General features: G+C 30.4%; 54 protein-coding genes, 1 other RNA gene and 2 pseudogenes (1 of these 57 running past the window's edge). 31 read left to right on the top strand and 26 right to left on the bottom strand.

Annotation, left to right across the window (positions count from 1 at the left end; all coding sequences use genetic code 11):
• The 10 genes from AJ939_RS00845 to AJ939_RS00800 all read left to right on the top strand — a co-directional run.
• Nucleotides 1-79, top strand: the end of a protein-coding gene (locus AJ939_RS00845) for a DUF2972 domain-containing protein (RefSeq protein ID WP_070275986.1). 1,736 nt of this gene lie to the left of the window's left edge; 79 of the gene's 1,815 nt are visible here — the last part of the coding sequence; the start codon falls outside the window, past its left edge; it ends in the stop codon at nt 77-79.
• The gene (locus AJ939_RS00840) at nt 69-602 is read left to right on the top strand and encodes an adenylyl-sulfate kinase (RefSeq protein WP_002855392.1); all 534 of its coding nucleotides are present in this window, start codon (nt 69-71) and stop codon (nt 600-602) included. Before AJ939_RS00845 ends, AJ939_RS00840 begins: the two co-directional genes overlap by 11 nt.
• A complete protein-coding gene (locus tag AJ939_RS00835) occupies nt 603-1,649 on the top strand; it encodes a sulfate adenylyltransferase (protein ID WP_053869587.1) in 1,047 nt (348 codons plus the stop codon).
• Between the two features lie 10 nt (nt 1,650-1,659).
• Complete coding sequence (locus AJ939_RS00830) at nt 1,660-2,619, top strand: pyruvate kinase (protein ID WP_070275985.1); 960 nt, start codon at nt 1,660-1,662, stop codon at nt 2,617-2,619.
• Between the two features lie 9 nt (nt 2,620-2,628).
• Nucleotides 2,629-3,882, top strand: a complete 1,254-nt coding sequence (locus AJ939_RS00825; RefSeq protein WP_070275984.1) for a cation:proton antiporter — start codon at nt 2,629-2,631, stop codon at nt 3,880-3,882.
• Between the two features lie 77 nt (nt 3,883-3,959).
• Complete coding sequence (locus AJ939_RS00820; RefSeq protein WP_070243145.1) at nt 3,960-6,029, top strand: capsular polysaccharide biosynthesis protein; 2,070 nt, start codon at nt 3,960-3,962, stop codon at nt 6,027-6,029.
• The gene (gene kpsS / locus AJ939_RS00815; RefSeq protein ID WP_022552397.1) at nt 6,026-7,210 is read left to right on the top strand and encodes a capsule polysaccharide modification protein KpsS; all 1,185 of its coding nucleotides are present in this window, start codon (nt 6,026-6,028) and stop codon (nt 7,208-7,210) included. The genes AJ939_RS00820 and kpsS overlap by 4 nt, the downstream gene beginning before the upstream one ends.
• 71 nt (nt 7,211-7,281) lie before the next feature.
• Nucleotides 7,282-8,403, top strand: a complete 1,122-nt coding sequence (locus AJ939_RS00810; RefSeq protein ID WP_070243144.1) for a DUF829 domain-containing protein — start codon at nt 7,282-7,284, stop codon at nt 8,401-8,403.
• On the top strand, nt 8,400-9,761 hold the full coding sequence (locus tag AJ939_RS00805; protein ID WP_052782845.1) for a cytochrome P450: 1,362 nt from the start codon (nt 8,400-8,402) through the stop codon (nt 9,759-9,761). Before AJ939_RS00810 ends, AJ939_RS00805 begins: the two co-directional genes overlap by 4 nt.
• A complete protein-coding gene (locus tag AJ939_RS00800) occupies nt 9,758-10,177 on the top strand; it encodes a hypothetical protein (RefSeq protein ID WP_002862076.1) in 420 nt (139 codons plus the stop codon). Before AJ939_RS00805 ends, AJ939_RS00800 begins: the two co-directional genes overlap by 4 nt.
• Here the strand turns inward: AJ939_RS00800 and acpS are convergent, their stop codons facing one another.
• Together acpS and fliL are read right to left on the bottom strand one after the other, a co-directional pair.
• A complete protein-coding gene (gene acpS, locus AJ939_RS00795; RefSeq protein ID WP_070243143.1) occupies nt 10,178-10,525 on the bottom strand; it encodes a holo-ACP synthase in 348 nt (115 codons plus the stop codon).
• Nucleotides 10,526-11,062, bottom strand: coding sequence for a flagellar basal body-associated protein FliL (fliL, locus tag AJ939_RS00790; protein WP_002855429.1), 537 nt, complete (start codon nt 11,060-11,062; stop codon nt 10,526-10,528). It abuts the gene before it with no gap.
• Between the two features lie 102 nt (nt 11,063-11,164).
• Here fliL and pgmL point away from each other — a divergent pair.
• Together pgmL and AJ939_RS00780 are read left to right on the top strand one after the other, a co-directional pair.
• Nucleotides 11,165-12,554: pseudogene (gene pgmL, locus AJ939_RS00785) on the top strand (phosphoglucosamine mutase PgmL).
• A gap of 47 nt (nt 12,555-12,601) precedes the next feature.
• A complete protein-coding gene (locus AJ939_RS00780) occupies nt 12,602-12,979 on the top strand; it encodes a DUF1090 family protein (RefSeq protein WP_002932559.1) in 378 nt (125 codons plus the stop codon).
• Between the two features lie 30 nt (nt 12,980-13,009).
• Here the strand turns inward: AJ939_RS00780 and rsfS are convergent, their stop codons facing one another.
• A complete protein-coding gene (gene rsfS, locus AJ939_RS00775; protein ID WP_002855339.1) occupies nt 13,010-13,336 on the bottom strand; it encodes a ribosome silencing factor in 327 nt (108 codons plus the stop codon).
• A 27-nt stretch (nt 13,337-13,363) separates the two neighbouring features.
• The gene (nadD, locus tag AJ939_RS00770) at nt 13,364-13,909 is read right to left on the bottom strand and encodes a nicotinate (nicotinamide) nucleotide adenylyltransferase (RefSeq protein WP_044779525.1); all 546 of its coding nucleotides are present in this window, start codon (nt 13,907-13,909) and stop codon (nt 13,364-13,366) included.
• A 59-nt stretch (nt 13,910-13,968) separates the two neighbouring features.
• Here nadD and gap point away from each other — a divergent pair, with 59 nt between their 5' ends.
• From gap to AJ939_RS00745, 5 genes are read left to right on the top strand one after another with little or no spacing between them, the layout of a single operon-like run.
• The gene (gap, locus tag AJ939_RS00765) at nt 13,969-14,967 is read left to right on the top strand and encodes a type I glyceraldehyde-3-phosphate dehydrogenase (protein ID WP_070275983.1); all 999 of its coding nucleotides are present in this window, start codon (nt 13,969-13,971) and stop codon (nt 14,965-14,967) included.
• Nucleotides 14,968-14,969: 2 nt separating this feature from the next.
• Nucleotides 14,970-16,172 carry a phosphoglycerate kinase gene (locus AJ939_RS00760; protein ID WP_002875244.1) on the top strand — a complete coding sequence of 401 codons (1,203 nt, stop codon included), beginning with the start codon at nt 14,970-14,972 and terminating at the stop codon, nt 16,170-16,172.
• Nucleotides 16,169-16,840: a triose-phosphate isomerase gene (locus AJ939_RS00755; RefSeq protein ID WP_002859678.1), complete on the top strand. Its 672-nt coding sequence runs from the start codon at nt 16,169-16,171 to the stop codon at nt 16,838-16,840. Before AJ939_RS00760 ends, AJ939_RS00755 begins: the two co-directional genes overlap by 4 nt.
• A gap of 3 nt (nt 16,841-16,843) precedes the next feature.
• On the top strand, nt 16,844-17,668 hold the full coding sequence (fabI, locus tag AJ939_RS00750) for an enoyl-ACP reductase FabI (protein ID WP_070275982.1): 825 nt from the start codon (nt 16,844-16,846) through the stop codon (nt 17,666-17,668).
• Between the two features lie 3 nt (nt 17,669-17,671).
• Nucleotides 17,672-19,165 (top strand): hydrogenase small subunit, encoded by a 1,494-nt coding sequence (locus tag AJ939_RS00745; RefSeq protein ID WP_070275981.1) that lies wholly within the window; start codon nt 17,672-17,674, stop codon nt 19,163-19,165.
• Here the strand turns inward: AJ939_RS00745 and feoB are convergent.
• The 7 genes from feoB to AJ939_RS00710 form a co-directional block, all read right to left on the bottom strand.
• On the bottom strand, nt 19,162-21,003 hold the full coding sequence (gene feoB, locus AJ939_RS00740; RefSeq protein WP_070275980.1) for a ferrous iron transport protein B: 1,842 nt from the start codon (nt 21,001-21,003) through the stop codon (nt 19,162-19,164). The two genes, AJ939_RS00745 and feoB, sit on opposite strands and share 4 nt — an antisense overlap.
• Nucleotides 21,000-21,224, bottom strand: a complete 225-nt coding sequence (locus tag AJ939_RS00735) for a ferrous iron transport protein A (protein WP_070275979.1) — start codon at nt 21,222-21,224, stop codon at nt 21,000-21,002. Before AJ939_RS00735 ends, feoB begins: the two co-directional genes overlap by 4 nt.
• Nucleotides 21,225-21,304: 80 nt before the next feature.
• On the bottom strand, nt 21,305-22,645 hold the full coding sequence (locus AJ939_RS00730) for an MmgE/PrpD family protein (protein WP_070275978.1): 1,341 nt from the start codon (nt 22,643-22,645) through the stop codon (nt 21,305-21,307).
• Nucleotides 22,646-22,653: 8 nt separating this feature from the next.
• The gene (purB, locus tag AJ939_RS00725) at nt 22,654-24,021 is read right to left on the bottom strand and encodes an adenylosuccinate lyase (protein WP_070275977.1); all 1,368 of its coding nucleotides are present in this window, start codon (nt 24,019-24,021) and stop codon (nt 22,654-22,656) included.
• A gap of 9 nt (nt 24,022-24,030) precedes the next feature.
• Complete coding sequence (locus tag AJ939_RS00720; RefSeq protein WP_070275976.1) at nt 24,031-25,194, bottom strand: trans-sulfuration enzyme family protein; 1,164 nt, start codon at nt 25,192-25,194, stop codon at nt 24,031-24,033.
• Between the two features lie 12 nt (nt 25,195-25,206).
• Nucleotides 25,207-26,646, bottom strand: a complete 1,440-nt coding sequence (dcuC, locus tag AJ939_RS00715) for a C4-dicarboxylate transporter DcuC (protein ID WP_002870618.1) — start codon at nt 26,644-26,646, stop codon at nt 25,207-25,209.
• 3 nt (nt 26,647-26,649) lie between these two features.
• A complete protein-coding gene (locus AJ939_RS00710; RefSeq protein WP_002870619.1) occupies nt 26,650-27,012 on the bottom strand; it encodes a RidA family protein in 363 nt (120 codons plus the stop codon).
• 167 nt (nt 27,013-27,179) lie between these two features.
• Between AJ939_RS00710 and AJ939_RS00705 the strand changes: the two genes are divergently transcribed.
• On the top strand, nt 27,180-27,836 hold the full coding sequence (locus AJ939_RS00705) for a transcriptional regulator (RefSeq protein ID WP_002859670.1): 657 nt from the start codon (nt 27,180-27,182) through the stop codon (nt 27,834-27,836).
• Here AJ939_RS00705 and AJ939_RS00700 read toward each other — a convergent pair whose 3' ends face one another.
• Both AJ939_RS00700 and AJ939_RS00695 read right to left on the bottom strand, forming a co-directional pair.
• The gene (locus AJ939_RS00700; RefSeq protein WP_002862058.1) at nt 27,837-28,307 is read right to left on the bottom strand and encodes a Cj1386 family hemin-binding protein; all 471 of its coding nucleotides are present in this window, start codon (nt 28,305-28,307) and stop codon (nt 27,837-27,839) included.
• A 56-nt stretch (nt 28,308-28,363) separates the two neighbouring features.
• Nucleotides 28,364-29,788, bottom strand: coding sequence for a catalase (locus AJ939_RS00695; protein ID WP_070275975.1), 1,425 nt, complete (start codon nt 29,786-29,788; stop codon nt 28,364-28,366).
• Nucleotides 29,789-29,958: 170 nt separating this feature from the next.
• Here AJ939_RS00695 and AJ939_RS00690 point away from each other — a divergent pair, with 170 nt between their 5' ends.
• From AJ939_RS00690 to fldA, 3 genes are read left to right on the top strand one after another with little or no spacing between them, the layout of a single operon-like run.
• Nucleotides 29,959-30,273: a DUF2325 domain-containing protein gene (locus tag AJ939_RS00690; protein WP_002870622.1), complete on the top strand. Its 315-nt coding sequence runs from the start codon at nt 29,959-29,961 to the stop codon at nt 30,271-30,273.
• 2 nt (nt 30,274-30,275) lie between these two features.
• Nucleotides 30,276-30,971 (top strand): hypothetical protein, encoded by a 696-nt coding sequence (locus AJ939_RS00685; protein WP_060816378.1) that lies wholly within the window; start codon nt 30,276-30,278, stop codon nt 30,969-30,971.
• Nucleotides 30,971-31,462 (top strand): flavodoxin FldA, encoded by a 492-nt coding sequence (fldA, locus tag AJ939_RS00680; RefSeq protein WP_002871975.1) that lies wholly within the window; start codon nt 30,971-30,973, stop codon nt 31,460-31,462. The genes AJ939_RS00685 and fldA overlap by 1 nt, the downstream gene beginning before the upstream one ends.
• A gap of 43 nt (nt 31,463-31,505) precedes the next feature.
• Here the strand turns inward: fldA and AJ939_RS00675 are convergent, their stop codons facing one another.
• The 4 genes from AJ939_RS00675 to selA are packed head-to-tail and all read right to left on the bottom strand — an operon-like array spanning nt 31,506 to nt 35,925.
• Nucleotides 31,506-32,036 carry a hypothetical protein gene (locus AJ939_RS00675; RefSeq protein WP_070261097.1) on the bottom strand — a complete coding sequence of 177 codons (531 nt, stop codon included), beginning with the start codon at nt 32,034-32,036 and terminating at the stop codon, nt 31,506-31,508.
• 5 nt (nt 32,037-32,041) lie between these two features.
• Complete coding sequence (locus AJ939_RS00670; RefSeq protein ID WP_002855861.1) at nt 32,042-32,752, bottom strand: thioredoxin fold domain-containing protein; 711 nt, start codon at nt 32,750-32,752, stop codon at nt 32,042-32,044.
• A 48-nt stretch (nt 32,753-32,800) separates the two neighbouring features.
• A complete protein-coding gene (gene selB / locus AJ939_RS00665; RefSeq protein ID WP_070275974.1) occupies nt 32,801-34,606 on the bottom strand; it encodes a selenocysteine-specific translation elongation factor in 1,806 nt (601 codons plus the stop codon).
• Nucleotides 34,603-35,925, bottom strand: coding sequence for an L-seryl-tRNA(Sec) selenium transferase (selA, locus tag AJ939_RS00660; RefSeq protein ID WP_070275973.1), 1,323 nt, complete (start codon nt 35,923-35,925; stop codon nt 34,603-34,605). The genes selB and selA overlap by 4 nt, the downstream gene beginning before the upstream one ends.
• 77 nt (nt 35,926-36,002) lie before the next feature.
• Between selA and AJ939_RS00655 the strand changes: the two genes are divergently transcribed.
• Nucleotides 36,003-37,676, top strand: a complete 1,674-nt coding sequence (locus tag AJ939_RS00655; RefSeq protein WP_070275972.1) for a 4Fe-4S dicluster domain-containing protein — start codon at nt 36,003-36,005, stop codon at nt 37,674-37,676.
• Between the two features lie 2 nt (nt 37,677-37,678).
• On the opposite strand, the gene AJ939_RS00650 is transcribed toward AJ939_RS00655, so the two are convergent.
• The gene (locus AJ939_RS00650; RefSeq protein ID WP_052858245.1) at nt 37,679-38,980 is read right to left on the bottom strand and encodes an MFS transporter; all 1,302 of its coding nucleotides are present in this window, start codon (nt 38,978-38,980) and stop codon (nt 37,679-37,681) included.
• A 166-nt stretch (nt 38,981-39,146) separates the two neighbouring features.
• Between AJ939_RS00650 and rdgB the strand changes: the two genes are divergently transcribed.
• Entirely contained in the window at nt 39,147-39,749 is a 603-nt protein-coding gene (gene rdgB / locus AJ939_RS00645) for an RdgB/HAM1 family non-canonical purine NTP pyrophosphatase (RefSeq protein ID WP_070275971.1), read from the top strand.
• Between the two features lie 30 nt (nt 39,750-39,779).
• On the opposite strand, the gene AJ939_RS00640 is transcribed toward rdgB, so the two are convergent.
• From AJ939_RS00640 to mqnE, 6 genes are read right to left on the bottom strand one after another with little or no spacing between them, the layout of a single operon-like run.
• A complete protein-coding gene (locus AJ939_RS00640) occupies nt 39,780-42,251 on the bottom strand; it encodes an efflux RND transporter permease subunit (RefSeq protein ID WP_070275970.1) in 2,472 nt (823 codons plus the stop codon).
• Nucleotides 42,251-42,820, bottom strand: coding sequence for an ABC transporter substrate-binding protein (locus AJ939_RS00635; RefSeq protein ID WP_044794245.1), 570 nt, complete (start codon nt 42,818-42,820; stop codon nt 42,251-42,253). The genes AJ939_RS00640 and AJ939_RS00635 overlap by 1 nt, the downstream gene beginning before the upstream one ends.
• A gap of 9 nt (nt 42,821-42,829) precedes the next feature.
• Nucleotides 42,830-43,528, bottom strand: a complete 699-nt coding sequence (locus tag AJ939_RS00630) for a VacJ family lipoprotein (protein ID WP_070274864.1) — start codon at nt 43,526-43,528, stop codon at nt 42,830-42,832.
• 44 nt (nt 43,529-43,572) lie between these two features.
• On the bottom strand, nt 43,573-44,016 hold the full coding sequence (locus AJ939_RS00625; RefSeq protein ID WP_070275969.1) for a phosphoribosyltransferase: 444 nt from the start codon (nt 44,014-44,016) through the stop codon (nt 43,573-43,575).
• A gap of 14 nt (nt 44,017-44,030) precedes the next feature.
• Nucleotides 44,031-45,350 (bottom strand): NCS2 family permease, encoded by a 1,320-nt coding sequence (locus AJ939_RS00620; RefSeq protein WP_070274863.1) that lies wholly within the window; start codon nt 45,348-45,350, stop codon nt 44,031-44,033.
• Between the two features lie 9 nt (nt 45,351-45,359).
• A complete protein-coding gene (mqnE, locus tag AJ939_RS00615) occupies nt 45,360-46,424 on the bottom strand; it encodes an aminofutalosine synthase MqnE (protein WP_070275968.1) in 1,065 nt (354 codons plus the stop codon).
• Between the two features lie 142 nt (nt 46,425-46,566).
• Between mqnE and AJ939_RS00610 the strand changes: the two genes are divergently transcribed.
• The 3 genes from AJ939_RS00610 to fumC all read left to right on the top strand — a co-directional run bounded on the left by AJ939_RS00610 (nt 46,567) and on the right by fumC (nt 52,241).
• Complete coding sequence (locus AJ939_RS00610; RefSeq protein WP_070275967.1) at nt 46,567-48,915, top strand: nucleotidyltransferase; 2,349 nt, start codon at nt 46,567-46,569, stop codon at nt 48,913-48,915.
• 4 nt (nt 48,916-48,919) lie between these two features.
• Entirely contained in the window at nt 48,920-50,716 is a 1,797-nt protein-coding gene (gene glmS / locus AJ939_RS00605) for a glutamine--fructose-6-phosphate transaminase (isomerizing) (protein WP_070275966.1), read from the top strand.
• Between the two features lie 133 nt (nt 50,717-50,849).
• On the top strand, nt 50,850-52,241 hold the full coding sequence (fumC, locus tag AJ939_RS00600) for a class II fumarate hydratase (protein ID WP_002854099.1): 1,392 nt from the start codon (nt 50,850-50,852) through the stop codon (nt 52,239-52,241).
• Nucleotides 52,242-52,270: 29 nt separating this feature from the next.
• Here the strand turns inward: fumC and AJ939_RS00595 are convergent, their stop codons facing one another.
• Both AJ939_RS00595 and ruvB read right to left on the bottom strand, forming a co-directional pair.
• Entirely contained in the window at nt 52,271-53,314 is a 1,044-nt protein-coding gene (locus tag AJ939_RS00595) for an AI-2E family transporter (protein ID WP_061210703.1), read from the bottom strand.
• A gap of 3 nt (nt 53,315-53,317) precedes the next feature.
• A complete protein-coding gene (ruvB, locus tag AJ939_RS00590; protein ID WP_002862037.1) occupies nt 53,318-54,325 on the bottom strand; it encodes a Holliday junction branch migration DNA helicase RuvB in 1,008 nt (335 codons plus the stop codon).
• Between the two features lie 90 nt (nt 54,326-54,415).
• On the opposite strand from ruvB, the gene AJ939_RS00585 reads away from it, so the two are divergent.
• The 5 genes and pseudogenes from AJ939_RS00585 to AJ939_RS11285 form a co-directional block, all read left to right on the top strand.
• Nucleotides 54,416-54,826, top strand: coding sequence for a hypothetical protein (locus tag AJ939_RS00585; RefSeq protein WP_002783915.1), 411 nt, complete (start codon nt 54,416-54,418; stop codon nt 54,824-54,826).
• Nucleotides 54,827-55,185: a transfer-messenger RNA gene (gene ssrA / locus AJ939_RS00580) on the top strand. It begins immediately after the preceding gene.
• Nucleotides 55,186-55,398: 213 nt separating this feature from the next.
• A complete protein-coding gene (locus tag AJ939_RS11295) occupies nt 55,399-55,866 on the top strand; it encodes a C4-dicarboxylate ABC transporter (protein WP_070274168.1) in 468 nt (155 codons plus the stop codon).
• Nucleotides 55,835-56,071 (top strand): hypothetical protein, encoded by a 237-nt coding sequence (locus tag AJ939_RS11290; RefSeq protein ID WP_250578761.1) that lies wholly within the window; start codon nt 55,835-55,837, stop codon nt 56,069-56,071. The genes AJ939_RS11295 and AJ939_RS11290 overlap by 32 nt, the downstream gene beginning before the upstream one ends.
• A 120-nt stretch (nt 56,072-56,191) precedes the next feature.
• Nucleotides 56,192-57,664: pseudogene (locus tag AJ939_RS11285) on the top strand (autotransporter outer membrane beta-barrel domain-containing protein); the annotation flags it as partial.
• Between the last annotated feature and the right edge of the window lie 7 nt (nt 57,665-57,671).

The raw sequence follows: 57,671 nt of genomic DNA, 5'->3' as shown, positions 1-57,671 counted from the left end.
TATAAAAATAAATTATCCAAAGCATTTAAAACAATGGAAATATTATCAAAAATTTGAGCAGATGTGTAATGAAACATAATTTAACTATTTGGCTTACAGGTTTAGCAGGAAGTGGTAAAAGTTATATAGCGCAAGCATTGTATAGAAAATTAAAAGAGAAATATGACAATGTTATCTATCTTGATGGAGATGAGTTAAGAGAGCTTTTGGGATATTTTTCCTATGATAAAAAAGGTCGTATGGATGTATCCTTTAAACGATCCGATTTTGCTCGTTTTTTAAGCAATCAAGGAATGATAGTTATTGTAAGTGCGATTTCTATGTGGAATGAAATTTATGAGTATAACCGCAAATATTTAAAAAATTATTTTGAAATTTATATAAAATGTGAATTTGAAGAGTTGAAAAGACGCGATAAAAAGAATTTATATACCCAAGCTTTAAAGGGTGAAATTTCAAATGTCGTGGGTGTAGACATTCCGTATGATGAACCAAAAGCTGATTTAGTGATTGACAATACTCAAATGACAGCACTTGATGATAAGGTTTGCCTTATTTTAACAGCGCTTTCTCAAAATTTAGATAATTCAAAGCGCGAATAAATGTTACAAGTTACCCATGAAAATTTCCTAGATTTAAAATATTTTGCTAGCGGTGTGTTTTATCCTTTGGAAGGTTTTATGAATTATGAAGAATATAAAAAAGTAATTTATGAAATGCAACTTTTAAATGGTGAAATATGGACCTTGCCTATTACTTTAGAAGTGGATGATTTTAAAGATATTTATGTGGGACAAAAGCAAGATTTATATTATCAAGACAAATTTATAGGAAATATTCAAATCGAAGATAAATTTTGCGTTCAAGATCAGGATCTTTATGAAATTTTTCAAACTAAAGATGAAAAACATCCTGGTATTATAAAAGAAAAAAAACGCTCTTCTTTGCGTGTTGGTGGAAAAATAGAACTTAAAGAAGAATTTTATAAAGATTCTTTATATAAAAATATTTTAAAAGATGTTTTTAATGCTGATATTAAGACCATAGTGGGTTTTCAAACAAGAAATCCTATCCACAGAGCTCATGAACATTTGCAAAGAATTGCGCTTGAAATTTGCGATGCTTTGTTTATTAATCCTCTAACAGGCTGGAAAAAGCAAGGAGATTTTACCGAAGCAGCAGTGATGAGTGCTTATAAAACTATGTTTGATGAGTTTTATCCTAAAGATAGAGTTTATATTCAAGGTTTACAAACTGCTATGCGTTATGCGGGTCCTAAAGAAGCTATTTTTCATGCTTTACTTAGAAGAAATATGGGTTGTACCCATTTTATCATTGGCAGAGATCATGCGGGAGTGGGAGATTATTATGGAATTTACGAGGCGCAAAAGTTGGCTAAAGATCTATCAATGCGTTATGATTTAGGTATAGATTTTTTACTTTTGAAAGAACCTTATTATTGTTCTAAATGTCAAAAAATTGTGAGTGAAAAAAATTGTGCACATTATAAAGAACATAGAATTGCAATTAGCGGTACGCAAATTAGAAAGGATTTAAGTGAAGGTAAAATTCCTAGCGAACTTATGATGCGTTCGGAAATTTCTGCTAGTATACTTGCTTTAGGTAGAGAAAATATTTTTATTGATTAAAGGATTGACAATGAAGAAGCTTATTTTAACAACAGGTCCTAGTTTAGGTGGAAAGATAAATCTTAATCAAATTCATCAAGATAAATTTATTTATAGAATCAATGGAGCTCATGGAGATATAGAGAGTATTAAAAATACTATTATTAATTTAAGAAAACAAAAAGTTGATATTGATATTTTGATTGATTTACCAGGAAATAAAATTAGAACTTCAGGGATTAGCGAGGCTATTCAAGTAGAAAAAGATAAGGATTTTTCTTTAAAAATCGATCAGTTTAACTATAAAGAATTTTATAAGCTGATTAAACCAGGTATGGAGGTTTATGCAAATGATAGTGTGTTTTTATTTATTGTAAAAGAAGTTAACGATAAAGAAATTATATTTACATCTAAAAGCACAGGATTGCTTTTAAATAATAAGGGTATGCACGTAAGAAATTTGCATGATAATATTCCTTTTTTATTTGAAAAAGACAAGGAGCTTATAAAGCTTTGTAATGAGTTTGATATAGCTTATGTAGGAGCTTCTTTTGTGAGAAAAGCAAGTGATATACAAGAATTAAAACAAGTGCTTCGTTCAAATACTAAGATTATTTCTAAAATTGAAACTTTAGAAGCAGTGAATAATTTATACAGTATTTTGCAAGAAGTAGAATATATTTTAATTGATAGAGGAGATTTATCCACAGAAATTGGTATAGAAAAAATTCCACGTTTTCAAAATTATATTGTAGAAATGGCACATCATAATGCAATTAAAGTATTTTTAGCTACGCAAATTTTAAAAAATATGGAAGAAAAACCTATTCCTACTATTGCAGAAATTGATGATTTATATAATATTGCAAAAAGTGGAGTTTTTGGTGTGCAACTTTCTGAAGAAACAGCTGTAGGACACTATGTAGAAGAATGTGTTAAGATTTTAAATTTAATACAAGATGAAATCAATAATGAAAAAATCATTCTTTAAGAAAGCAATATGAAATTTGAATCTTTAAGTCCTGAGAATATTAGTATTATATTTTTATCTTTAGGAGTTTTATTATTTTCTTCTTTTGTTTTTGGAAAATTATTTACTTTATTTAAAGCTCCAAAAGTAATTGGTGAAATTTTTGGTGGTTTTGTTTTGGGGGCAAGTGGTTTGTATATTTTTGCTCCTGATTTACTTACAGATATCTTTAATGGATTTAATGAGCAAGGGAGGATATTAAATATTTTTTATCAATTAGGTTTGATATTTTTAATGTTTATTGCAGGGTTTAATACGCAAATTAGTTTTGAAAAACAAAATATTAAGATTATTTCTACTTTATTTTTAGGTGGTACTTTTTTATCTGCTGGTGTGGGATATTTTTTTATTGATTATTTTAAAGAAAGTTTTATTGGAATAAAGGGGAATGATTTATCTTTTGATTTGGTTTTTTTAATAGCCATTGCTGTAACTTCTATACCTGTGATATCAAAAATATTTTTTGATATAGGAGTGATTAAAACAAGATTTGCAAGCATAGTTTTAACCACTTCAACAATACAAGATTTGTTTTTATGGATTTTACTAAATATTACTATTAATGCCGCAACAAATCAAGATTTAACTTTAATAAGCAATCTTAAAACCGCTTTTCTTACTTTATTTTTATTTATAGCTGTGAAGGTAATTTCTCGTTTCTTTGAAAAAATTTCTTTTCGCATGAATACAATTGATTTTTTTACTTTAAGCTTTGTTGTATTATTTTTATCCATAGCTTTTTTAAATATGATTCATATCAATCCTATGTATACTTCATTTCTTGTAGGTTTTTTAATAAAAAATATTTTAAATAATCATCAAGAATTAAGAGAAAAAGTTAACGGTATTTCAGATATGGCTTTTTCATTTTTTATTCCTATTTATTTTGCTTTGATCGGTATTCAATTAAACGTTTTGCATGAATTTTCTTTTAGTATGTTTATATTCTTCCTAGTTCTTGCATGTTTATTGAAATTTTTAGGTTGTTATATAGGATTAAATTTTGTTAAAATTTCCAATATTTCAAGAATTAATTTTGCAATTACTATGAATGCTAGAGGTGGCCCAGGAATAGTTTTAGCGAGTGTTGCCTATTATTATCAGATTATTAATGTAAGTTTTTTTACAACACTTATTTTAACTGTTTTAATTTCTTCGATGATGGCGGGTTATTGGTTGAGATATCAAAAAAATAAAAATATAAATATTTTTTCTGAATTTTGATAAAAATTATAGAATTGAATTTTTGATATAAAAAATTTGTTATAATTCTTTTAAAAATATTTTTAAAAGAAATATTTATGAAGTATTACTCAACATCAAAAAAACTTATCACTAATGTTAAAAATTTTTATACCATTTTTTTATATAAGAAAAATTTAAAAATCAACAAAGATGATCTTTTCTTTGGCTGGGGACGTAAAAAATCAGGTTTAAAAGCTATGAATTTAGCTAAAAAATATAATACTAAATTCATACTTTTAGAAGATGGATTTATCCGCTCATTAAACTTAGGGGTTGAAAATAGCCCAAGTTTTTCTATGGTTAAAGATGATATAGGCATTTATTATGATGCAACAATGCCTTCAAAACTTGAAAATCTTTTAAATACTTATGAATTTAAAGGTGAAGAAATCAAGCAAGCTAAAAAAGCTATAGAGCTTATCAAAAAATATAAAATTAGCAAGTATAATAACAATCTTGATATCCCAGATGATTATTTTCAAAAAGATGAAAAACGTGTTTTAATTATTGCTCAAACGGCCAATGATGCCTCTCTTGAATTTGGGCTTGCTAAAGATTTTAAAACTGTCGATATGATAAAAGATGCCATAAAAGAAAATCCTGATTCTAAAATTTATATAAAAATCCATCCTGATGTTTTAAGTGGTAAAAAACAAAGTGATTTAGATATAAATTCCTTACCTAAAGAATGTATTTTAATCAGTGAAAATTTTAATCCCATAGCCTTGCTTGAGTTTTTTGATAAGGTTTATACTAAAACTTCTGGTATGGGTTTTGAAGCTTTGATACAAGAATGCGAGTGTGTTTGTTATGGCATGCCATTTTATGCAGGTTGGGGTCTAACAAAAGATAAATTAGAGTGTAAAAGAAGGATGCAAAAAAGAAGTTTAGAAGAAGTTTTCTATGCTGCTTATATACTTTATAGCGAGTATTTTAATCCTTATTTAAATCAAAAAAGTAATATTTTTGATACTATTCAAACTTTAGCAAAATATAAAGATATAGAAAAGGCAAATTCTAATAGACTTTTTATGCTAGGCTTTACCTTATGGAAAAGGTATTTTATCAAGCCTTTTTTTAAGGCTAAAAATAATGAAATTATTTTTTTAAATTCTATTAAATCTTTAGCTAGATACAAGCTTAAAGAAGATGATAAATTCTTTATTTGGGGTAAAAAATATGATGAAAATACTCTTAAAAATTTGCTTTTAGTAAAGGCAAAAGAGCAAAATTTAACTAGTTTTACCCCTAAAGTTTCTTTTGTGGAAGATGGTTTTATCCGCTCAATTTCACTAGGTTCTGATCTTACGCGCCCTTTTTCTTTAATCGTTGATGATAAAGGACTTTACATAGATCCAAATAAAGTAAGCAAATTAGAAGAACTTTTGCAAAATGAAATTTTTGATAAAAATATGCTAAATAGGGCAAAAAATATTATAAAAACCTTACTTGAGAACCGCTTTTCAAAATATAATGGTTTAAAGCATGAAGACTTAAAAATCAATGCCAAAATAGGACAAAAGGTTATTTTAATCCCCGCTCAAGTTGAAGATGATGCTTCGATGATTTTAGGAGGTTTTGGCTTATCTACTCTTGATTTGCTTAAGGAGGTACGTTCTAAAAATCAAGATGCTTATATCATCTTTAAACCCCATCCTGATGTGTTAAGCGGCAACCGTGTAGGTTTAAAAGATGAAACACTCATCTTGGAATTTTGTGATGAGATTGTAAAAGATTGCAGTATTGATAGTGCTATAAAAATTGCTGATGAAATTCACACTATTACTTCTACAAGTGGTTTTGATGCTCTTTTAAGAGCTAAAAAAGTTTTTACTTATGGCATGCCTTTTTATGCGGGCTGGGGTTTAACAAAAGATAAATATAGATGCGAAAGAAGAACAAGAAAACTAAGCCTAGAAGAGCTTGTAGCAGGTGCTTTGATCACATATCCAAGATATATAAATCCTAAAACAAAAACTTTATGTGAAATTGAAGTTTGTTTAGATATAATGCTAAATTTACAAAAAGCTTATTTTTCAAAAAAATATATAAAATTGGCAATAGATTTTAAAACTTTTATACTTAGAAAAATAAGAAGATTTTATGAATTTTTAGCAAAGAAATGAGATTTAGCACTAAAATTAAAAAAGAATTTAGCGGTAAAAATGTTTTACTCTTGCAAGGACCTGTGGGAAATTTTTTTCACCTTCTTGCAATAAAAATGAAAAAAAAACAAACCAAAGTTTTTAAACTCAATTTTAACGGTGGAGATTTTTTTTTCTATCCTAGTGGAACGAGGTGTAAGTGCGATGAAAAAGATCTTGAAAATTTCTATAGAGATTTTTTTCAAAGCAAAAAAATCGATGCTATTTTAATGTATAATGATTGTCGTATTATCCATGCTAAGGCTATTAAAGTGGCTAAAGAATTAGGAGTTGAAATATGGATTTTTGAAGAAGGATATTTAAGGCCTTATTGTATTACTTTGGAAAAAGATGGGGTGAATGCAAATTCTTCTTTACCGCGTGATAAAAATTTTTATCTTTCTCAAAATATTTTTACCAAAGAAAGCATAAAAGAAATTCCAGGTGGATTTAAATTTATGGCTTTTGATGCCTTTTTGTATTGGTTGTTTGCTTTTATTTTGGCCCCATTTTTTAACAACAAACTTCATCATCGCACTTTATATCCTTTTGAATTTTTATTTTGGTTTAGATCTTTATACAGAAAATATCTTTACAAGATTACAGAAAAAAAACTAAATGAAAAGATTTATAATTTAGAAAAAAAGTACTTTTTGGCGATTTTACAAGTTTATAGCGATACGCAAATTAAATATCATTACAAAAAAAGCATAGAGCACTTTATAGAGGAAACCATACTTTCTTTTGCAAACCATGCAAGAGCTAAATCTTATCTAGTTTTTAAACACCATCCCATGGATAGGGGTTATAAGAATTATTCTAAACTCATAAATGATTTAAGTCAAAAATATCATGTAGAAGGAAGGGTTTTATATGTTCATGATACCCACTTGCCAGTTCTTTTAAGAAAGGCTTTAGGTTGTATTACTATAAATTCAACAGTAGGCCTTAGTGCTATTTTAGAAGGCTGTCCGACTAAGGTTTGTGGCAATGCTTTTTATGATTTTGAAGGCTTATCTTATCCAAAGAAGCTTCAATTTTTTTGGCGTGAAGCTCATGCTTATAAACCCAATCCTATTTTGGCATGTAATTTTAAGAAATACCTTTTACAAACTAATCAATTCAACGGCAATTTTTACAAAAATTTCTTTTTAGACAAATAAGACTAAAAAGCTTTGATTAAGAGAGCTTTTAAAGCAAAGTTGTTATAATTAAAAGTAAAAAGAAATATTGTATGAATAGGGAAGTATTTTATATAGCAGGATATGATCCTAAAAGTTATAGATTTTATTATGATTTATTTAAAAAAAACCTAAAAGATTATTCTCATGCTTTTAACATTGAAGCTGATTTAAGTAAAATTGAAAAAAATGAGCAATTTCCTTTTTTTAAAATTTCTTGCGAGGGAGTGCAAACTAAATATCATTTTTTAACATGGAATGATATTGTTAAGAAAAATTGGTCAGAAAATTATAAAGATGCCTTAGCAGATTGTTATAGTTTTTTTAGAATTTATACTATCACAGGGCTTTTTATCAAATTTGGCAAAGAGTCGATTTATCAACTTATCACAGGTTATTATCCTTTTTTTTATGTGTTATTTTCTTTACTATTTTCTTTGGTTTTAGCTTTTGGAAGTTTTGCTTTTTTGCAAAATTATATGCATTTTTCTTTAGCTATCATTATAGGATGTTTTTTAGGATTTTTACTAAATCATTTTTTATTTAAATTAGGTAAGAAATTAGCTGTATTTTGGATAGCAAGAATTTGTGCTTTTTGTGCTACTTGGCAAGATAAAAAAACAGGCACTATGCAAGAAAGAATCAAGCTTTTTGCAAATGCTATAGTAGAGAAGCTAAAACAAAACGAAAGCAAACAAGATTATGAGCTTATTTTAGTAGCACATAGTGTTGGAACTATAGTTTGTATAGAAGTTTTGGAGTGTATTTTGAGACAAAATTTAGATTTATCTTTACTTCGTAAATTAAAAATTCTTACTTTAGGAGAATGTATACCTTTAGTGAGTTATCAAAAAAAAGCAGATGAATTTAGAAAGAAGCTTGAATTTGTTTCAAGGTTTGATTTAAAATGGTATGATTACACATCGATTATTGATGGAGCATGTTTTCCTCAAGTGGATTTTTTCCGCACGAGTGGTGTAAATGCTAAATTTACACCCCCATTTTTAAGTACTAAATTTCACACTTTATATGAAAAACATGAGTATAAAAAAATAAAAAGAGATAAAAACAAAGCGCACTTTTTATATCTTTATAGTATTAGTGTTAAAGGTGATTATGATTTTTTTTCTTTCATCATAATGCCTAAATTTTTAGAAGAAAAGGTAAAAATATGAGTGAATGTCCCTTTTTTCCAAAACCTTATAAAAATAAAGCTTCTACACTTTTAACTTTTTTGTTAAAGCGTAGATCTTGGCTTGATGGGCTTTATGAGCGTAGTTATAAAATGCAAACAGGCTATGTGAAGATGCCAAATTTTGATCTTTATGTTATAAATGACACTAAAGAAGTTAAAAGAATGATGGTTGATGAGGTTAGAGAATTTCCTAAAAGTGCATTTTTGCATGAGCTTTTAAGTCCGCTTTTAGGGGAGAGCATTTTTACTACAAATGGTGAAGTTTGGAAAAAGCAAAGAGAGCTTTTGCGTCCAAGTTTTGAAATGACTCGTATCAATAAAGTGTTTAATCTTATGAGTGAAGCTGTGGCAGATATGATGGATCGTTTTAGCAAGTATCCAAATCATGCTGTTATTGAAGTAGATGAAGCTATGACTTTTATTACCGCTGATGTGATTTTTCGCACCATTATGTCTTCAAAACTCGATGAGGAAAAAGGTAAAAAAATCTTAAATGCCTTTGTGACTTTTCAAGAGCAAAGTGTGCATACAGCCATGCGTCGTATGTTTCGTTTTCCAAAATGGCTTTCTTATGTTTTAGGAGATCGTAAGCGTGCTAAGGCTGGAGATGTGATCAGACAGGTTTTAAGTGACATCATAAAGCCAAGATATGATATGGCAGATAATGCAGAATTTGAAGATATTTTAGGATCTTTGCTTTTAGTAGTGGATGCGGATACGAATAAGCGTTTTTCTTTTGAGGAAATTTTAGATCAAGTGGCTATGCTTTTTTTAGCAGGACATGAAACCACAGCAAGTTCTTTGACATGGACGCTTTATTTGCTTAGTCTTTATCCTAAGGAGCAAGAAAAAGCTTGTGAGGAGATTACTCAGGTTTTACAGGGTGGAGCCATTGAAATTTCTCACCTAAGACAGTTTAAATACTTAACAAATATTTTTAAAGAATCTTTAAGACTTTATCCTCCTGTTGGATTTTTTGCAAGAGAGGCAAAAAAAGATACCCAAGTTAGAGATAAGCTTATTAAAAAAGGTTCTGGGGTGGTGATTGCTCCTTGGCTGATACACAGACATGAAGAATTTTGGACAAATCCACATGGGTTTAATCCTTCTCGTTTTGAAGGAGAATACAAAAAAGATGCTTATTTGCCTTTTGGGGTAGGGGAAAGAATTTGTATAGGACAAGGTTTTGCTATGCAAGAAGCGATTTTGATTTTGGCTAATATTTTAAAAACTTACAAGCTAGAACTTGAAGAAGGTTTTGTACCTGATGTAGTAGGGCGTTTAACAGTGCGTTCGGCTAATGGTATGAGGATAAAATTTAGCAAAAGAGAGTTATGAAAAGAGTTAGAACTAAAATTCGTGCCAATTTTCGTCGTCGTGTAAAACGCACTTTAAAAGGAAGCTTAAAAGAAAAATTAGCAGGGACTATTCTGCTTTGTGCAATAGTACCTTTAGCAGTTTTAGGATATCTTTTTATCGTGATTATAGGAACTTTTTTTAATACCGCACGAGCAAGACAGGGTGTTAGAGCCTTAGATCATTTTGTAAATGCAAGCTTGTTTAATGGCTATGCTTGGGAGAGCGTTTCTTCTCATGCGTGGCGTGAAAGAAATCGTAAAAAATGGGCAAGGATTGTTATAAAAATCACAGATTTTTTTCAAAAAGATCATTGTAAAAGAGCAAATAAAAGAGAACAACCTGTGGTAGATTTCATACTTTCAAGAAATTTAGACAAGCAAACTATAGGAAAATAATCAAACTATAGCCACTATGGCTATAGCAAAACCATTATCATGAGAAATGCTTAGGGAAGTTTGAGTGATATTAAAATTTTTTGTAATTTTTTGAGAATATTTTAATTTAGGCGCGTTTTTTTCATCTTTTGATATTTCAATATCAAAAAAACTGCATAATTCACAAATTCCAACACCCAAAGCCTTGCTAGCAGCTTCTTTAGCAGCCCAAAGACCTGCTAGAGTTGCTGGATTTTTAATGAGTATTTGTTCTTTTGAGCTTAGAAATTTATCCAAAAAATTTTTGCCATGTCTAGAATGAATTTTTTCTATCCTAGAAATGGCGATGATATCACAGCCTACACGCATTTAAGAAACTACAAAATCCGTAAAATAAACATTTTTAATAAAGCCATCGGTTAAAATTTCATTGATTTTTCCAACTAGCTCATCTTTTAAACGTTCTTTGCCTTTTTGTGTACTTACTTCTTCAAAAGTTTTAGCTGTTAATGTACGAATAATAATATCACGAATCACCGGGACTTTTTTATCAAGTTCAGGTTTTAAAAGTTCACTATTTTGTTCTAGTTCTATAGTGCATTTTACATATCTTGAGCCGCTATCGCTAAGTAAATTTAGGGTAAAAGGATCAAGTGGGTACATAGGACCTATATTAGCAAAATCACTACCTCGTTGAGTAGGGGCTGAAACTTTAGGTTTATCAGCTTTTGCTTCTTCTTTTGGAGCTTCTTTGACTTCACTTTCATCACTTGAACTGCTTGAAATAAGCCAAGCAATCACTCCCATAATACTAAGAAGTAAAACAAAAAGTAAAATAACAATAATAATTACAAGTGAACCGCCTTTTTTCTTTTTCGTTTCTTCGTTTTCTAATTCTTCATCCATAAATTTTCCTTCATTTAGTGAAATTAATGTAAAATTGTAGCAAAAATTTCTTTTCTATCCAAATTTGCTTTAGAAAAACGATAAATTTAGGTTAAAGAAGAGATGAATTTAAAGGAAAAAAATGTTAGATGTGATTTTTAGAGAATATGATATAAGAGGGCTTTATGGCAAAGAACTAAATGAAAAAAGTGTTAAGGCTATAGGTTTTTGCTTGGGACAAACCATGCTAAATAAAGGCTGTAAAAATGTAAGTGTGGGCTATGATGCAAGATATAGTGCAAATGAACTTTTTAATTATCTAGTAAGTGGACTTAACAAAGCGGGAATAAAAATCTATGATATAGGGCTTGTACCAACTCCATTGGGGTATTTTAGTCTTTATGAGGGCTTGAAATTTGATGCAAATGTTATGATAACAGGCTCTCATAACCCAAAAGATTATAATGGTTTTAAAATCACTATCAATAAAGAAAGTTTTTTTGGTGTAGAATTAAAAGAGTTTTCAAAAGAAGTTTATAAGCATTTAGATGATGAGATTGAAGAAAATTTAGAAGTAGAAAAATACGATATTTTAAGCCTTTATGTGAAATTTATGTGCGAGCAATTTAGTTTTTTAAAGGATTTTAATTATAAATTTGGTGTTGATTGCACAAATGGTGCGGCTGGAGTGGTGATAAAGCCTTTAATCAAGGCTTTAAATTTAAAAGCTCATGTAATGTTTGCAGAGCCTGATGGACAGTTTCCAAACCACGCTCCAGATCCTACAGAAGAAGAAAACTTAAGTGCAATTAGAGAGTTTTTAAATCAAAATCAAGATTATTCTTTAGCTTTTGCTTTTGATGGGGATGCTGATAGAATGGTTGCTTTGAGTAAAACTCATGTATTTTGCGGGGATGAGCTTTGTTATTTGTTTGCTAAAAATATTCCTAATCCACGCATTTTAGGTGAGGTAAAATGTTCTAAAAATCTTTTTGATGAAGTGGCTAAATTTGGAACTATTTTTATGGGAAAAACAGGACATTCTAATATCAAAAAAATGATGAAAGAAAAAGATATTGATTTGGCTGCTGAAGTGAGCGGACATATTTTCTTTAAACATAGATATTTTGGTTATGATGATGGAATTTACGCATTTTTAAGAGCCTTAGAACTTGTTTATAAAGGTTTTGATTTAGAAAGTATGATTAAAGCTTTACCAAAACTTTATACTACGCCTGAAATTAAAATTCCTGTAAATGAAGAAGAAAAATTTAAACTTGTGGAAGAATTTCAAAAAGAGATTGAAAAAGGAGCTTTAAAAGGTGTTAAAAGTCTTTGTGAAATCGATGGAGCTAGGATAGATTTTGGCGATGGATGGGCTTTGCTTCGTGCATCTAACACCAGCCCTTATCTTATCACACGCTTTGAAGCAACTTCTTTAGAAAGAGCAAAAGAGCTTGAAAGTATGGTATTTACTTTATTTGATGATATAAAAGCTAGGCTTAAGAATTGATGAGATAATATTTTGCGATTTAAATTTATTTTAAAAAGGAATTAAAAATGAAAAAAATACTTGTTTTACTTTCGTTATGTGCCTTTGCTTTTGGTGCAAGTGAATGTGATAGAAAAATCGATCGTATCAATAAAGAAATCAGTTTTTCTAAAGCGCATAATGATACAGCTAGAACCTTAAGCTTAGAGCTTGCTTTAAAACAAGTACAAAATGATTGTGCTAAAGATCCTATGTTTTATGATAAAAAGTTAGAAGCTAAAAAACTTAAAGAACAAGAAGTGGAAAAAATCGAAAAAGAACTTGATGCTTTAAAAGAACAAAAAGATTATATGAGTAAGGCTGAGTATAAAGCTAAAAAAGAAGCTTTAAAAGAACAAAAAGAGAAAATCAAAAAAGAAATTAAAGAATATATTGATAATCTCTAAAAATTAAAAGGCTAATTAAATTTAGTCTTTTTAAACCCTACCTTTTTTAAGATTTTCTAATAATTCTTCTATATTATAAATTCCTCTGTGTTCTGGTGTTAAAAGATGGATTAAAATATCACCAAGATCAATCACGCTCCATTCTTCACTACTATCTATGTTTAAAAATTCCTCACCTTTGGCTTTAAGTTGTGTTTTAAGCTCATCGATCAAAGATAGAGCGTGTCTTTCTCCTAAAGTAGCTGCGATAATGACATATTTTACAAAGTATTCTTGCTCGCTCATGTCAATGGTTTTGATATCTTCAGCTTTTTTTTCATCTAAAATTTTAACGATTAAATCTATTCTTTCTTGCATTATTTTCCTTTAATTTTTGAAATTGTATCAATTTTTTTGTAATTTTTCATAATATTTTTTTACTTCATCTTTAATTTCTTCGCAAACTTCATTTGTATTTAAAGTATTGCGTATGAAAGAAGAAGCGATTTTTTTATCGGTTTTTAAATCTTTGAAATTCTTAGGAATTTCTATATCATTGCGATTAGCAATAACAAATTCTACCAAAGAATTAAGTTTTTCAAAATCATGCCAAAGATGAAGTTTTTCTAAATGATCAGCACCAATTAAAAGATAAAATTTACTAGGATTATAAAACTTATAAAGATACTTAACACTTTCTATGCTAGGAACAGGGCGTTTTTGCTTGGTTTCAAAATCACAAATTTCAACTTTTGGCAAATGCCCCCAAAGTTTTTTAACCCATAAGAATCTTTGCTTTTCATCAGCACTAAAACTTTGTTTAAAAGGATTGATATAAGTAGGCATAATAATAAGCTTATCAATATCTAATTTTTCCAAAGCCTCTAAAACAACGCTATTATGACCATTATGCGGCGGATCAAAACTGCCACCAAAAAGTGCTATCTTCATTAAAATTTTAACCTTTTTTTTGTAGAATATTAACATTATATTTTGCAAAAGGAAATTAAATGGCTGTAAAAGTTGCTATAAATGGTTTTGGACGCATAGGCAGATGTGTTGCAAGAATCATCTTAGAAAGAAATGATATTGAGCTTGTGGCGATAAATGATACTACGGATATTGAACTTACAAAATACCTTTTTAAATACGATACAGTACATGGTGAATTTAAAGGCAGTGTTGATAGTGAAGGCGATGATTTAGTGGTAAATGGTAAAAAAATCAAAGTATTTAAAAGTCGCAATGTAAAAGATCTTGACTTTGCAAAACACGGCGCACAAATTGTTTTAGAATGCACAGGGGCGCATTTAACTATGGCAAAATGTCAAGAATTTATAGATATGGGAGTGCAAAAAGTGATCATGAGTGCTCCTGCAAAAGATGATACACCTACTTATGTTTTAGGAGTAAATTCAGAACTTTACAAGGGTGAAAGCATTATTTCTAATGCAAGTTGTACAACAAATTGCTTAGGTCCTGTTTGTCGTGTTTTACAAGATAATTTTGGTATCGAAAAAGGACTTATGACAACAATACATGCTTATACAAATGGACAAAGTATTATTGATGCTAAAGCTAAAGATAAACGCCGTTCTCGTGCTGCAGCACAAAATATCATTCCAACCTCTACAGGTGCAGCAAAAGCTATGAAACTTGTTATGCCTGAACTTAATGGCAAACTTCATGGACAAAGTATGCGTGTGCCAGTGATTGATGTATCAAGCGTGGATTTAACTGCACAACTAAGCCGTAAAGTCAGCAAAGATGAAATCAATGAAGCTTTTAGAAAAGCTGCAACTACAAATTTAAAAGGCATTTTAATGGTAGATGATGATGAAAGAGTTTCAAGTGATTTTATCACTTGTTCTTATGGAGCAATTATGGCAAGTGATTTAACTCAAGTGATTGCGGATGATTTTATCAAGGTGATTGCTTGGTATGATAATGAATGGGGTTATTCAAGTCGTCTAGTAGATATGGCAGTATATATTGCAAATAAGGCTTAATCATGAGTGATATTATTTCTATAAAAGATATTGATTTAGCTAAGAAAAAAGTTTTTATAAGATGTGATTTTAATGTTCCTCAAGATGATTTTTTAAATATCACCGATGATAGACGCATAAGATCAGCTATTCCTACGATAAGATATTGTTTGGATAATGGTTGTAGTGTGATTTTAGCCTCTCATTTAGGGCGTCCAAAAGAAATTAGCTCTAAATATTCTTTAGAACCTGTTGCTAAGCGTCTTGCTAGACTTTTAGATAAAGAAATTATTATGGCAAAAGATGTTATCGGCGAAGATGCAAAAACCAAAGCTATGAATTTAAAAGCGGGTGAAATTTTACTTCTTGAAAATTTGCGTTTTGAAAAAGGCGAAACTAAAAATGATGAAAATTTAGCCAAAGAACTTGCTTCTATGGTTCAAGTTTATATCAATGATGCTTTTGGAGTATGCCATAGAGCACATTCTAGCGTGGAGGCTATTACTAATTTTTTTGATGAAAAACACAAAGGTGCAGGATTTTTACTCCAAAAAGAAATTGATTTTGCAAGCAATCTTATCAAACATCCAGCACGTCCTTTTGTCGCTGTTGTTGGAGGTTCAAAGGTAAGTGGAAAACTTCAAGCATTGACAAATTTATTGCCAAAGGTAGATAAATTAATCATAGGTGGAGGTATGGCATTTACTTTTTTAAAAGCTTTAGGTTATGATATAGGAAATTCACTTTTAGAAGAAGAACTTTTAGAAGAAGCTAATAAAATTCTTACCAAGGGTAAAAATTTAGGAGTGAAAATTTATCTTCCAGTAGACGTTGTAGCCGCTCCTGCGTGCTCACAAGATGCGCCGATGAAATTTGTTCCAGCGCAAGAAATTCCAAATGGTTGGATGGGTTTAGATATAGGACCTGCAAGTGTGAGACTTTTTAAAGAGGTGATTTCTGATGCGCAAACGATTTGGTGGAATGGACCTATGGGTGTTTTTGAGATTGACAAATTTTCAAAAGGCAGTATTAAAATGAGTCATTATATCAGCGAAGGACATGCAACTTCTGTTGTTGGAGGCGGTGATACGGCTGATGTGGTTGCGCGCGCAGGTGATGCAGATGAAATGACTTTTATTTCCACTGGAGGTGGCGCTTCTCTTGAACTTATAGAAGGTAAAGAACTTCCAGGTGTAAAAGCTTTAAGATCTAAGGAAAATGAATGATCTTTGCTGCAAATTTAAAATGCAATCACACAAGAGCAAGTTTTAAAATTTATGCTGAAATTTTAAATAAAACTATGGGAGCAAAATGTGATGATATTATCGTTTTCCCACCTAGTGTAGCATTTTTAGAAAATGAAAATAACTTCATACAAGGAGCCCAAAATTTTTATCCTTGTGTTAATGGTGCTTTTACAGGCGAGCTTGGAAAAGAGCATTTGGACGAATTTGGGATCAAATGTGTTTTAATCGGGCATTCTGAAAGAAGAGCTTTAGGAGATGAAGAATTTATTAAGGCTAAATTTGATTTTGCTAAAGAGCATGGCTATAAAATTGTTTTTTGTATAGGTGAAAATTTAGATACAAAAAATTCAGGCAAGACTTTAGAGTTTTTAAAAAAACAACTTGAAATTATTGATTTAAATTATGAAAAACTCATCATCGCTTATGAGCCTATTTATTCTATAGGAACGGGAGTGAGCGCACAAAGTACAGATATCGCTAAAGTGCTTGAATTTTTAGCGAGTTTAACCAAGGTACCTTTGCTTTATGGTGGAAGTGTGAATGAAAATAATATCAAAGAAATTTTAAGTGTAAATCATTGTGGTGGAGTTTTGATAGGCTCTGCAGCTTTAAAAGTAGAAAATTTTATAAAATTAATCAAAGGATAAAAGATGATTATGAAGGGTAAAAAAGGCCTTATTGTAGGGGTTGCGAATAATAAATCTATCGCTTATGGCATAGCAAAAGCATGTTTTGATCAAGGAGCCCAGCTTGCTTTTACTTTTTTAAATGATGCTTTAAAAAAACGCGTAGAACCTATAGCACAAGAGTTTAATTCTAATTTTGTTTATGAGCTTGATGTAAACAATAATGAGCATTTAGATTCTATCGCTGAAAAAATCAAAAAAGATTTAGGCGAGATTGATTTTGTAGTGCATGCGGTTGCTTTTGCTCCAAAAGAAGCTTTAGAAAATTCTTTTTTAGAAACTTCAAAAGAAGCTTTTGATATAGCTATGCAAACTTCTGTGTATTCTTTACTTTCTTTAACACGTGCAGTTTTACCTATTTTAAAAGATAAGGGTTCGATTTTGACTTTAAGTTATCTTGGTGGGGTTAAATATGTACCTCATTATAATGTTATGGGTGTAGCAAAAGCTGCACTTGAAAGTTCTGTGCGTTATTTGGCAAGAGATTTAGGGGTAAAAGGAATTCGTGTTAATGCTATTTCAGCAGGTCCTATTAAAACTTTAGCAGCAAGTGGAATAGGGGATTTTAGAATGATTTTAAAATACAATGAAATCAATTCTCCTTTAAAACGCAATGTTAGCATAGAAGATGTAGGAAATTCGGCTATGTATTTACTTAGTGATTTGGCAAATGGTATTACAGGTGAAATACATTATGTCGATGCAGGATATAACATCATGGGTATGGGCGATGTTGAAAAAAATGAAGAAGGGCAAACTGTTCTTTGTTGGGATAATCAAAAAGGATAAAAAATGGCAAAGCTTAGCAATGAAGAATTAAAAAATATACTTGAAGATCGCATTAAAAAACTTGAGAATTCTACTTTAAAAGAGGATAAGGTTATTAATGAAGAAAGTGTAAAAATTCCTGCTAGGCATTTAACTTTAGGCAATGAAATTCCAGCTCTTGCTCAAAGATTTTTTCAAATCGCACCTAAAACAAAGTTAGTATGGCTTCATCTTTGTGAATGTACAGGGTGTAGTGAGAGTTTGTTGCGTTCTGAGTTGCCAAGTTTTGATGAGCTTATTTTTGATTTTTTTTCTTTAGAATATCATGAAACTTTAATGGCAGCAAATGGCACTAAAGCTGAAGAGCTTTTAGAGCATGTTTTAGAAGAAGATTTTATTTTAGCGGTTGAAGGTGGTGTTGCAGCCATTGATACCTTTTTTCTTACTATAGGAGCACAAGGAGAGAGTGGCTATGAAATTTTAGAAAAACTAGCCGCTAAAGCCAAGGCTATCTTTGCAGTGGGTACTTGTTCAAGTTATGGTGGTATTCAGGCTGCTTATCCAAATCCTAGTAAAACTTGTGGTATTAGTGAAGTTTTAAGTCAGAAAGTAGTAAATATCCCAGGTTGTCCTCCAAGTGATATAAATATCATTGCGACTTTAAGTTTTTTTGCTTTATTTGGAGTTTTACCTGAACTTGATGAGCAAAATCGTCCTGTTTGGGCTTATGGTAAATGCCTGCATGATATGTGTGAAAGAAAGGCAAAATTTGAAAGTGGGATTTTTGCTGAACATTTTGACGATGAGGCTGCAAAGAATGGAGCTTGTTTATTTAAGATAGGTTGTAAAGGACCTTATACTTACAATAACTGTCCTAAAGTGAAATTCAATGCTAAAACTTCTTGGCCAGTGGCCGCAGGACATGGTTGTATAGCCTGTAGTGAGAAAAATTTTTGGGATGAGTTTGGGAGTTATGAAAAACCTATGGCAAATATTTTTTCTTACGCTAAACTTTGTAATGAAGAGTTAAAACAAGAATTTTTTCTAGAAGAGCAAATTAAAATTTTAGAACAAATAGATTTTGAATTTGAAAGCAATATAAAACTTATTTTACAAAATATAGCTAAAAATAAATTAGGTGCTTTGCTTGTAGAAAATTATAAAAAATCCTTTGAAAAAAACTATACTTTTATAGAGCAAAATTTTGATGAAAATCCTATGCCTTCAAAAGATTTTTGGAAATATCTTGAAATAAGCTTTATTTTAGTTAAAGGAGAGTTTTTAAAAGATAAGAATGATTTTTTAATTGCGGCAAAAAATTATGCTTTTAAACATGCAAGTCCTTATGATTTTAAGTTAAATATGAACGCTGAAAAACCAAAGCTTGATGTGAGTAAATCTTTTCGTATGACTTTAATCTATCTTTGCGGTGGACTTGATTTTGAAGGTATTGCTTATAGCATTTTAAAAGCTTTTGAAGATAATATTACTAAAATTTCATCATTAAAAGCAAGTTAGTTTAATAAAATTTTAGCAATATGAAGTCCTATAAAAGCTACTATATAAGCACTTGTGCAGGTAAAAAGAAAGAGAAAGAGAGTATATTTTAGCTTTCCACTTTCTTTTGAAAAAACTATAGTTGCTGCAAAGCAAGGATTATAAATCATTACAAATAAAATAAAAGCCACTGCACTTGGTATAGGTATATTTTTAGCGATAATTCCTTTTAAATCATTATTTGTTTCATCTACATCTTTTCCTAGTGAATAAAGCACTCCCATAGTTGAAATCATCACTTCTTTAGCAGCCAAACCACTGATTAAAGATACGCTTAATTTCCAATCTAACTCAAGGGGTTGAAAAATAGGTTCTATGCTTTTGCCAAATTGTCCTAAATAACTTTGTTCTATAGCTCTTTCTTGAGCATTAAAATCATTTAAATTTTCTTCACTTTTTGGAAAATTACTAGCAAACCATATAAGCAAAGAGGCCAAAAGTATGAAAGTTCCTGCTTTTTTAAGATACATTTTGGCTTTATTATAAACCATAAACCAAACTAAATACCAATTTGGCATACGATATTTTGGCATTTCCATAACAAAAGGTTCATCAAGTCCACGAAATGCTGTCATTCTTAAAAATTTTGCAGCACAAAGTCCTAAAATCGCACCTAAAATATAAATTCCAAAAAGATAATTTCCTGCTTTTTCACTTGGAAAAAAAGCACCAATAAAAAGCACATATACAGGAAGTCTTGCCCCACAACTCATAAAATTGATCACAAAAAGAGTTAAAAGTCTATCCCTTTTGTTCTTAAGAGTGCGTGTAGCCATAAAAGCAGGTACCGAACAACCAAAACCAGTGATTAGCGGAATAAAACTTTTACCATGCAAACCAAATTTATGTAAAATCCCATCAAGTAAAAAAGCTACTCTTGACATATAGCCTGTGGTTTCTAAAAGAGCTATGCCTAAAAATAAAATCATTATATTAGGTAAAAAAAGTATCACAGCACCAACACCTGCGATAATCCCATCAGCCAAAGCTGAAGCGATAAAGGTATTAGAAATATTGTTTTTAACAAATTCACCCAAGGCATTAAAGCCTGATTCTATATAATCCATAGGAATTTGTCCTAAGCTAAAGGTGAGTTGAAATAAAAGCCACATTAAAAATAAAAATATAGGTAAGCCAAAGAATTTATGGATAAGTAAGGCATCGATTTTTTTGGTTAAATTTCTTTCTTCTTTTTTGTGTGTGATAATTTTTTTTGAAAGTTCATTAATAAAATATAATAAATCTTCTTTCTCTAGACTTTTTTCGCAAAGTGGAGTATAAAATTGAGATCTTGGAATAAATTTACTTTCAAATAAAATAATAATTTTTTGCAGCAAAAGTTCTAAATTTTCTTTTGTTTTTGCTGAAATTTCAACAACTTGACTTTGAAATTCTTGGCTTAAAACAGAAGTGTCAAGCTCTATACCTTCTTTTTTGGCTTCATCGCACATATTTAAAGCTAAAAGCATTTTTTTATTAAGACTTAAAAGTTCTGCGCTAAGGATAAGATTGCGTTCTAAATTGGTAGCATCTAAAACATTAACAATAACATCATAGTCATTTTGATTTAAAAAATGGCGTGTGATTTTTTCTTCTTCGCTATATCCATCTAAAGAATAAGTTCCTGGCAAGTCGATGACTTCAAATTCATAGTTTTTGTAAAAAGTTTTTGCACTTGCTTTTTCTATAGTAACTCCGCTAAAATTTCCTACTTTCATATTGGCTTTGCAAAGCACATTAATGAGAAGACTTTTGCCTACATTAGGCTGACCTACAAGGGCTATTTTGATTTTTTTCATATAAGATTCACTTCTATGGTTTTAGCTTCATCAGATCTTAGGATAACACAACTTGTATCAAGTTCTACCATTATGGTGGCATTTTTTAAAGAGGAGTGAATTTTTTTCAAGTTTTTATTTTTGATAAATCCAAAGCTTAAAAGTCTATTTTTGAGTTCTTTTTGAGCGTTTAAATTGACAATAATAGCCTTTTGTCCATCTTTTAACTCGTTTAAAGTCATTGTAATTCCTAAATTAATAATAAATATTATAATAAAAAAGTGTAATGAAATTATCCTTCTTAAAAAAGAAGGATAAATGTTTAAAAAGAAAAGTGGTTTAAATTTTCTAGATTAATGATTTGATCTAGAATTTTATTAGCCTTAGTATGATCAAGGTAAATTTGTGCATTGGCTAAAAATTTAGCTTTTAGTTCTTCAAAACTTAGTGGATTATCAAAATTACCTTTATTGATAAAAACATCTTTTTGGATTGTGCGTCCATCTTGCAAACTGGCTTCTAAATGCCCTGGAAAATATTTTGGAAAGCCTTGAGATTTTCTTTTTTCATAGCTGATTTTTTTAGCAAATTTTAGTACTTCTTCACGCTTTAAATTTTCATAAGATTCAAGAGTGATTTTACCATCAAAGAATCCTAGAGCCATTAAAAAAGGCATGGAAAATTTAGCTTCATAAGCACTATGTGGAGTGTATTTTGCTTCTAAAGGATCGCAGATAAAAGAAATAGGAACTTCATCTACAAAACAACGAATACTTTTAATTTCATCAGCTTTTAAACCATCATTTTTTAAAGCAATAGCACAATCAATAAGCCCATGAGCAAAATGACAACTTGGATAAGGCTTGATTGAAACTTGCATGGTTTGCCAAATTTCTCCTAAGGCTTTGCTAAGTTCTGTTTTATCGCATTCTTCTTCTATGCCAAAACATTTAAAGATATTATCCCTACCTTCAAAAATACTCAAAGGTCCACTCATATTGTTTTTAGCAAAATGAGCTACCATAATGCCGTTTTTAATAGCATTGGCAATATGTAAAACTTTTGAATTAGATCCATTGGATAAAAACTCATTAACCCCACTTGCAAAACTTCCTGCAAGTCCTAAAGCATTGATGATTTGTTCTTTGTTAAGATCTAGCAAGATTGCACTTGCACTCACGCTTCCAAAAATTCCCGCAATAGCAGTAGTATGAAAACCACGCTTATGAAAAGTACCTTTGCTTGCAATGCCTACTCTAGCTGCAATTTCCCAGCCTACTATAAAAGCTTTAATGATTTTTTTTGCATCTTTGCTAACATGAAAACCATAATTTAAACAAAGTGGAGTTAAAATCGCACTTGCATGCAAAATCGCTTCTGTATGCGTATCGTCAAAATCTAACGCATGAGAAGCAATGCCATCTAGCATGGCTGCGTATATAGGATCTAATTTTTGATCATTTACCCAAATAGGGGTATTTTTTTCTGTGCTTAAATTTTCAAAAGCTTTAAAAGCATTTAAAACACATTCTTCTTTGCTTGCTGCTATAGCTGTTCCAAGGCTATCAAGCATAAGCTCTTTAGCCCTTTGAACAACTGCATTAGGGATATTTTCATATTTAAGATTGAAAATAAAATCCGCTAAAATTTCACTATAGAACATGATTTTTCCTATTTTAAGATAGCGCTATTTTTGATTTTTGCTAAAAATTCATCTACAAGTTTTGGTGCATATCCTACATAGGTTGTTGCATCAAGTAAAGCATCAATTTCTTTTTCTTTCAATACCTTAGATACTCTTTTATCTGCAAGTAAAACTTCTTTAAAAGTTTTTTGTTTTTCTATACCTAGCATAGCATTTTCATAAACAATTTCATGGGCATGTTGTTTTCCATAATGATCGCTTAATGCAAACATAACACGCTCGGCTAAAACAAAACCATTAAGAGTATTTAAATTTTTAAGCATTTTGTCTTTTTTTACTTCTAAATCACTAAGAGCGAATTTCATATTTGCTAAAACCATAGAAAGCATTAAAAACATTTCAGGTAAAAGCTTCCATTCCATTTTCCAAACTTGACCATCTCTTTCATGTTCATGTCTTTCAATATCACTTAAAATGGCTAAATTTGCTTTAAAGGCATTGCTTACTGTAACTGCATTTTCGCTTACTGCAGGATTTCTTTTGTGTGGCATAGTGCTTGATCCTACTTGTCCTTTGCCAAAAGGTTCAGCAACTTCATCAATTTCATTATGAGAAAGGATTAAAATTTCATGAGCGATTTTGTTAAAGGTTGCATTGATATTACCTAGTACAAAACCAAGTTCTATAAAGCGATCACGTGCACTCTGCCAAGAAATATTAGGCACATCAAGTCCTAAATTTTCTAAAGTGAGTTTTTCTACTTCATTGCACTCATCACTTAAACTCGCTTTAGTTCCTACAGCGCCTACTATACTGCCTACATAAAGTCTTTTTTCAAGCTCAAGTATTCTTTCAAAATGACGCTCAAGTTCGCTTAACCAAATAGCCACTTTATGTCCGAAAGTAATAGGCAAAGCCTGAAGTGCTAAAGTTCTTCCCATCATAGCAGTATTTTTATGGGTTTTAGCTAGTTTTGCTAGGGCTTTTGCGATAGCTTTTAATTCGCTTTTTACAAGAGTCATTGCTTCTTTAAATTGTAAAACCAGTCCTGTATCGATGATATCTTGAGTGGTTACTCCAAAATGCACATATTCGCCTAAATTATTATCGCAAGCTTTTTCTAATCCTCTTACAGTAGGAACTAAAGGGTGTTTGGTCTTTTTAAATTCAGCAAAGATAAAGTCCATATCCATAAATTTATAATGAGCTTTTTTTGCGATCTCATCAGCTGCTTTTTTCGGGATAATTTTAAGTTTTGCTTGTGCTTTTGCTAAAGCTGCTTCAACATCGAGCCATTTTTGTATACGGTTTTGTTCGCAAAAAATAGCACGCATTTCCTGCGTGCTCCATGAGTCTGCTAGCAATCTATGATCAAATACGCTAATTCCTGTCATCTTATCTCCTTATTTTTTAATACTATCAAAAGCTTGTGTTAAATCAGCAATTAAATCTTTAGTATCTTCAAGACCTATATGAAATCTTACAAATGGCCCTCTTGCGCTTAGGTCTGTTGCGGTTCTAGGCGGAGTAGTTACGGTGGCTAAGCTTTCATATCCACCCCAGCTAGCACCAATTGAAAAGTATTCTAGTTTATCTACAAATTTAATAGCATCCTCTTTGCTATAACCTTCTGCAAATTCTATGGTAATCATACCATTTGCACCTTTATGATCACGCATGAAAATTTTATGATTTGGGTGGGATTTGAGTTTTGGATAGAAAATTGTTTTAATTTCTTTTCTACTTTGTAAAAACTCTACAATTTCATCAGCACTTTTTTCATGGGCTTTCATTCTTACATCTAGTGTTCTCATACCACGAAGTACTAAGTAAGCATCATCAGGACTTGTTGTAAAGCCTAAAGCTTCTGGAAGTTTGTCAAAATTTTTCCATTCTTTTTCGTTGATTACTACTATACCCATGGTTACATCAGAGTGTCCGCTAAGATATTTTGTAGCGGCGATAACTGAAATATCCACTCCAAGTTCTAAAGGATTTAGAAAATATCCACTAGAATAAGTATTGTCAATAGCTACAGGGATATTATGCGCATGGGCAATTTTGCAAAGTTTTGGTAAATCTATGATTTCATAAAGTATAGAACCTGGACTTTCACATAGGATAAGCTTGGTATTAGGTTTGATTTTTTCTTCTACATCACTTGCATCAGCTTTTAAAAAATCAATTTCAACTCCCATTTTGTCTAAAAATAATTCGCAAATCGTTCTTACAGGCCCATAAATTGCATCAGTGATTAAAAAATGCGCATCTTTGCTTGCATAGTTTAAAAGCACCATAGCTAATGCTGCAAGTCCTGTTGGGAAAAGTTGTGCTCTATAACCACCTTCTAGAGTGCAAATAAGTTTTTCAAGTTCAAAATTGGTTGTTGTTCCTCTAGCCCCATAGCTTAAAACACGATCTGTTTTTCTTAATTCTCTGTATTTTTGCCAAGTTGCGTGATCTTTAAAAAGTATGGTTGATGCACGCATAAGTGTAGGATTAACTGATCTTACTTCAGCGCCTTGATCACCTCTGCCACAATGAATAAGTTTAGTTTTTGAGTTCATTTTTTCTCCTTTTTAAAGATAAATATAAGTCATAATAACATTTACAATAGCCGCTACAAGCATAGGAATAGCTGTTCTTTTAACCACGGCAAAAGGACTTACTTTTGCAATGGCTGAGATAGCTAAAATCGCTGGTGCAATAGGACTAACACATCTTCCAAAGCCCGTCATGATTTGAATTGGTGCTATCATGGTGATAGTTTCAACTCCAAAGTGTTTTGCTATATTTGGGATAAGTGGAGCAAAACTAAAAAATGCTGCATTTCCTGAACCCATTAAGAAAGCACAAACTGCAAGCAAGATTGAAACGACGATAATAATAGCCAAAACTCCAAATCCTGCATTTTTGCAAAATTCTATTAAAGTATCTACAAAACCTACAGATAAAAGACCACTTGCAAATACTTGACCACAAACGATGAGTGAAACTGTGATAACAAATAAATGTCCCATTCCTTTAAAGAAAATCATAATAGAATTAAGAGTTTCTACTATGCTTTTATAGCGTATCATTTCAAAAATAATAGCCACAAAAGTTGAAATCACCATTGCTACTGGAACATTCATTTTAATTGCGGTACTAGCAGCTGCTTTGACTTCTTCAGCGCTACTTATTCCCATTAAAACCAAGATGCTATCGAGTACTGAACTAAATCCTAGGATTAAAACCAAAGGAATTATAGGTAAAATCGCATAAATTCTAGGAGGTTTTTTAAGTTCTTTTTCTTTGCCTTCATTTTCATTTAGTTCTTTTTCAATTTCTTGTGCATTGAAGACAAAATTATCTTTTTTGTCAAAAAATTTATTGCAAAGATATATTGCAATACCTACAGCTATAATGATAGGTAAAGTCGTAGGGAGTTGATAATGAACAAAATAAATTGCAGGATCAACTTCAGCTTTTTCTGAGGCCATGATCACATTTCCACTTCCAGGTCCATGATCGATATATTGACAAATAGCAATCACACTTAAGGCAGAAAGTTTTGAAACACCAGAGCGTACAAGTATAGGATACATAGTAACCATAAGTAAAAGTGCCAAGCCTGCGTGAGAAGGGATGAAAAGAACTAAAAATTGCACGATAAAATAAGCAACTATGAGTAAAACATAAGGAGATTTTACGGCTTTTAAAGGTTTTTCAAAAACTTTAAAAAGTGCATAAGAAGCCCCTACATGATCCATATAAGCAGAAAAACCTGCTATAGTCATAAGTGTAAGTCCAAGCCCTGCTAATGTACTTGACATGGTTTGATTAAAAACTTGAAAAATATCAAAAAAACCTAAATTTAAAGAACCTTTAGCGACAATGTGTGGAGAAAGTCCAAAAATAGCAGCTAAGGAAAGTAAAAGTAAACCACTTAAAAGCAATGCCATGTGAGCATTGATTTTTTTATAAAGCATAAAAACAAGTAAAAAAATGCTAAATAGAGATAAAACAATACCTAGCATATTTTAGCCTTTTTGAGCGATAATCTCTATCTCTACTTTAGCTTTTTTTGGCAGATCTTTTACCGCAAAAGCACTTCTTGCTGGATAAGGATCTTTAAAAAATTCAGCATAAATTTCATTAAATGCTATAAAATCATTAATATCAGCTAAAAAGCAAGTGGTTTTAATCACTTTATCATAACTGATACCATTTTCTTCTAAAATAGCACCGATATTTTTCAAAGATTGTTTGGTTTGTTCTTTGATATCAGAGCTTTCTATTTCTCCTGAAGCAGGGTTGATAGGAAGTTGTCCTGATATAAATAAAAGTCCATTTGCTTCTCTGTAAGCTGAGTATGGACCAATAGCTTTTGGATAGTTTGACATGAATTCTCCTTTGTTAAATATAGATTAAGCAGAGTGAATTTTATCACTACAATAATAACTTGTCAATAGTTTATTATTATAATAATAAAATTTTATTTTTTAAGAAATGTTTTAAAGTATAAAGAGTAGAATTTAATATTATATTAATTTTTATTGAAGGCGGTTTTATGGATGAGGGACAAAAACAACAATTTATAAAGTTGACATATTTTTTAGGAGAAGTCCTAGGTGAGCAATATGAGATAGTATTTCATGTAATTACTGAAGATGGAGCTTATATTGCGGCAATTGCTAATAATCACATTAGTGGGAGAAGTTTAGATTCCCCCTTGACTGCTTTTGCAAGTGAGCTTATGCAAAATAAAAAATATTTAGAAAAAGATTTTTTATGTGATTATAAGGCTCTTGTTGGAAAATCAAAATTAATTAGAGGATCTACTTTTTTTATTAAAAATCATGATAAATTAGTAGGTATTTTGTGTATCAATCATGATACTAGCATTATGAGAGATTTAATATGCAAGATGATTGATTTAGAAAAAATTGGAGATATGGGTGATATTTTAGGAAATATTAGTTTTTCTCAAAATGATTCAAGCATAGAAACATTAAGTCACTCGATAGAGGATATTTTAGTTCAAAGTGTAGATTCTAGTTATTTAAATTCTGATTATCAATTAAGTATTACCCAAAAAGAAGAAATTGCTGAAAAGCTATATGAAAAAGGTATTTTTAATATAAAAGGAGCGGTTCCTATCGTAGCAAAATTTTTAAAAATTTCAGAACCTAGTGTTTATAGGTATCTGAAGAAATTTAAAAAATAACTAAAATTTTTTGATAAATTTTAGTATTTTTAGGCTCATTTTCTTTAAAAAATTATTTTTAGATTTTTTGAGTAAAAATTCTGCCACATCTTTGCGTCCAAACATAATAGCAAAAGTATAAGGTGTCATTCCTAAACCATTGTTTTCATCAATATTTGCTCCATACTTAACTAAAAGTTCACACATAGGTAAGTATCCTTTAAAACAAACTCCTGCTAATGGGGTTTGTCCACGATCGTTTTTTTCATCTACTTTTGCACCTTTTTCTAAAAGCATTTTAGCGCTTTCATAAGAATTATTATAAGCTGCAAGCATAAGTAAGCTATCGCCTTTATGAGTTTTTAAATTTACATTTAAACCCGCTTCTATCATGATTTTAAGATTTTCACATTCATTATTTCTTGCAAAATTAAAAGCCATTTTGCAAAGCTCTTCAAATCTTTTTTCTTCTTCTAAACTAAGAGTTGTCATTGTTTTTCCTTAATTATTATAATCTTTAGTTTGCCACCAAAAGTGGCAAGTAAAAATTATTTTTCTAAAGCTTTCTTAATTCCTTTTGCATAATCAGGTGAAATTTTTTCAAAATGTTCTAAAGCTCTAGTGATAATTTTTTCATCAACTCCTTCCATAGAAGCAGCGATATTATGAAAAAGTTGAGTTTTTTGATCATCATTCATAAGATTAAATAAAGCTCTTGGTTGAGTATAAAAGTCATTATCTAGTGGAGCATATCTTTGTGCCACGCCTTCTAAGACTAAATCAGGTTCAAGATAGCTTTTATCTTCTTTTGGGCTGTTATCATAGCTGTTTGGTTCATAATAAGCTGCATCATTTTTATAATTATCAAAATTCATAGCACCAGCGACATTGTAAGTATTCACTTCGCTTTTTGCACGATTTACTGGTAAAAGATGATAATTAGTTCCTATTCTATATCTTTGTGCATCAGGATATGAAAAAATTCTAGCTTGCAACATTTTATCAGGGCTAAAGCCAATTCCAGGAACGATATTGCTTGGACTAAAGGCAGCTTGTTCAACTTCATTAAAATAATTTTGAGGATTTTTGTTTAGAATCATTTCGCCTATATCCATCAAAGGTACAAGACTATGAGGCCAAATTTTTGTTAAATCAAAAGGATTAAATCCAAGCTTTTCTATATCTTTTTCAGCAAGAATTTGAACTTGAACTTTCCATTTTGGAAAATCTTTATTTTCTATAGCATTATAGAGATCTCTTTGATGACTTTCCCTATCCTTTGCTATAAGCTCTGCAGCTTCTTGGTTGGTAAGATTTTTAATCCCTTGTTGGGTTTTAAAATGGAATTTCACCCAAAATCTTTCATTTTTATCATTAATAAAACTATAAGTATGGCTTCCAAATCCATGCATATGACGATAACTTGCAGGAATTCCTCTATCACTCATAAGAATGGTTACTTGATGTAAGCTTTCAGGACATAAACTCCAAAAATCCCAAGCAGCATTATTGCTTCTTAAATGTGTTCTTGGATCTCTTTTTTGAGTATGGATGAAATCAGGGAATTTATAAGCATCACGGATGAAGAATGTCGGAGTGTTATTTCCTACCAAGTCCCAGTTTCCTTCTTTGGTGTAAAATTTAATAGCAAAACCTCTCACATCGCGTTCAGCATCTGCTGCACCTGCTTCACCTGCTACTGTTGAAAAGCGTAAAAATAATGGAGTAACTTCGCCTTTTTGAAAAATTTTAGCTTTGGTATAAGCACTTAAGTCTACTGTAATTTTTATTTCGCCATAAGCTCCACTTCCCTTAGCATGAACGGTTCTTTCTGGAATTCTTTCTCTATTTTGATGAGCAAGTTTTTCAAGTAAAAGATAATCTTGCATAAGTAAAGGTCCTTTTGCGCCTGCGCTTAATGAATTTTGGTTATCGGCTATAATGTTTCCAAAATCGTTAGTCAATTTTTTCATTGTTTTCTCCTAAATAATAAAATTTATTAATTAGTAAATTATATCTATTAAAAATTAAAATTAACTGAATAATTGCATTTTATTAATAATAAATTTCAAAATAAATTTAGTTTTTTTATATTATAATAATAATTATCAAAATATATTTTAAAAATCACAAAGGAGAATTTATGTCAGTTTTGGTTATTGGTGCAGATGAAATCACTCCTATTAGAGCTGTTTTACATGATTTAGGTGCTAAAAAAATAGAACACTGGGATGCGCGTAATGAAAATAGAGTTAATCGCAAGCCGATTCCTTGTGATACAGAATGTATAGTAATGTTAACAAGCTTTTTAAATCATAATACTATGAAAAAAATCAAAAGTGAAGCTAAAAAGCGTAAAATTCCATTAGTTTGTGCAAAAAGAAGTGTAAGTTGTGTGTATTGTGAATATTGTAAAATTTTTAATCTTAATAAAGAATTTTCTTGCTATAAAGGTTAAAGATGTTATTTGGATTTGATGATAAGCGAGAATTTATACCGCAAATTTATCGCTATTTAAACAATCAAGAGCTTATGTTGACTTTTTTAACTCAATATAATGCGAGCGTTGATAGCGCTCTAAAAATTCCTCTTTTATATGCAAAAAATACCAAGAGTTTAAAAATGATATTTGGAAATTTTTTACATGATATAATGCATGTTTCATTTGGTAAGATTCAAAATATAAATATCAAGCTTAATACATACGCTTTCTACTTTCAAAAAAGAAAAAGCTTAATTTTTAATACTAAAATATCTAAGAATATCGATCTTTTAAGACTTTTAAGAATTTATCTTTATGGCATTTGTTTTGATGCGCAAATTTTATTTAGCTCTTATGTTTATGATAAGGTTTCTTTTCAAAATAATGGAAAAAATATAGATCAAGATGGTGATCTTATTATAATAGATAAGAAATTTGCAATTTTACCACTTTGCAAAGAGATTAATACATATAATTTAAAAATTGAAAATGAAATTCATGGATTATTGGATTTAATAAAAGAAAATAATTTTGAAAAATTTTATATTGTTTGTCCGCGTAACAAAAATTTCACACATTTTATTGAAATAAAACATTTTTTGTGTGATTTAAACAAAACTATGTTAAAATTAGTTCCGTATAAAATATCAAATCAAATTATAAGGAGAAAATAATGTCAGTAGCAGTAATCTATGGTAGTGCTATGGGAAATACAGAAGGAGCGGCTAATACAATTGCTTCAAAACTTGGAATTAGCGATGTTTTTAATATCTCAGATATTGATGCATCTAAAATAAATTCTTACGATAAATTAATTTGTGGAACTTCAACTTGGGGAAGTGGTGATTTACAAGATGATTGGGATGGTTTTGATTTTTCAGGACTTAGTCTTGGTGGAAAAACTGTAGCTGTATTTGGTATGGGTGATAGTGAAAGTTATTCTGACACTTTTTGTGGTGGCATGGGTAAATTAGCTCAAAATTTAAAAGATGCAGGTGCAAATTTGGTAGGAGAAGTTTCAACTGATGGTTATACATTTGAAGCAAGCGATGCGGTTGTAGATGGTAAATTTGTTGGACTTGCTCTTGACAATGATAATCAAGAAGATCAAACTGAATCAAGAATTGATGCTTGGGTAGAACAAATTAAACCTTATTTTGCTTAATAATTCTTAAAATCAAGAGTCTTTATACTCTTGATTGTCTTTTTTAAAAATAAAAAAAACTCACTATTTGATTTATAATTTTATTTTCTAAAGATAATTGACAGCGTTCTTTATTTCCAAGATAAGCCGTTCTTGCAAGAAGACTTGTTTTTTGAGAATTGTGATTTTTAGAGTTGATTTGTAAATTAACCTGCATAGTATAGTAGTTTTCCACCATCCATTCTCCATTGCTTTCCAAAGGATCAAAATCATAAAAAAATCTTGCTGAAGTTGTGATTTTTTGAGCATAAGAATGCTTTTTCATATCTACAAGATTGATTAAAATTTCATAATCTGCATTCTCTTTTACTTCTTTTAAGCCTAAATTTTTAAGTTTTAAAGCCAAATCTCTATCCAAAGTAGTTTGAAGTTGGCTAGGATTTTGAAAGGAAATTTTAAAACTTTGTTGTTTTTGTGATCTGATAAAAATGCCTTCATTGCTTGTTTGAATAAAGCTTTGTATGAAAGTTGCATTGGTGCAAGCACTCATAAAGAGTGCTATAAAAAAGCTTAAAATTAAAGCAAATTTAGACATTAGGTTTATTTAATAATAGTTGGAGTAGCGCTAAGACCTAATGAGCGATATTTTTCATATAAGGAAAAAACTTCTTTTAATTCTGCATCACTTACTTTTGGATAATTTTTGATATTTGCATCGTAGTATTTGTTTAAAATTGCGATTTTTTCTTTATCATTTTTTGCTTTTTTTGCTTCTTTGTAGATTAGAGCGGATTTTTCAAAAGCAGATTTTCCATGTACTGGAGTTAAAATATAATTAACTTGATAGTTTTTAAGTTCATCATCAATTTGAGCTAAATGTTCTCTACAATAAGGGCATTCAGGATCCGAAAAAACATAAATTGCAGGTTTATTTTTATCTCCCAAAGCTATTACCATGGTTTCTTTTTGTGCTACAGCTTTAGCATTTTTTGTAAAATTTTCTCTTGCTTCTTGAAATTTTTTCATTTCATATTCTTGAGCATAAGAAATTCCCGTTTTCAAGTCGATAAGATCAGGGGTAATAAGACTATCTTTTGTAAAAAGAATGTTTTCTTGTTTTTGTCCATTTAATTCAACGCTTACAATAACACTTTCAAAACCCGTATTACCAACCTTTTGACGATTTGATACACTAACGGTAGCATTTGGAAATTGTGCTTTAATGCTTTTTGAATAAAAATCACTAATTTCTGAATTACTTGCAGCAAACAAAGATGCTGAACAGGCAAGAATTAAACTTAATTTTTTCATAGTTTATAAATCCTTTAAATAAATTATGTTTAATTCTATAATGATTTTCTAAATGTTTGTTAAAAATCTTTTTTCAGCTTCTTTACTTACTTGAGGAAATTTGTCTAAGTATTCTAAATAAGCAATAGCATATTTTCTTGAAAGATTGAAATATTCTTTCATACTTTGCACATCAAGACTTTGATTTTTTAATAAATTTAAACATTCTTGCATAAGTTTTTCAAGAGCTTGTTTTTCTATAAAAAGATTGTGTGAAAGTCTTACAACTAAGCCTTTTTGGGTAAGTTTTTTGAGTATATTATCTCCGCTTTTTCTATCAAGTTCTAAAAAATCATAAAGATTATAAGGAGCTTCGGGTTTAATACCTTGTTTTTTTAAAATTTCATATAATTGATTATTATTTTTTTCTTGAAGTTTTTCAAAATCTATGCCTTTTTTAAAATAAATTCCATTTTGAAAATCCAATAAATTTGACATTTCTTTAAGTCCGAGTTCGCAAAAATTTTCACTTGCCCAAGTAATCCTTAAAGCTAAAGAATGTGCTGAAAGCATGGCATAAGGATTTTTTTCAAGTATGAATTTGATGAAATTTTTAATTTCTTCTAGACTTTGTAAATGATATACATTAAGATTTTTTTCATCGACAAATACTTGATTTAATTCTTTTGCTAATTTCAATGCTTTTTGATGAGAGAGTTTAAATCTTTGATAGCTTGAAAGCAAACCAAAGCCGTATTTATGTGCGTCTTTTAAGAAAGAAAAAGTTGCTTTAAAATCTTTATTTTTCAAAAACATTAAAAATTTATTTTTTTGTTCTTTTTTTAAAGGTTCGCTTAAAGGATTTAAAACCTTACCACCGCCTATAACGCGATTGTTTTGTAATAAAATAAAAGCCTCATCAAAACTTAAAAATACATTTTTATCAAAACTAAAATGCACAAAAAATTCATCATTTTCTAGTTTTTTTAATATATTTATTTTGCATTCTATTTGTCTTGAACCCACGCAAAAAATCATTTTGCTATTTTGTAAATTTTTTGCTTTAACTAAAGCATCGCATTCTTTAAAGGCTTTAAAATAACCTTTTTTACTTAGCAAATAACCTTTTTTCAACTCTTTATAATCACAATTTAAACTTAAAGCCACACGGTTACAAGCTTTGATTTGCTCTAAATTAGTATCGTGGTTTTGTATATTTTTAACAATGAGTTCTTTTTGAGTGTCTAAACAGATGATTTTTTCATTTAAAGTGATGCTTCCTTCATTAAGACTGCCTGTAACGACAGTTCCTATGCCTTTTAGAGAAAAAACTCTATCGATATAATAATGAAAAATCAGTTCTTCATCGTTTTCTTTGTTTTCTATGGTATAAAGATAATTTTTTAATTCTTCTATGCCTTGATTATTTTTTATACTGGTGTGAAATACTTTTAAAATGGGATAATCTAAATTTTTTAACTCTTCTAAAATTTCTACACTTTTTTGCTCTATATTTTCACAAAGATCACATTTGCTAAGCACTAAAATGATATTTTTAATATCAAGAATTTTTAAAATTTCTAAATGTTCTAAACTTTGTTCTTTTAAACCTTCGTTAATATCTACGACAAATAAACAAACACTAAAGCCAAAAGCTCCACTTACCATAGTTTTAACCAAATCTTTATGTCCTGGAACATCGATAAAAGAAATGTTTTTATCTTTTAATTTAAGATTTGAAAAACTTAAATTAATGGTGATTTGTCTTTCTTGTTCTTCTTTTAAACTATCGCCTTCAAAACCATTTAAAGCTTTAATGAGTGAAGTTTTTCCATGATCAATATGTCCTGCGGTTCCTATAATAACAGATTTCATAAGTTTTCCATTTGATTGATTATAAGAATAAGTTTTTGAAGTTCATTTTCTCGTATAGTTCTAAAATCAAGAACAAATTCATCATTTTCAATGCGTCCTATGATATTTTCTTTTCTAAATCGAGTTTGTAGTTTTAAAGCATCTCCTTGAAAAGTCAGTATATAAGTATCTAAACTTTTATCAGGCATAGAACCTCCTCCTACTAAACTTTTGCTTTTTTTAAGCTGGGTTTGAAAAATTAATTCTTTTTGCACTCTTAAAGCTTTTTTTTCTATAAAGGATAAGTCATCATTTAAAAGTTTTAAGGTAATAATTTTTTCATAATCTTTTTGCAAATAAGCTTTTAAGCTTTCGTTTAAAAAAGATAGAGTTAATTTATCTACTCTTAGCATTCTTAAAAGTTGATTTTGTTTAAGCTTTTCTATGAGTTCTTTTTTTCCAAGTATAATGCCCGCTTGCACACTACCAAAAAGTTTATCTCCACTAAAACTTAAAATATCACATTCTTGCACGAGTTTTTTGATTTTAGGTTCATTTTTAATCAGTTTTTCATTTAAATTTTCACACCAGCCAGAACCTAGATCATAATAACTCAAAAGTCCTTTTTCTTTTGCTAGTTCATGTAGATCTTTTATATTTACTTCACTGTGAAAACCCATAAGAGCGAAATTAGACTTGTGGGTTTTTAAAATTAGAGCGGTATTTTCACTGATAGCTTGTTCATAGTCTTTTAAGTGTGTTTTGTTGCTAGTTCCAACTTCGCAAAGCTTTACACCTGCAGCTTTTATTACTTCAGGCACGCGAAAACTGCCACCAATTTCTACAAGTTCTCCTCTTGAGCTTATGATTTCTTTATTGTAACAAAGAGAATTAAGTACTAAAAAAACTGCCGCAGCGTTGTTATTGACCACTAAAGCATCTTCGCATTCAAAAAGCATTTTAAGTTTTTCTAGCACCAAAGCATAGCGAGAGCCTCTTTTTCCATTTTCTAAATCAAACTCTACATTAGAATAATTACAAATGATATCTTTACACGCTTCATAAAGTTCTTCATGGATTACACTTCTGCCAAGGTTTGTGTGTATAACGACTCCGCTTGCATTAATCACACTTTGTAAGTCTTTACGGTAAAAAGTTTTGATTTCTTTTTTGATTTCTAAAAGTAGTTTATTTTTAGAAATTTCATCTTGGGAAAAATTTTCTTTTAGTTTTGCGACAACTTTTTTACAAAAAAATGCTTTGATATAAAAAGGATAGGATTTTAAGCTCTCATCTTCAATAAGAGTGTTAATTTGTGGAAAAGTTCTAAATTTGTTCATCTTAAGCCTTAAGAAAATATTTGGTTATTTTAACATAGAATTTATAAAATGATGTTTTAAAGAGATTAAGGAAGATGATGCAAGATTTTGTTTATATAAAAAATGATGTTTTAATCCCTTTGCCTGATGCTATTGAAATTTTAGATCAGGCAAATGATAAAGAAGCATTAGTTTGCAATGATAAAAATCAAAAAGCACAAATTTATGCCCCTGAGATTAATTTTTATCTTAAAAATTCTCAAGATGAAATTTTAGAGCAAAGTAAAAATGTTTTAACGCTTTATGAAGCAAGAGCTAGCGTTTATGACTTAGGGCTTGATTTGGAACAAAGCAAAGAAGTGAAAAATCGTTTGATTTTAGTAGATAGCGATACTCAAACCGTAGAGTTTTTAAAAGAACATGGATTTAAGGTTATTGCTTTAAGCAGTGCAGAAATTTTAGCTGTTTTTGGAAGTGTAGGGGAACTTTGTACTGTGGTTAAAAATCAAGGCGAAGAAGTGGAAATAGATTTTGATTTTTTACTTTTTAAAGCTGAGGATTTAAGCGTTGTGCGTAAAGATTTTACAAGACAAAGTGGATGTTATAATCTTTTAAATTTTGAAAATCTTGAAGTATTGTTAGAGTTTTTGCAAAGCAAAAGTCCAAAATATCATTATAAAACTTATATTAGCTATAATGCTAGCGTGTGTCAATACCACGAAAGACGCAGTGAGCATTGTGCAAAATGTGCTGAAATTTGTCCTACTGTGGCGATTTTAAAAGATGATGAAAAAAAGCATTTAGAATTTTCTCAAGTGGATTGTTTGGGTTGTGGAGGATGTATTAGTGTATGTCCTAGTGGATCACTTGATTATGCTCCCATGCCAAGAGAAAGTTTTTTTACCCTTTGTGAGTTTTATAAAGATAAAAAAATTTTAATCATTCCTAAAAAAATGTCTTTAGAAAATTTAAATCTTGCTTTACCAAAAGATGTTTTACCCTTTATGATAGAGGGTGAAAAGTGGCTTTCTTCTATGCATTTTTTAACACTTTTGCAAAATAGTGGAGCAAATTTGGTTTTTTATACGGACTTTGTATCTCGTGGTAGCAATGAGGCTATTGTACTTTTAAATACTTTTTTTGAGAGAAAATTTCAAAAAAAAGCTATTTTTGTTGCCAAAGATGAAAAAGAATTGCAAAATGTTTTAAAAGAGCAAGAATTCATACAAGATTTAAAATATGATTTTCATAACAACACCTTAACTACAAGAGAAAATTTTGCCAAAAGAATGCAAGAAATGATAAAAAATGAAGATTTTGGCGGTATAGAAAGTGGCGAATGGTTGCGTTATGGTAAGATAGAAATTAATCCTAACACCTGTACGCTTTGTCTTTCTTGTGTGGGTGCCTGTAATGTAGGAGCTTTAATCGCTGACAAACAAGAAAATGCTTTGAAATTTAATGCTTCTCTTTGCACGACTTGTGGGTATTGTGAGTTAAGTTGTGCTGAAAAAGATACTTTAAAATTACTTCGTAGTGGAATGGAGTTTAGAGCTTCTTATTTTGAATATCAAACCATGGCAAAAGATGAGCTTTTTGCCTGTATAGAATGTGGTAAAGAATTTGCCACCAAAAAAGCTGTAGAAAAAATAGCCAATTTAATGAAACCTAAATTTGGTAATGATGAGAATAAAATCAAAACACTTTATTGTTGTGCAGATTGCAAGGCAAAAGTGATGATAAAAGCAATGGGTTTTGCGGGGCAAAATTAGATTTAGATCTTAATTTTGCCTTCTAATTCTTCTTTATTTGTAAGTTTGCTATCAAATTTAACAACAAGATTTTTAGAGTTTTTATAAATATCTACAACTCCTAAATTTTCGCTAAAAGTACTGAAATTTAAAGGTGTTTCTAAAGGTAGATAAAGGTTTTTAAAATCAGCTGGATTTTTTAAGAAAAATAATGCCACAAGCCAAATTAGAGCTAAAACCACTAAAATAATAGCCAAAAGATTTAAGGCATCTAGATGTAAAAATATCCCTCCGATAATACCACCTATAAAACTTCCACCATATCCAAAAGCATTAAACAACCCTAATGCTGCACCTTTTTCATGAACTTTACAAAATTTTGATGCGCAACTTTGCATAATAGGTTCGTGTAAATTAAAACCTATAAAAAAAATCACAACCGCTATGATAAAAAAATCTATAGAATTACTAAAAGTAAAAAAAAGATAAGAAAGTATGAAAAAAACAATTCCTAAGAGTAAAATTTGTTTAGCTAAACCTCTTTTTTCGCCTAAACTTCCAGCAAAGCCCATAGCGATAAAACCTGCTATCATAGAAGCGCTATAAACAATCCAAAGTTTATCAGAAGCAAAGCCTAAATGTTTTACTAGGATAATAGGAATACTTAAAAATGCTATACTCATAAGCATTTTTTGCATGAAATTAGTAAGATTCATAAGGGCTAAATTTTTTTGTTTAATAAGATGAAAAAAAGGAGTTTTTTCATTTTCATGAGTGATTTTATTTTCTTTAGGTACAACGGTATAAAGCAAAATTATACATAAAAGAGACAAAGCCGCACTAAGATCAAAAAGGCTAGATAAACCCCATTTTGCACTCATTAAAGGAGAGATCACCATAGAAGCTGCGAAACTAAGTCCTATAAAAGAACCCATTACCGCCATGGCTTTACCACGATTTTCTTCTGTGATAAAATCACTTATCATTGCCGTAGCTACTGCTCCAATAGCTCCTGCACCTTGGAGCATTCTTCCTAAAAGCATGATGTAGATATTTTCTGAAAAAGAGCAGATTAAAGAGCCTATTATAAAAATAATCAGTCCAATGAGCATGGTTTTTTTACGACCAATTTTATCACTTAAAATTCCAAAAGGCATTTGTAAAATCATTTGGGTTAAGGCATAAACACCAACTAAAAGTCCCACTAAAAATTCATTAGCGCCTTCAAGTTTTAAAGCATAAAGACTTAAAACTGGCAAAACTATAAAAAGCCCAAAAAATCTTGTTCCAACTATGAAAGATAAGGGTAAGACATTATTTAGCATTATCAATTTCCTATTAAATTTGAAATTTAAATTAGGATAATTTTACTATGAAATGGATTAAGCATTGATTAACATCGTTTTATCATTTGATATTTAAAAGCTACGCACAAGGATAAATTTTATAAAATCATATTTTTGTTTTTGATATTATTTTGGAGCTTTTGTTATGAAGATTATCCTAGCTACGAGCAATATGCATAAGGTTTTAGAACTTAAAGAAATTTTAAAAGATTTTGAAATTTATGCTTTTGATGAAGTTTTAACGCCTTTTGAGATTGAAGAAAATGGAAAAACTTTTAAAGAAAATGCTTTGATTAAAGCAAGAGCAGTTTTTAATGCTTTAGATGAAAAACAAAAAAAAGATTTTATCGCTTTAAGTGATGATAGTGGCATTTGTGTAGATGTTTTAGAAGGAAATCCAGGAATTTATTCTGCTCGATTTAGCGGTAAGGGCGATGATAAAAGTAACCGTGATAAACTTGTCAATGAAATGATAAAAAAAGGTTTTAAACAAAGTAAGGCGCATTATGTTGCTGCTATTGCTATGGTAGGTTTGATGGGGGAATTTAGTACGCATGGAACCATGCATGGAAAAGTAATAGATACAGAAAAAGGTGAAAATGGTTTTGGTTATGATAGCCTTTTTATTCCAAAGGGTTTTGATAAAACCTTAGCCCAGCTTAGTGTGGATGAGAAGAATAATATCTCTCATCGTTTTAAAGCTTTAGAGCTTGCAAAAATCATTTTAAAGATTTTAAATAAAGGATAAAAATGAAAATTTTTTTAAAATATATAGCTATTATTGTTTTAATATATGCTCTTTATGTTGGTTTGGAAACTTGGTTTTCTTAGAATAAATAGTGATTAAAAAGCTTGGTAATAAGAACAAACTTCCACTTAAAAGCAAAATCATTACAAAAACGGTTAAAATTCCAAAATAAATCGTTGGAATGAAATTACTACTCATCATAACACTAAAACCTAAAACTATGCTAATTGTGGTATAATAAAGTGCCGAACCTATACTAAGGTGAGAAATCATAATGGCTTCTTCTAGGCTTTTGTTTTTAATTTCTTCTCTAAAACGATAAATATAATGTATAGCATCATCAACGCCTATACCTATAGCAATAGCAGCTATAGTAATACTCATCATATCCAAAGGAATACCTAAAAGTCCCATAAGAGCAAAAACTACACTTAAAGGAATAACATTTACGAATATAGCCGCAACTGAAAATTTTAAATCTCTAAAAACAATGATAAAAAGTATAAAAATAGCTAAAATTACAAATATAAGAGTATCAAATTGCGATGAAAAAAGACTTTGGAGCATATTATTATAAAGCACCATTATGCCTGTGATTTGAACTTCTACTCCATCGTTTTTTACAAGCTCGTTAAGCTGTTTTTTAAGATCTATTAAAAACTTATTACGTCTTAAATTCGGATCAGAATCAACAATACGCATACTAAATCTTAACTCGTTATTCTCTATACTTACAAAAGGTGAAAGCAAGTCTTGTTTAAATTTAGCAGGTAAATTCTCATTTAAAAATGCAAGAGCAAAATCATCTAACTCTTTTCCATCGTTGATATTTTTCCCTAGGGTTAAAAGACTATTAAGACTTAAAACCGAGCCTACAAATTCTTTGTTTTCTAAAAATTCATGAACTTTTTTTGCAATGCGTGTTTTTTTAGAGTCAAACCAATAAGTTTCTTGTGTGGCTAAATTTTCAAATTCGCTTTCAAAACTATCAAGAGTATTGCTTGTATTTTGATCGTTTTTATTATTTGGAAAACGAATGATGACTTCTAAAGGCAAGGTTCCACCTAGATTTTTATCAATAACCAAAAGTCCTTTTTTGATTTCACTGCCATCTTTGAAATAATTGACAAAAGAATTTTCAACTCTGAGTTTTGAAATGCCTATTAAAGCTAAGATTATAGCAAGAACTGAAATTCCATAAATCATGTGACGCTTTTTAGGATCAAGAGCGGTTTTAGCACAAAAGGCTAAAAGATTAAATTTAAACTCTTTTTTATGATAATTTTTTGGTTTTAAAAGAACCAAGATACTTGCTAAAAATAAATAACTAAAGATAAGAGCTAAACCTATACCTATACTCATCATAATACCAAGTTTTATGATAGGTTCGATATTTGAAAGCATTAAAGAAAAAAATCCTATCATCGTTGTAACAATGGCATAAAGGCTAGGATTTGCTTTGGCTAGTAAGGTTTCAAGCACTATGCGCTCAACTTTAGCTTTGGGATGATTTTGGGTACTTTCGATAAAATGCGTGATCAAATGAACAACTACACTTAAGGTGATAATTAAAACCAAAGCAACATAATTTGATGAAATAACTGTGATTTGAAAATTTAAAAGTGCAAAAACTCCACTAGCTGCACTTAAGCTTATAAAACAAATAAAAAGAGGTAAAAAAACAAAGCGCCATGAACGGAAAAAATAATAAAGTGCAAGTCCTAGTAAAAATACAAGAGAAACACCATAGAGCACAAGATCAGATTTTATATAAGCTATCATATCATCAGCGATCATGCTTACGCCACCAAGGTAGAGCGTATCTTTATTTTTTTCATAATTTCGAACTATGCTTTTAATAGTATCTAGACTTTGTTTCGTGATAACTTTTTGCTTGTCTTGATGTTTTTTTATAGCAAGACGAATTTGATCTTTTTCTTTTTCATCGGTAGCAAGATCGCGTTTTTCTATAAGATTATTATAAACTGTATCAGGCTTTAAGTAAATAATAAGCCCTGTTACTTTTCCATCTTTTGAGATGATATTATTTTTATAAAAGGGACTATTTAAAATTTCATTTCGGGCTTTTGTGCGGTTTATATCTTGGCTTTCTATGTTTGGGATATTTTTTAAAAGTTCTTTTAAATCCGTATTTTGCGAACTTTGAAGCAAAGGGGCATTGATGATACTAAAAACGCGTTCTACTAAAGGGGCTTTTTCTAATTCTTCATGAAGTTTTTTTAATTTGGCTAAATTTTCATTTGAAAAAGGTTTTTCATCATAGGGTTTGAAGGCTAAAAGTAAAAAATTATCACTTTTATAATGTTTTGAAATTTCTCTAAAAGTTTTTAAATCTGCATCATCTTCTAAAAGTAAACTTTCAGCACTTGCATCTACACTAAGCTTAAAAGCAAAAAAGCTTAAAAACAGGCATATAAACAAGGTTCCAAAAAAAGTACTTTTTGGACGAGAAATAAAAAACTTTAAAAGCTTTGCAAACATTATTCTATGACAATACTTTCAAGTTTTTGAAGTAGGGCATCAAAGCCTTGGTTGGCTAAAATATCTCCAAATTGTGATCTATAAGTTTGTACTATACTCACACCTAAAACATCTACATCATAAATAAGCCAGTTGTTATTATCATTGTAAAATTTGAAAATGATATTTTTTTCTTCCCCATCTACTATCATAGAAGTGGTTAAAAAATAGCGTTTTTCATTTTTTAACTCACCATTTTTGACCTTTAAAATCTGATCTTTATAAAGACTGAGTTTATCGGTAAAACTTTTTTTAAGACTTGTTTCAAAGGCTGTGGTAAATTTTTCTTGTTCTTTTGGGGTTAATTTAGAATAATTTTTCGAAAGACTGAGTTTTGCCATGAGTTTATAATCTATTATGCTATCAAAAAGTTTAAAAATTCCATCAGCAGCTTGTTTTTTGTCTTCTTTGCTATCTTGTAAAAGTTTTAAGCTTGCATCAATGTTTTTTTGCATAGTACTAGAAATTTCATCTAGTTGTAAGGCAAAAGCATTAAAAAATAAAGCCAAGATTAAAAATATTTTTTTCATTATTTTCCTTTATTTGCTAAGTTCATTGCGTCTTTGCTCGTAAGCATCACGCAAGAATGGATATAAATTAGGCGTGTTGTGATAAATTTCATCAATTTCATCAAGTCTAAAACTAAGTTCATTACCAAATCCATAAGCACTTATAGCTATACTTGCCCAAGTAGGATCAATGTAAGCGGTAAAACTTGCATACCAAGTTGCAGGTAAAGCAAGAGTATCTCTAAGATTACTAGGGCCGAGTATAGGTAAGACAATATGAAAACCGCTTCCTACACCCCAGTGAGCCAAAACGGTTCCTAAGTCCGCGGGATGTTTTTTAAGACCCATTTTTGATGCCACATCCATAAGTCCACCAAAGCCCATAATGGTATTGGCAGCAAATCTTTTAAATTCTTCTCCCGCTTCTTCAAATTTAAACTGCAAAACATTGCCTACAAAACGCAAAGGAGCAAGTAAATTATCAAAGAAATTTCTTGCCCCTAATCTTATAAATTCAGGAGTGATAGCGTTATAGCCCTTAAGAACGGGACGCAAACCATAATCATACAAAGCCACATTAAAACTTGTCATAGCTTTGTTATATCCTGAAAGCGGATCGTTTACTTGATAGTTTTGGTATTCTTGTTCAAAATCATCTAAATTTTGTTCTTTAGCAAAAGCAAAAATAGTAAAAAAAATTAAAATACAAGATATAAATTTTATTCTCAAGCAAAAACTCCTAAAAATTTTAAAAGTAAAATTATAGCAAATTTTTAATCAAGATTTATATCCCAGTAAAAATCCACCCATTCAGTAGCCTCTTTTACTTTAAAATCAGGCTCCAAAAGAGCAGTTTTTTTATAAAAAATGGTTGCAATTTTAAGTTCTATATGAGGAAATTTTTCAAGCAAAACTTTTTTTATTTCTGCTAAACTTTCTCCACTATCTACTATATCATCAATGAGTAGAATTTTTTTGTGCTTGCTTAAATCAGGAATGTTAAAAATTTCAATAGTATCAAGTTTTTTTGTATTATTGTAATGAATTGAGTTTAAAGCAAAAAGCTGACGTGTTTTTAAAGCCACTGCTAAAGAGTGTCCTAAACTCATCCCTCCTCTTGCTATAGCTAAAAGTGCATCGGGGTTAAAATCTTTTTTAATTTCTTTAGCAAGAATTTTTACATCTTCTTTAAATTCTTCATAGGAGTAAAATATCATTATATATCCTTAATTTATTGTAGTGCCATAAGTAAAAAATTACCCAAAGATAATAAACTTAAAACTATAATGCCAAGATTGATTTTATCCCATTCGCGTTTAAAAATTCTTACAAGCAAATAAGAAAGAAAACCAAAAGCAAAACCTGTGGTAATGGAGTAAGTAAAAGGCATCATGATAATAGTAAAAAAGCTTGCTACAGCTATAGCACTATCTTTAAAATCTATATTTTTAACTTCCATAAACATTAAAATTCCAACCATTACAAGTACGGGGTATATTGCGTTTGCAGGAATGGCTTTAAAAAGTGGCAGTAAAAAAAGTGTAAAAGCAAAACAAATAGCTACAACTAAAGCTGCAAGCCCCGTTCTTCCTCCGCTTTCAACCCCTGTAGTGCTTTCTACAAAAGCAGTAACTGTAGAAGTACCTGTCATAGCTCCTAAGGCTGATCCTGTTGCATCTGCCATTAAGGTTTTGCTTAGTTTTTTTTCTCCATTTTTGGGATCATTAAAAATCTTTCCTCTTTCACCCACACCTGTGATAGTTCCTATACTATCAAAAAGTTGAGTGATAAAAAAAGTAAGAATTATAGGTATCATAGTAATATTTAAGGCACTTTTGATATCAAGTTGTAAAAAGATGGCTCCTAAACCATTTTCCATGCTAAAATTTGGCAAAGAAAAGATTTGCACAGGAAAACTTGCATTATCTAAATGAAAAATCCAAGCGATAATAGAGCTTGCTAATACCCCCAAAATAAAAGCTCCGCGAAGTTTTATAGCCCAAAAAAAGATGATTAAAGCTAGAGTAAAAATTCCAAAAAACACATGGGGGATTTTGAAATTTCCTATGCTGACTAAAGTATCTTTATTATGCATTATCACACCCATTTGACTTAAGCCTAAAAATGCAATAAAACAACCTATACCGGCACAAATTGCAAGACGTAAATCTTTTGGGATATTGCGGATTACCCAAAGGCGAAAATGCGTAAAGGAAAGTATGAGAAAAATAATACTTGAAATAAAAACAGCTCCTAAGGCACTTTGCCAAGCTATGTTTTGACCTAAACAAACCGCAAAGGTAAAATAAGCATTTAAACCCATTCCAACACTCATAGCTACAGGAGTATTGGCAAAAAAAGCATTAAAAGCACTTGCAACTATGGTGATTAAAGCTGTTGCGGTGATTAAAGCTTCTATGGGCATTCCTGTATTTCCTACTATGCTAGAATTTACAGGGATAATATAAACCATAGCCAAAAAAGTAGTAAGCCCTGCTATAACTTCAGTTTTAAAACTCGTATTGTTTTCTTTGAGTTTAAAGAAGTCCATTTTTTCTCCTTAGTAGGTTTTTAGATCGTTGTATAAACTATCGCGTTCTACAGGAATAAGATTTGAAGTTTTTATCATATCGATAAAAGTTTTTAAACTTGTGCCTTTGGCGGACTTTGCACCACCTGCACTTTGTATGCTTTCTTTTTCTATGGTACCGTCTAAATCATTAGCTCCAAATTCTTGTGCTACCATGGCTAAATTTAAAGTCATTGTTGCCCAGTAAGCTTTGATATTTTTAATATTATCAAGCACTAAACGAGCAATGGCAATGGTTTTTAAAATTTCTTCACTATCCATGATTTTATCAGTTTGTATAAAGCTATTATCCCTTTGCCAAACTAGAGGGATAAAAGCATTAAATCCACCGGTTTGATCTTGAAGATCACGCAGTCTTAACATATGATCGATCCTGTGATGTCTTTCTTCTATATGCCCAAAAAGCATGGTAGCATTACTTTGTTTGCCTTTTTCATGCCAAAGTTTATGAATTTTAAGCCAATTTTCACTGCTAACTTTTCCATGACAAATTTTCTTACGCACTTCTTCATCAAAAATTTCAGCTCCACCGCCTGGCATGGAATCAACGCCGTATTCAAGCATTTTTTCTATCACTTCTTCATAGCTCATTTTAAAACGACGATGTAAAAAATCAATCTCGGCAGCAGTCATAGCTTTCACATGAAGATTGGGATATTTTTCTTTTATCATTTTAAAAATTCCTAAGTACCATTGCCAAGTTGTATCTTTGTTGTGGGCTGAAACGATATGCACTTCTTTGGTTTCTCGTTTTACGGTTTCATCAACAATTTTCATGATTTCTTCATGAGTCATCAAATAAGGATTAGGATTTTTTCGGTGTGCTGAAAAGGCGCAAAATTTACAGGTATCTGCACAGATATTGGTTGGATTGATATGGCGATTAATATTAAAATAAACTTTTTTTCCATGAAGTTTGGTGCGTTTTTTGTGAGCGTATTTGCCTAGGGTAAAAAGATCTAAATCCCAAAGTGCATTGGCTTCTTCTTGGTTTAATCTTTCTTCATTTTCTAGTTTGGTAATTAAATTTTTCATTTTAATTTTACTCTTTTGCTGTTTTTAAATAAAGCATTATAATTTCTGCTTACTGAAAAAGAGTTTATAGAAAAAGCCAAAATAAAAGATATTTTTGTTAAGATTATTATTAAAATATTAAAATTTAAAGAGAGTGGAAATTTTGTTAAATAAAGAATTAGAAATTTTTAAAAAAAATCTTAGTTCCTATACCCAAAGTTGTAGAAAATTTTTTCTTAAGCAAGGGGCGTTTAGCTTATATCATTCTAAAAATATGGATAATTTCATAAAAAAAGCTTATGATATAGTTCTTAAAGATTATTTTGATGATTTTTCACCTCCAAGTGATAATATCCCTTTTTGTGTTTTAGCAAGCAAAGCATATGCAAACAATAGTCTTTGTTTTAATGAAAGTATTTCTTTGATTTTTGTTTATAAAGATATTAAGGCTTTTCATTTAAAACCTATGATTAAGGCTTTTATCGAAATTTTAAATGATGCGCATTTGCAAATTAATTCGGTTGTCTTAGAATTTAATGGACTTTATAATGCTAGCAATGAGCTTAAGACTTCTATAATACAAGCTCGTTTCATATGTGGTTCTAGGATTTTATTTAAAGGGATTAAGACAAAATTTGAGAGTATTTTAAAAGAAAATAAAAATGATTTTGCCAAGCTTTTGCTAGAAAATTTTAAAGAATTTGATATTCCATTTATAAAGCAAGAATTTAATATCTTAAAAGATTTTGGCGGATTAAATCATTTAAGATCCTTAGAGGGTTTGCTTGTTCTTTTTAAGACTTCTCCAAAAAATTATGCTTTAAATTTTATAGATGAAAAAAATTTAAGCGAGTTACGTTTAGCTGGAGACTTTTTACTTTCTTTAAAATCAGCGATGAATTTATTAAGTGCTAAAGATGAGGATGAGTTTTTACTTATTAATGTTCATGACTTGAGTGAATTAATGTATAAAAAAGCTAAAAAACATTTTGGAGCAAATGAGTTGTTGGTTCAAAAGGCTTTGCAAAGTATGCATACTATAGGTTTTTATACACACTTTCTAGCAAAGCAAATTCAAGATGGATTAAATCATACCCCTAAACAAGAGTATAAATTTAAAACTCTTATAGAAGTTTTAGAATACTTATTAAAACTTGAAGATAAAGAGGTTATTTTCGATCTTAACTTGGTTTTTGCCCTAAGAAGATTGAAATACGGTAAAAAAGATATAGAAAAAGCTTTAATACTTTTTGAGAAAATTTTTTATAAAAGGCATAGTTTTTGTGTTTTAAAACTTTTGCTTGATAGTGGAATTTTAAAAGATTTATGCAAGCCTTTTTGGACAGTTCGTTTTTTAAGTGATGAAGAAGGAAATTATAGTTTTGATGAGCAAGTTTTTCTTATGTTAAGTGAATTTGAAAAATACGAAGATGAGCTTGAGATACTCCAAAAACTTAAAACCGATGAAAAAATGATTTTAAAGCTTGTGATACTTTTAAGCGCTATAGAAAGTGAAAATGAAATTTCTTTAGCAGGCATATATAGAGCGTATTGCTCCAAATTTGATTTAAAGAATGAAATTTTAGAATGGGGTCTTAAAATATTTAAAAACAATAATGCCTTAAAAGATCTTGTAGAAAAAGAAGATATATATAATCCTATTGTTGTAAGTAGTTTGGTTTCTAAATTAGAAAATTTAGAAAATTTAGAGCTTTTATATACTTTAACTTGGCTAAAGGCTAAGGCTTTAAATTACAATGCTTTTTATTTTAGAGTTCTTGATAAACTTTTAGAAAATGCAAAACAAGGTTTTGAAGATGAAAATCTACTTGAAGAAAGCGCAAGAAGAGTAAAAAAAGAATTAACACTTAAAAGAAGTAAGATTTTTTTAGAGCAAGATGAAATTTTGCAAGATAAAATCATACATATCAAATCAAATCTTTTTATTATAAAAAATACTTTTGAAGATATTGTTATGATTTCTAAATTAGCCAAAGAAAATGATTTTAAATTTTGGTTTAGTAATGAAACAAATCTTAGTTTGCAAATTGTTGCACCACTTCATTTTAATATTGCCATTATTTTAAGTTCTTTAACAAATTTAAATCTTATTTTCATGAATTTTTTTGAACTTTTTGATGATAAAATTTATTTAAGATTTGAATATGATAATATTATCAGTGATGAGCAAAAACTAAAACTTTGCGAGCTTTTAAATTCAAATCTTTCTGGTTTTAATTTGAAAAAAATTAAAAAGCCAGTCATTAAAAAAGATGAGTTAAAATTAGACTTAAACTATTCTAAAATGTATGCCAAATTAGGTCTTAATACCAAAGATCAGCAAGGTTTAATGGCGTATTTGATGAATGTTTTTAATGAACTTGAACTTGTTTTATGTGCAGCAAAAATTCAAACCATAAGACAAAGGACGCGTAATATTTTTATTTTTCAAAAGAATGAAAAATTAGAACATAGCGAGCAAAAGTTAGTTAATTTATTAATAAGTGAGTAAAAAAATGTGTGGAATCGTAGGCTATATAGGAAATAATGAAAAAAAACAAATTATACTAAATGGACTTAAAGAATTAGAATACCGTGGCTATGATAGTGCGGGTATGGCAGTGATGCAAGAAGGAGAGCTTAGTTTTTTTAAAGCTGTAGGAAAACTTGAAAATTTGGCGAATAAATGCACGGATTTTGAAAGTCAAGGTTATGGTTTTGCTATAGGTCATACAAGATGGGCAACTCATGGTAAGCCTACTGAAATCAACGCACATCCTCATTTGGGACAGTATTCTTGCGTGATTCACAATGGTATTATAGAAAATTATAAAGAAATCAAAGATAAACTTGAAAAAGAAGGCGTGAGTTTTTTAAGCCAAACAGATACTGAAGTTATTGTTCAGCTTTTTGAATTTTATGCAAGAAATTTGGGAGTTTTTGAAGCTTGGCAAAAAACCATCAAAGAACTTCGCGGTGCTTTTGCTACTTTGTTAGTAACAAAAAAAGATCCTCATCATGTGTATTTTGCAAAAAATGCTGCTCCTTTGATTATCGGTAAAAATGCAAATAAAGAATGGTATTTTTCTTCAGGTGATGCACCTTTGATAGGAAGTTGTGATGAGGTGATGTATCTTGAAGATTTAAGCTTGGGATACGCGAGTAAAGATGAGCTTGTCGTTTATGAAAATGATGTTTTAAAATCACTTTGTTTTTCTAAGCTTTCAGGCGATAAGGCTTATGCAAAAAAAGACGGCTTTCGCTTTTTTATGGAAAAAGAAATTTATGAACAAAATCGCGTGATGAGTGAAGTTTTAATGGGGCGTATTCAAGGCGATGAAGTCGTTTTTGATGAGCTAAACAATGAAGATTTAAGTCAAGTAGATGAAATCACGCTTTGTGCTTGTGGAACAAGCTATCATGCTGCAATGGCAAGTGCTTATTTGTTTGAAAGAATTGCTAAAGTTAAAGCTAAAGTAGAAATTGCAAGTGAATTTCGATACCGTGAAGCAATTATAAAAAAAGATTCTTTATTTATCGTTATTTCTCAAAGTGGAGAAACAGCAGACACTTTAGAGGCTTTAAAGATTGCAAAAGAGCAGGGTGCTAAGACTTTTGCAATTTGTAATGTGGATAATTCTAATATAGTGCGTTTAGCACATCTAAGCCTTTTAACTCGTGCGGGCATAGAAAAAGGAGTTGCTTCAACTAAAGCTTTTGCCACTCAGGTTTTAACACTTTGGATGCTTGCTATTTTTATGGCACAAAAAAGAAATTTAAATGTTTCTGCTGAAATTAAAGCGCTTTTACATACTCCAAATTGTGTGAGTGTAAAACAGGCTTTACATGAAAAAATTCATCGTTTATCCAAGCGTTATTTAGATGGACATGGCTTTTTCTTTATAGGTAGAGATGTGTTTTATCCTTTGGCCTTAGAAGGAGCTTTAAAACTTAAAGAATTATCTTATCTTCACGCTGAGGGTTATCCTGCAGGAGAGATGAAACATGGCCCTATTGCTCTGGCTGATTCTAAACTTTATACTATAGCTTTAATGCCAAAGCATATGCTTTATGAAAAAACAAAATCAAATGTTGAAGAGCTTATAGCTAGGGATTCTACAGTGCTTAGCATTTCGCCTTTAGAATTTGATTTGAGTGATGATTTTATAAAAACCAATGAGCAAGATCACTATATGTGTGAATTTTTTGAAATGATGGTAATTACTCAACTTTTAGCAATGGAAATTTCTATAAGACTTGGCAATGATGTGGATATGCCAAGAAATTTGGCTAAAAGCGTAACAGTCGAATAATCCGTGCAGTTTAAAGAAACTGCACATAACTTTCAAATACTTCAAAAATTATAAATAAATTTTAAATTATAAGCTAATTTTATGCTTATTTTTGCTTAAATAATTCTAACAATATTTCTAGAAAGGAAACACTATGGAATACAGAGTTGAACATGATACCATGGGTGAAGTTAAGGTCCCAAATGACAAATATTGGGGAGCGCAAACTGAAAGAAGTTTTGAAAATTTCAAAATCGGTTGTGAGAAAATGCCAAAGGTTTTAATCTATGCTTTTGCAAATCTTAAAAAATCTTTAGCTTTAGTCAATAACAAACTTGGCAAACTTGATGATGCTAAAAAAAATGCTATAGTTCAAGCTTGTGATGAGATTATCGCAGGTAAATTTGATGATAATTTTCCACTTGCGATTTGGCAAACAGGTTCAGGTACGCAAAGCAATATGAATATGAATGAAGTTATTGCAAATCGTGCCACTGAAATCATGGGCGGAGATTTTCGAAAAGAAAAGCTTGTACATCCAAATGATCATGTTAATATGAGTCAAAGTTCAAATGATACTTTTCCAACTGCTATGAGTATTGTTGCGGTTGAGCAAGTAGAGAAAAAGCTCATCCCTGCGCTTGATGAGCTTATTGCAACTTTTGAAAAAAAAGTAAAAGAATTTGATGGTATTATCAAGATAGGACGCACGCATTTACAAGATGCTACGCCACTTACTCTAGCACAAGAATTTAGTGGATATCTTTCTATGCTTTTGCATTCAAAAGAGCAAATCATCGCTTCTTTACCAACTTTAAGAGAACTTGCTATAGGAGGAACCGCAGTAGGAACAGGGCTTAATGCGCATCCAGAATTAAGCCAAAAAGTAAGTGAAGAACTAACTCAACTTATAGGTACGAAATTTGTTTCAAGTCCAAATAAATTTCATGCTTTAACAAGTCATGATGCGATCAATTTTACTCATGGAGCTATGAAAGGTTTGGCTGCAAATTTAATGAAAATTGCAAATGATATAAGATGGTTAGCTTCGGGTCCAAGATGTGGTCTTGGTGAGCTTATCATTCCTGAAAATGAACCAGGAAGTTCGATTATGCCAGGTAAGGTAAATCCTACCCAGTGCGAAGCTGTTACTATGGTTGCTGTACAAGTGATGGGAAATGATGCAGCTATTGGATTTGCAGCAAGTCAAGGAAATTTTGAACTTAATGTGTTTAAGCCTGTGATTATTTATAATTTCTTGCAAAGTCTTGATTTGTTGGCTGATTCTATGCATTCATTCAATATCCATTGTGCTGTAGGCATAGAACCAAATCGTGCAAAAATCGATCATAATCTTCATAATTCTTTAATGCTAGTTACCGCTCTAAATCCACACATAGGTTATGAAAACGCTGCTAAAGTAGCCAAAAATGCTCATAAAAAAGGTATTTCTTTAAAAGAAAGCGCAATGGAGCTTGGTTTGGTTAGCGAAGAAGATTTCAATAAATTTGTTGATCCTACTAAAATGATAGGCCCAAAAGCCTAGAACATAAAACTTGCCTTTTTTAAGGCAAGTTAAATTAAATTCTTATCTTTTAAAATCACATACATTCTTAAAGTTGATACAAAAAAAGTTAAAATCGCAGGACCTAGTATAATACCCCAAAAACCAAAGGTTGAAATTCCTGCTATCATGGCCAAGAAAATTAAAAGTTCGTTGATTTTGGTAGGGGTTTTTACAAGTTTTTTGTTGATCCATTTGATGATTAAAGGTTTGATTAAAGTATCTGCTATAAAAGAAATTACAATTACAGAATAAATAAAAATAGCAAGAGCTGAGTTAAGATTGTTTGAGGCAAATTCATAAAGACTTACAGGCACATAAATTAAAGCTCCTCCTATAGCAGGTATGAGAGAACTTACAGCAAAAATTACTCCCATTAAAATTCCATCATAACCATAAAACATTGTGATTAAACCAAAAAGTGCACCTTGAAATATTGCTACAATTACCATAGAGTAAAGCACAACAGCCATAACATTACCCACTTCGCTTAAAACATCATCGAGTTCTTTTTTATCAATAGGAATGATGGATTTAAGATAGATAACAAGTTCTGTTCCATATAGATTTGCAAAGAAATAAAACACACAAATTAAAACCATATCTATAAGAAATTTAGCTCCTGATTTTGTAAAACTTGAAGCATAGCTTAGAATTTGTTTAGAAATGCTATTTAAATCTATAGAAGCTAAAAATTCTTTGATTTTAGGTTCTAAAAAATTAAAGCTTTCAGGCAAGGTAAATTGATAGTTTTTGACATAATCAAGTGTTTGTGTGACTAAATTGATATCAAAATTCTTTAAAGCTTTGGCAAGTTCTATCATAGCATAAACAAAAGGTGCAAAGAAAAGCAAAACCATGCAAGCTGTTGTAAGAATGGAAGCTAAAAATTTATGTCCTTTAGTAAGATTTAAAAATTTCGCATTGATGTTTGAGGTAGCTACCGCCATTAAACTAGCTATGATAATCACAAGTAAAAAACCTTTAAAAAGATAAAGCAAAAGAAATAAAATAACTAAAATAAAGCTTATAAGAAAGAATTTTCCATTTTGCAAAATTTACTCCTCAAATAAAGTTTTTTCATAGTTTAATTTTAAAGCACTATAGCTTTTTGTGCTTGCTATACGCCCTTTTGCAGTGCGTTCTATATAGCCATTAGCTAATAAATAAGGCTCGATTACATCTTCTATGGTATTTTCATCTTCACTTAAAGCTGCAGCAATGCTTGCAAGTCCGATAGGTTTTTGTTTAGCAGCAGTTAAAAGTTCAAGATATCTTAAATCCATCGCATCAAAACCAAGCTCATTCACTCCTAAAGAATTTAAGGCTTCATTAGCTCTTTTTTCTGTGATAATCTCTTCATCATTAACATCGGCAAAATCCCTAACTCTTTTTAAAAGCCTTAAGGCTATCCTTGGGGTTGAACGACTTCTTTTAGCGATCTCAAGTGCGGCTTTTTCTTCGCAAGTTTTATTAAGTTTTAAAGCTGCTTTTTGCAAGATGAGAGCAAGTTCGCTATCTTTGTAAAATTCTAATCTAAATTGCATACCAAAACGATCTCGCAAAGGATTGCTAAGCATACCTGCACGCGTTGTAGCCCCTATAAGAGTAAATTTTGGCAAATCGATTTTTATGGTTTGAGCAGCTGGACCACTACCTATGATAATATCAAGGCGGTAATCCTCCATTGCAGGGTAAAGCACTTCTTCGATAGCAGGGCTTAAGCGATGAATTTCATCGATAAAAAGTATATCTCCTTCGCTAAGATTGGTTAAAATGGCTGCTAAATCTCCGCTTTTTTCTATCATAGGAGCGGCGGTTGTTTTGATATTTGCACCCATTTCATAGGAGATGATATTAGCTAGTGTTGTTTTTCCAAGTCCTGCAGGACCGCTAAAAAGTATATGATCTAAACATTCATTGCGTTTTTTAGCTGCAGCTATAAAGACATTTAAATTTTTTTTAATGCTTTCTTGACCTATATAACCATCAAAATTTGAAGGACGCAACGAAGTTTCGTAAGTTTCATCAAAGGAGTATTTTTCTATTTCTACTATTCTATCCATATCTTTGCTTATATTTTGGAAAAATTAAAATAAGATTTTAGCTAAAATTTGCTAGAATTTACATTAAACTTTAATGATTGTGGTTTAAAAATGGGAATTTTAACAAAATTAGAATTAGATTATGAAATTGACGATATAGAAAAATTTTTACAATTTTTTAGAACCATGTGCGATAGGTTTGAACCTTTAATCATCAAGCTTGGAAGCGATAGTGTGCGTTATAAAGAAGCTATAAAAGAGCTTGAAACTTTAGCACACAATACCGCTTGGGCAGCAAGACGCTTAAATCTTGAAGAAGTGACTGATTTTTGCGTATTTTGCGAAGAGATGATGGCACAAGCAAATCGCTTTAACGGGCCTGCTAGTGATGAATTTACGGATTGGATGCTTTTGATGAGTGATCAGTTTGAAAAATATTGTCGTTCATATGAAAATGATGATTCTGTTTTAGCGGTTTTTAATCCTTTAATTGTTAATGTTCCAAATATTATTTCTAAATAAGGGAGCGACTTGGCTTCGACAGGAGTAAGTCTGCTTAGATGGCATGTCGCTTTGGGCAAAGCGTAAAAAGCCCAAATAAAATTAAACGCAAACAACGTTAAATTCGCTCCTGCTTACGCTAAAGCTGCGTAAGTTCAGTCGAGCCTGAAATTTAAGTCATACTATCTAGCTTAATTTTCGGTCATTTTTGATAGTGTAGCCTTGCGTTTGACAAGCGTTGAGGTGAAATAAAGTCTTAGCCTTGCTTTTGAGTTTTGGAAGATGAGCGAAGTAGGGTGAAGTAGTCATCTTTGCTAAGCATGTAGAGGTCTTTGTGGGATTATTTTTGGACAGGGGTTCGATTCCCCTCGCTTCCACCATCATGCTAATTTTAAGTAAATCATAAGTTTATTTCAAATTTTTAGAATTTTTTATATGAAGTTAAGATCGATTTATTACCCTTAAAACTTTGATATATTAAGTTTTATAATTTTTCATTAAAAATTTATAGTTTTATTTTTAAGCTTATTTAAAAAAAAAAAGGGGGGGGGTATAATTTTTCCTTCAGTTTAAATTTATTGAAGGAGAAACTTATGAAGAAAAATGCTTCGAGCAAGATATTGCTAAGCTTAGGTGCAGCAACTTTGCTTTATTCAGGTGCTTTTGCACAAGAAATCAATCTTACAGAGTCTTCAGATATAGGAAATTATTTTGAAGAAAATGGTAAGGATATCAATCTCAAAAATCCTGATAATTACAAAGGGCAAGATTTAAGTATTAAAATGGGCATTGGAGATTTACCAAGCGATGGCTCTGATAGTGCTGATTATCGATTGAACATTGATATCGGTAAAAACAATACTTTAAGCTTTAAACACAATAATGGCGACCATCCTGCTTATGTAACAAATTTAAATGCTACTGCTAAAGAGGTTAAAACAACAGATATAATTTTACAAGCTTTTGCGCCTTCGGTGATTAATGGAGATTTAACTATGACTAGCTTAGGAGGTGAAGCCATTACCGAGGATGAAAAAAAGCTCAGGTATAATTCTTTATAATGGAACAGAAGGAAAAAGTGCTAATGATAGCTTAACTATAAATGGAAATTTTACCGCTAATGAAACTCTTTTTGCTACTTATGGAAATTTTGTTAAGGTAAATGGAACTGCAAATCTTACAAATTCAAATTTTGGACTTATCAAACGCTCTTATACAGACTTAGAAGCAAATAATGTAGTGATGGTCAAGCTAAAATTTCAATGAAGATATCTTAAAAGCAAAGAACAATGCAGGTGCATTACTTGTAAAATTTTAAATGATTATGTTTCAACTGATCTTCATGGCAAAGATGAATTAGAAACAGGAGCTGTTATAGATATTAGCGATGAAGAGAAATATGGCGATGGAATAAAAGGCTTAGTAGATTATAAACTTAACGTTCAAAACTGCGGTGGCAATAAATGCTTAGTGATCAATGGAGGTGCTACTGCAGCGGCTAAAAATTTAACTAATCAAATCACAGTAGATATAGATGCTATAGATAAATTGCTTAAAAATGAATTTGATCCTAGTCAAGAAGAAGAATGGACAAAAGTTAAAGAAGCCCTTGAAAAACAAAAAGAAGAGCTTGAAAAACTTCAACAAGAAGCTATGCAAAACGGCGGTAAAATCGATGATGAAAAATACGTTGATTTAGTAAATAAAAACTTAAATTTAAATCTTAGTGCTAATGATAAAGCTTCTATCCTAGCACTTCGTTCTATCACAGAACAATTAGGAAGTATAGGAGCAGATTTAGCAAGTAGAGAAGGTGTAAAACTAGCCCTACAAATCAAAAAAGACACAGACAATACAGGTAAATCTGTATCCAATCTCAATTCAGCTTCTAGTGCAGTAAATACCACTATGAATATTTCTAATGATGTTTCTATAGGTTCTCGTGTAGCAATGCTAAACAATCCTTTTGGAACTTATGCTTCTAAAATGAATGGCCTTAAATTTGCTGCTTTAGATAGTGATATGAGACCAAGCTATGTAAATGAATATACCAATAGTATTTGGGCTAATGCTTTTGGTGGTGCTAACATTATCGATGGAGATAGTGGTGCAATGTATGGTGCTACCGTAGGGGTAGATAAACAAGCTAATGATAATGTTTTATGGGGTGCTTATTTTACTTATGCAAATGCTAAAATCAAAGACAATAATTTAGAACAAAAAAGCGATAACTTCCAATTAGGTATGTATTCTACTATCAATATAGCTCCACAATGGGAACTTAATCTTAAAGCTTATGCTCAAGTTTCTCCAACTAAACAAGACAATATTCAAACAGATGGTGCATATAACTCAGATTATACAAGCAAATTCTTAGGATTTAGTGCTAATGTAGGTCGTGTGTTTGACTTTAGTGATAATACTTTATTTATTAAACCTTTTGCAGGGATAAATTATTATTTTAGTTATACTCCATCTCATACAGAAAATGGTGCTATTGCTAAAGATATTGATTCTATGAAAAACAATTCTGTAAGTGTTGAAATGGGTGCTGAATTTAGAAAATATATGAATGAAAACTCTTATATTTTTGTAACTCCAAAAATAGAACAATTTGTTATCAATAGTGGTGATGATTACACAGCTAACCTAGCTGTAAATAATGCTTTCTTTACTAGCGTAGAAGCTAACAACAAGAAAAAAACATACGGACAAATTATCGTAGGGGGTAATGTAGATTTTACAAATCAACTCAGTATAAATCTTGGCTTTGGTGCTAAACAAATACTAGCAGGTAAAGTAGATAATAAAAATGAAACTTACTTAAGTGGTCAAGTAGGACTTAAGTATAAATTTTAATCTTAAA

It is taken from the genome of Campylobacter sp. BCW_6889, assembly GCF_001762535.1.
GTDB classification, from domain to species: domain Bacteria; phylum Campylobacterota; class Campylobacteria; order Campylobacterales; family Campylobacteraceae; genus Campylobacter_D; species Campylobacter_D jejuni.
The sequence above is the reverse complement of the archived record's forward strand: the minus strand, read 5'-3'. Positions and strand labels throughout refer to the sequence as shown.

What these genes read in the sequence shown, in the direction of transcription:
- AJ939_RS00840 (WP_002855392.1), top strand. Translation starts at nt 69, where the DNA reads ATGAAACATAATTTAACTATTTGGCTTACAGGTTTAGCAGGAAGTGGT.
- AJ939_RS00720 (WP_070275976.1), bottom strand. Translation starts at nt 25,194, where the DNA reads ATGAACTCAAAAACTAAACTTATTCATTGTGGCAGAGGTGATCAAGGC.
- AJ939_RS00585 (WP_002783915.1), top strand. Translation starts at nt 54,416, where the DNA reads ATGGGAATTTTAACAAAATTAGAATTAGATTATGAAATTGACGATATA.
- AJ939_RS00810 (WP_070243144.1), top strand. Translation starts at nt 7,282, where the DNA reads ATGAATAGGGAAGTATTTTATATAGCAGGATATGATCCTAAAAGTTAT.
- AJ939_RS00710 (WP_002870619.1), bottom strand. Translation starts at nt 27,012, where the DNA reads ATGTCAAACTATCCAAAAGCTATTGGTCCATACTCAGCTTACAGAGAA.
- AJ939_RS00760 (WP_002875244.1), top strand. Translation starts at nt 14,970, where the DNA reads ATGAGTGATATTATTTCTATAAAAGATATTGATTTAGCTAAGAAAAAA.
- ruvB (WP_002862037.1), bottom strand. Translation starts at nt 54,325, where the DNA reads ATGGATAGAATAGTAGAAATAGAAAAATACTCCTTTGATGAAACTTAC.
- dcuC (WP_002870618.1), bottom strand. Translation starts at nt 26,646, where the DNA reads ATGCTAGGTATTGTTTTATCTCTATTTAGCATTTTTTTACTTGTTTTT.
- purB (WP_070275977.1), bottom strand. Translation starts at nt 24,021, where the DNA reads ATGACAGGAATTAGCGTATTTGATCATAGATTGCTAGCAGACTCATGG.
- AJ939_RS00640 (WP_070275970.1), bottom strand. Translation starts at nt 42,251, where the DNA reads ATGTTTGCAAAGCTTTTAAAGTTTTTTATTTCTCGTCCAAAAAGTACT.
- AJ939_RS00685 (WP_060816378.1), top strand. Translation starts at nt 30,276, where the DNA reads ATGTTATTTGGATTTGATGATAAGCGAGAATTTATACCGCAAATTTAT.
- AJ939_RS00755 (WP_002859678.1), top strand. Translation starts at nt 16,169, where the DNA reads ATGATCTTTGCTGCAAATTTAAAATGCAATCACACAAGAGCAAGTTTT.
- rsfS (WP_002855339.1), bottom strand. Translation starts at nt 13,336, where the DNA reads ATGCAAGAAAGAATAGATTTAATCGTTAAAATTTTAGATGAAAAAAAA.
- glmS (WP_070275966.1), top strand. Translation starts at nt 48,920, where the DNA reads ATGTGTGGAATCGTAGGCTATATAGGAAATAATGAAAAAAAACAAATT.
- AJ939_RS00655 (WP_070275972.1), top strand. Translation starts at nt 36,003, where the DNA reads ATGCAAGATTTTGTTTATATAAAAAATGATGTTTTAATCCCTTTGCCT.
- AJ939_RS11290 (WP_250578761.1), top strand. Translation starts at nt 55,835, where the DNA reads ATGAAAAAAAGCTCAGGTATAATTCTTTATAATGGAACAGAAGGAAAA.
- AJ939_RS00635 (WP_044794245.1), bottom strand. Translation starts at nt 42,820, where the DNA reads ATGAAAAAAATATTTTTAATCTTGGCTTTATTTTTTAATGCTTTTGCC.
- AJ939_RS00690 (WP_002870622.1), top strand. Translation starts at nt 29,959, where the DNA reads ATGTCAGTTTTGGTTATTGGTGCAGATGAAATCACTCCTATTAGAGCT.
- AJ939_RS00820 (WP_070243145.1), top strand. Translation starts at nt 3,960, where the DNA reads ATGAAGTATTACTCAACATCAAAAAAACTTATCACTAATGTTAAAAAT.
- nadD (WP_044779525.1), bottom strand. Translation starts at nt 13,909, where the DNA reads ATGAAGATAGCACTTTTTGGTGGCAGTTTTGATCCGCCGCATAATGGT.
- AJ939_RS11295 (WP_070274168.1), top strand. Translation starts at nt 55,399, where the DNA reads ATGAAGAAAAATGCTTCGAGCAAGATATTGCTAAGCTTAGGTGCAGCA.
- AJ939_RS00625 (WP_070275969.1), bottom strand. Translation starts at nt 44,016, where the DNA reads ATGATATTTTACTCCTATGAAGAATTTAAAGAAGATGTAAAAATTCTT.
- feoB (WP_070275980.1), bottom strand. Translation starts at nt 21,003, where the DNA reads ATGAAAAAAATCAAAATAGCCCTTGTAGGTCAGCCTAATGTAGGCAAA.
- AJ939_RS00745 (WP_070275981.1), top strand. Translation starts at nt 17,672, where the DNA reads ATGGCAAAGCTTAGCAATGAAGAATTAAAAAATATACTTGAAGATCGC.
- AJ939_RS00830 (WP_070275985.1), top strand. Translation starts at nt 1,660, where the DNA reads ATGAAGAAGCTTATTTTAACAACAGGTCCTAGTTTAGGTGGAAAGATA.
- fliL (WP_002855429.1), bottom strand. Translation starts at nt 11,062, where the DNA reads ATGGATGAAGAATTAGAAAACGAAGAAACGAAAAAGAAAAAAGGCGGT.
- selB (WP_070275974.1), bottom strand. Translation starts at nt 34,606, where the DNA reads ATGAAATCTGTTATTATAGGAACCGCAGGACATATTGATCATGGAAAA.
- AJ939_RS00700 (WP_002862058.1), bottom strand. Translation starts at nt 28,307, where the DNA reads ATGACAACTCTTAGTTTAGAAGAAGAAAAAAGATTTGAAGAGCTTTGC.
- AJ939_RS00835 (WP_053869587.1), top strand. Translation starts at nt 603, where the DNA reads ATGTTACAAGTTACCCATGAAAATTTCCTAGATTTAAAATATTTTGCT.
- AJ939_RS00805 (WP_052782845.1), top strand. Translation starts at nt 8,400, where the DNA reads ATGAGTGAATGTCCCTTTTTTCCAAAACCTTATAAAAATAAAGCTTCT.
- fumC (WP_002854099.1), top strand. Translation starts at nt 50,850, where the DNA reads ATGGAATACAGAGTTGAACATGATACCATGGGTGAAGTTAAGGTCCCA.
- AJ939_RS00695 (WP_070275975.1), bottom strand. Translation starts at nt 29,788, where the DNA reads ATGAAAAAATTGACTAACGATTTTGGAAACATTATAGCCGATAACCAA.
- mqnE (WP_070275968.1), bottom strand. Translation starts at nt 46,424, where the DNA reads ATGAAAAATTTAATTACCAAACTAGAAAATGAAGAAAGATTAAACCAA.
- fldA (WP_002871975.1), top strand. Translation starts at nt 30,971, where the DNA reads ATGTCAGTAGCAGTAATCTATGGTAGTGCTATGGGAAATACAGAAGGA.
- rdgB (WP_070275971.1), top strand. Translation starts at nt 39,147, where the DNA reads ATGAAGATTATCCTAGCTACGAGCAATATGCATAAGGTTTTAGAACTT.
- kpsS (WP_022552397.1), top strand. Translation starts at nt 6,026, where the DNA reads ATGAGATTTAGCACTAAAATTAAAAAAGAATTTAGCGGTAAAAATGTT.
- AJ939_RS00675 (WP_070261097.1), bottom strand. Translation starts at nt 32,036, where the DNA reads ATGTCTAAATTTGCTTTAATTTTAAGCTTTTTTATAGCACTCTTTATG.
- AJ939_RS00780 (WP_002932559.1), top strand. Translation starts at nt 12,602, where the DNA reads ATGAAAAAAATACTTGTTTTACTTTCGTTATGTGCCTTTGCTTTTGGT.
- AJ939_RS00705 (WP_002859670.1), top strand. Translation starts at nt 27,180, where the DNA reads ATGGATGAGGGACAAAAACAACAATTTATAAAGTTGACATATTTTTTA.
- acpS (WP_070243143.1), bottom strand. Translation starts at nt 10,525, where the DNA reads ATGCGTGTAGGCTGTGATATCATCGCCATTTCTAGGATAGAAAAAATT.
- AJ939_RS00735 (WP_070275979.1), bottom strand. Translation starts at nt 21,224, where the DNA reads ATGACTTTAAACGAGTTAAAAGATGGACAAAAGGCTATTATTGTCAAT.
- fabI (WP_070275982.1), top strand. Translation starts at nt 16,844, where the DNA reads ATGATTATGAAGGGTAAAAAAGGCCTTATTGTAGGGGTTGCGAATAAT.
- selA (WP_070275973.1), bottom strand. Translation starts at nt 35,925, where the DNA reads ATGAACAAATTTAGAACTTTTCCACAAATTAACACTCTTATTGAAGAT.
- gap (WP_070275983.1), top strand. Translation starts at nt 13,969, where the DNA reads ATGGCTGTAAAAGTTGCTATAAATGGTTTTGGACGCATAGGCAGATGT.
- AJ939_RS00670 (WP_002855861.1), bottom strand. Translation starts at nt 32,752, where the DNA reads ATGAAAAAATTAAGTTTAATTCTTGCCTGTTCAGCATCTTTGTTTGCT.
- AJ939_RS00620 (WP_070274863.1), bottom strand. Translation starts at nt 45,350, where the DNA reads ATGGACTTCTTTAAACTCAAAGAAAACAATACGAGTTTTAAAACTGAA.
- AJ939_RS00650 (WP_052858245.1), bottom strand. Translation starts at nt 38,980, where the DNA reads ATGCTAAATAATGTCTTACCCTTATCTTTCATAGTTGGAACAAGATTT.
- AJ939_RS00730 (WP_070275978.1), bottom strand. Translation starts at nt 22,645, where the DNA reads ATGTTCTATAGTGAAATTTTAGCGGATTTTATTTTCAATCTTAAATAT.
- AJ939_RS00800 (WP_002862076.1), top strand. Translation starts at nt 9,758, where the DNA reads ATGAAAAGAGTTAGAACTAAAATTCGTGCCAATTTTCGTCGTCGTGTA.
- AJ939_RS00825 (WP_070275984.1), top strand. Translation starts at nt 2,629, where the DNA reads ATGAAATTTGAATCTTTAAGTCCTGAGAATATTAGTATTATATTTTTA.